Below are 52121 nucleotides of genomic sequence, written 5' to 3'. Positions count from 1 at the left end.
CCCTGCCGATCTCGGACGCCAGCCGCGCCGTGATCAGCGAACCCGACCGCTCCGCCGCTTCCACCACCAGCACGCCGCGAGACAGGGCCGCAATGATACGGTTGCGACGCGGAAAGTGGTTCGGCAACCCGGGCGTGCCCAGTGCAAACTCGCTGACGATGGCACCGCCCGCGTCGACGATCCGATGTGCCAGCGCATGATGCCTGCCCGGGTAGACGATATCGGCGCCCGTCCCGATCACGGCCACAGTGCCGCCCGGCCCCTCAAGTGCCCCGGCGTGGGCTGCGGCGTCGATGCCGAGCGCAAGGCCGGACACCACTGTCCATCCGGCATTGGAAAACGCCGATGCAAACGCCTGGGCATCGCGCGCGCCTTGCGTTGTCGCCTTGCGCGCGCCGACCATGCCAAGCGCTGGACCAGCCAGACGGTTGGGGTCTCCATTGATATAGAGCAGCAGGGGAGGGTCGGCCAGATCGAGCAGCCCCACCGGATAACCGGCATCGGCCATCGTGACCATGGCGTGGCGGGCATCGGCCAGCCACGCAAGCGTGCAGTCGATCAACGCCGACATGGCGGCATCCGGCGGCGCGTTCAATACACACGCCACCTTGGCATCCACCACTTCACGCAGGCTTGCCAGGTTCTGGGCGAGCACAGTCTGCGGCAGGCCGAACTTCGCCAGCAGGCGTCGTCCGGCCAGTGCGCTGACGCCCGGCGTCGCCGTCAGCCGCAGCCAGGCTGCGACCTCGGCGGGATCGCGAGTCGAATCGGTCATCGGCAACGATGCGGCGCGTGGCAGGACACGCGCCCTGGTCAGCGCGGCGTCGAGGCGATATCGCCAACCTTCATCACGTTGGACGCGTCAGTCACCAGCGCGTACGCAACGCCCGGGAACACGCGATAGACATACGCGAGACCGTAGCGATCATCGGGCAACTCGATAGCGCGATTGCCATCGGTCGGATCGGCGACGTGGCCACCATCGCTCGAGAGCGCCAGCACGTGGCCCGGCTCCAGACCGGCGTTGGCGCCGATATTGAGCACCACGATCTGCTTGGCGCCGCCATAGCGCACGCCGCCATACACCGCGGCCACACGTCCCTCGACTTCACCATCGGGAGCATGCGGCACATAGCGGATCAGTTCGCGCTGCGGCTGCGGCAGCAGCAGCGAGCCCGGACCAATTTCCTGCAGGGACTGGGTGGCCTGGACCGTGGTCACCGCATTCGGGCCCTCGGGTCCGCGCGTCACGCGCACGCTGCCTTCGTAAGCCGCCTCGAAGCCGATTACCCGGCCGGTGACCGGATCGAGCACGGGGCTGGCCGGCCGGAATGCCTGCCAGTCGCTGCCGAGCGAGGCGTCGGCCGGCGCAATGCCGCGCGCGTAGGCCGTATCACCGCGCCCCATATAGACGCGGGCGTCGGGCAGAGCGACGATGCGCGCCGAGGTATCCACCGTGCCTTGGTCAACGACGAGCGGACGGATCAGGAACGGCTCGATATCGCTGGAGGCAATGCTCTGGATGGCCTCGCCGTCGCCACCATTCCCGCGAATGCGCGGGGACAGGCGGACGTCGCCACTGGCGCCGCCCGGAGGGTTGGTGGACAGGTAGGCACGGCCATCGCGCTGGACCAGATAGAGAATCTGGCCCGGATAGATCAGGTGAGGATTGTGGACCTGCTGCCGGTTCATGCCCCACAGCTGGGGCCAGCGCCAGGGCTGGCGCAGGTACTGTCCGGAAATGCCCCAAAGCGTGTCGCCCGAACGCACCGTATACTGACTGGGCGCATTGGGCGAGAGATCGGCAACGGGGATGCCCTGCTGTGCCGTGCGATCGGCCTCCGCAAGCTGGACCGGCGAGACGCTCAGGTCAGCGGCCTGAACCGCCATGGTCATCCCAGTTGTGATCCCTGCGACACTCAAGATGGCGAGGGTGAACGCGTGCAGCCTGCGGCCCGACGCCGCCTGTTCTTTGGTAAGATCGCGCATTTTCCTGAACCGGTCGGGAGAACGACCGGATTGACCCTAGGTAGAGCGTGCCTGCTGCGGCGCGCCTTGAATTTTTGTACTAGCGCCCCGATTCTGCATGGAAACCCCGGTCGCCGCAACGGCGGCCGGACCGTGGACAGCACCCGGCGTTGCGCCCGAGCATCATGGCAAAACTCGACATCCTCACCTACCCCGATCCTCGTCTGCACAAAGTGGCCAAGCCCGTGGAGGTGGTGGACGACCGCATCCGCCAGCTCGTGAAAGACATGGCCGAAACCATGTACGAAGCGCCCGGCATTGGCCTGGCCGCGACGCAAGTGGACGTGCACGAGCGCGTGATCGTGATCGACATTTCCGAGAGCCGGGATGAGTTGATGGTGTTCATCAACCCCGAGGTCACTTGGGCCAGCGAGAACCGCAAGGTATGGGAAGAGGGCTGCCTGTCGGTGCCCGAAGTCTATGACCGCGTGGAGCGCCCGGATCGCGTCAAGGTACGCGCGCTCGACGAGAAGGGCGAAACGTTCGAGCTCGACGCCGACGATCTGCTCGCTGTATGTATACAGCACGAGATCGATCACCTCGACGGCAAGGTATTCGTGGAATATCTGTCGCCACTCAAGCTCCAACGCATCAAGAGCAAACTCCAGAAGCGCGTGCGCTCACGCATGTAAGGATGTAACAATCGCGCGGAAGCGGAAACGCCTCTGCTAAGGTTACAGCTTCCGAAGAACACATACGTACCCGGCCGCTATGCGGCCGGTGTCGTTTTCATTGCGGAATATCGTCATGACCCAAGCCCAGCCACTGCGCGTCGCTTTTGCGGGAACACCGGAATTCGCGCGCGTCGCCCTTGAGGCCATTCACGCCGCCGGATTTCCGGTGGTCGCCGTGCTGACCCAGCCAGACCGGCCCGCCGGCCGGGGCATGCAATTGCAGGCCAGCCCGGTCAAACAGTTTGCCATCGAGGCCGGCTTGGGCCCGGTGCTGCAGCCACGCTCGTTGCGCCGCCAGGGCAAGTATCCGGAGGAAGCCGGCGCGGCCGTCGACACGCTCGCGGAAATCGCGCCCGATGTGATGGTGGTGGCCGCCTACGGCCTGATTCTGCCGACCGAAGTCCTTGAGTTGCCGCGCCATGGCTGCCTGAATATCCATGCCTCGCTGCTGCCGCGGTGGCGCGGCGCCGCGCCGATCCATCGCGCGATCGAGGCGGGCGACCCGGAGACCGGCATCACGCTGATGCAGATGGACGAGGGGCTCGACACCGGCGCGATGTTGTCGCGCGAGTCCACGCCGATCGGCCCGCAGGACAGTACCGGCACGCTGCACGACACACTGGCCGCGCTCGGCGGGCGCATGATCGTGGATGCGCTGCGCCAGCTCGCCGCGGGCCAGCCGCTCACCGCCACGCCGCAGCCCGAAGCCGGTGTCACCTACGCGGAGAAAATCGCCAAGGATGAGGCACCGCTCGACCTGACGCGCCCGGCCACCGAACTGGCGAACCAGATCCGCGCCTTCAACCCGTTCCCGGGCGCCACGGTGCAAGTGGGCGATACCGTCATCAAGTGCTGGCAGGCGCTGCCGCTGGCCGCCGCCACCAGCCTGCCGCATCCCCCGGGCACGATCCTGGCCGCCGACTCAGCCGGCGTGATCATCGCCTGCGGCAATGGCAGCGCCCTGCAGGTCACCGAGTTGCAGAAGCCCGGCGGCCGGCGCCAGCCAGCGCAACAGTTCCTGCAGGCCATGCCGCTGCCACCGGGAACGCGCTGCCTGATTGCCGGCGCCTAGCAGGTACTCCATGGCGAGCGCCGCAGCAATGTGACCCCGGGTTATCACAATGCGTAAAACGTCGCCTCCGGCATTGAATTTCCACGGTTCACACCCTATCTAACCGTTATCGTGTCCACGCAGGGGCGTGGCACGCGACTGACAGACGATCTGGAGATCAAGCCATGTTCAACTGGGTCAAGACCTTCATGCTGATGGCCGCGATCACGGCGCTGTTCGTTGTGATCGGCGGCATGATCGGCGGACGCAACGGCATGACATTCGCCCTGCTGATCGCGCTCGGCATGAACTTCTTCTCCTACTGGTTCTCGGACAAGATGGTCCTGCGCATGTACAACGCGCAGGAAGTGGATGCCAGCACCGCGCCGCAGTTCTACAACATGGTGCACGAGCTTTCGCAGCGTGCCGGCCTGCCGATGCCGCGCGTGTACCTGATCAACGAGGATGCGCCAAACGCGTTTGCCACTGGCCGCAATCCCGAACACGCCGCGGTGGCCGCCACCACGGGCATCCTGCGGGTGCTCTCGGACCGCGAACTGCGCGGCGTGATGGCCCACGAACTCGCGCACGTGAAGCATCGCGACATCCTGACCTCGACCATCGCCGCGACGATGGCCGGCGCCATTTCCGCGCTGGCCAATATGGCGATGTTCTTCGGCGGGCGCGACGAGAACGGCAACCGCTCGAATCCGATTGCCGCCATCGCCGTGGCGATCCTGGCGCCGCTGGCCGCATCGCTGATCCAGATGGCGATCTCGCGGGCACGCGAATTCGAGGCCGACCGCGGCGGCGCGGAGATCAGCGGAGACCCGCAGGCCCTGGCCAGCGCGCTCGACAAGATCCATCGCTACGCCCAGGGCATTCCGTTCCAGGCCGCCGAGGAGCATCCGGCCACGGCGCAGATGATGATCATGAATCCGCTCTCGGGCGGCGGGATCGCGAACCTGTTCTCGACCCACCCCGCCACGGAGGAACGGATCGCGCGCCTGATGCAGATGGCACAGACCGGCACCTACCCGGCCTGACGCGCATTGCCACGTTTCCGGGGGCTCATGCCCGGTAACAGGTAAACTGCCCGCTGTGTTCCGTCAGGAGCCGGCGGGCTTTTTCGTATCCGCACGGGCCCGACGGCCCGTACCACCCGTTTTTTGCAGATTTCCGGTATTTCCCATGCGCCTGCCACCAGATTCCCTTGCCTTCCAGATGCTCGGCGCCGCCGCTGCAGTACGCGGCGTCCATGAAGGCACGGCCCTGCCGCAAGCCATCGAGGACGCCACCAACCTGCTGCGCCTGGACCGCGTGCGCGATGCCGCGACGCGCGGCGCCATCCAGGACCTGGCCTACCGCACCGTGCGGCAGTTCGGCGCCACGCGCGCCCTGGTGACGCAACTGGTCACCCGCCCTCCCGGCGCGCTGGTCGATTCCCTGCTGGCCGTGGCGCTCGCGCTGCTGCTAGAAGGCGAGGAGGGCGATCGTAGCAAGGTCGGACGCGGCGGCTACTCCGACTTCACCGTCGTCGATCAGGCCGTCAGCGCAGCAGCCTCGGAGCCGAAGACCGCCCACGCGCGCGGGCTCGTCAACGCAGTACTGCGCCGGTTCCTGCGTGAGCGCAAGGCCCTGATGGACGCGATCGCCAAGGACGAGGAAGCACGCTGGAACCTGCCCACGTGGTGGCTTGAGCAACTCCGCGCCGCATACCCGGATCGATGGACGGCATTGGCAGAGAGCGTCAATGCCCGCCCGCCAATGACGCTGCGCGTCAACAGCAAGCGCCTGTCGGTCGACGAATACCTGAAGGAACTGGCCAACGCGGGCATGGCGGGCACCGCCATCGGCCCTCAGGCCGTGCGGCTGGTTCGGGCATTTCCGGTATCGCAGGTGCCAGGCTTCGCCACCGGCGATGTCTCCGTACAGGATGCCGGCGCCCAGCTTGCCGCGCCGCTCTGCGAAGTTGCCGACGGGATGCGCGTGCTGGACGCCTGTGCGGCCCCCGGGGGCAAGACCGGCCATCTGCTCGAACTGGCCGATATCCACGTGACCGCCGTGGAAAGCGATGCGGAGCGCGCCGCGCGCATTCATGAGAATCTGGCCCGCCTGGACCAGCGTGCCGAGGTCATCGTTGGCGATGCCAGCCGCCCGCAGGACTGGTGGGATGGCCAGCAGTTCGACCGCATTCTGGCCGATGTGCCGTGCTCGGCGTCGGGCATCGTCCGACGCCATCCCGATATCCGCTGGCTGCGCCGCGAATCGGACATCGCGAAGCTTGTCAATGAGCAACGTCGCATCGTGTCGCAATTGTGGTCGCTCCTTAAGCCAGGCGGCATTCTGGTCTATGTGACCTGTTCTATTTTCCCAACGGAGGGCGAAGAGCAGGCGCTCTGGTTTGGTGCCCAGCTCCCAGATGCGATACGATTGCAGGCGCCCGGGCAGCTCCTGCCCGGCACGAAGGCGCAGGAGACGGCCGGCACCGACATGGCCGGCCAGCCAAGCCTGCCATCGGATCACGATGGCTTCTACTACGCCCGCTTCCAGAAACGCGCCTGAATTCCACCGATGCTGAGCACGCCGCGCCTGTTCGACCTACGTGTCCCCGGTCACGCGTTGCGCGAGTGCCCGGCAGACTCGCTGGTGAACACACTCCGCGCATGGTGCGCGGCCACGATGATGATGCTGATGCTGATGGTGCTTGCCCCGCATGCATCGGCGCAGCTCATCGAGACCACCGAGGCCCGCATCGAGTACCAGGACGGCGGATTCGATCTCGCCGCGTCGTTCGACTTCGACCTGCCGCCCGCGCTGGAAGACGCCCTGCACAAGGGCATCTCGCTCTATTTCGTCGTCGACTTCCAGCTCACGCGCCCACGCTGGTACTGGTTCGACGAGAAGCCGGTCAACACCATGCGCACGGTGCGCATTTCCTATCAGCCGTTGACGCGCCAGTACCGCGTGTCGACCGGTGGCCTGCAATTACCGTTCAGCCGTCTCAAGAGCGCGCTGCAGTTCATCCAGCAAGTACGCGGCTGGCGCGTGTTCGAACGCAACCAGGTCAGGCTCGGCGAGACCTATCACGCCGAAACACGGATGCGCCTGGACCTTTCCCAGCTACCGAAGCCGTTCCAGATCAACGCCGTGAATACGCGTGAGTGGAACCTGTCGTCGGAGTGGAAGCGCTTCAACTACACGGTGCCGACCAACCTCGACGCACCGCCGCCACCGGCCCCGGTAGCACCGCCGCCCGTTGCGCCACCCGCACCGCCGGCCATGCCCGGCTCGTCACCAACGCCCGCTTCGGCCGTCAGCGCGGAACCACGCACGCAGTTCTCGCAAACGCTGTCGAATGCGTTGTCCACGAACCAACTGGTCCAGCCGGTAAGCCAGCCATGAACGGCAATCCGTGGGACAGCAGATTCCGACGCCTGCTCTATCGCGTCGTGGTGGGCATCATCGTCTTCCTGGCGTTGGTACTGGTGGGACTGCTAGCCGGGGCCTCGGCCAATACCGAGTTCTTCGACCGCTATTTCACGCTGCTCTTCAAGATCAACCTCGTTGTCGGCGCCTTGCTGGTGCTGACCGTGGGCGCGCTCGCGTTGACGCTCTGGCTGCGCTATCGCCGCGGCAAGTTCGGCACGCGGCTGATGTCGAAGCTGGCCGTGTTCTTCGGCGTGGTCGGCGTATTGCCGGGCGTTCTGATCTATCTGGTCTCGCTGCAGTTCGTTTCCCGCAGTATCGAGTCGTGGTTCGACGTGCGCGTGGAAACCGCGCTCGAGGCCGGCCTCAATCTCGGCCGCTCCACCATCGACAGCCAGTTGGCCGATCTGCAGGGCAAGGCGCGCTTGATGGCCGACCAGCTGACCGGCTCGAGCGGCATGGCAACGTCGCTGCAACTGAACCGCCTGCGCGAGCAGTACGGCGTACAGGAAGCCGCGATCTTCACCGGCAGCGGACGCGTGCTGGCAACGGCGTCAAGCAGCTATGCGTCGCTGGTGCCGGACCTGCCATCCGGCGTGCTGGCAGAGCAGGCACGCATGGCCGGAGGCTATGCGGCAGTGGAAGGTGGCACCGATCCGTCGACTGGCGACAAACCGCAGCCCAATGTCGATAGCAGCCATCTCTACCGGCTGCGCGTGATCATTCCGCTGGGACCCGCGCCGAGCGCGGCAGCCTCCGACGATCAGGCACAGGCCACTGCAAGTGCTGCCGTGGCCGCGGCGGCGCGTACCCAGCATCCCCCGCCGAAACTCGGCCTGCCCGTGCCGAGTAGTCGTTGGGCAGGCTCGGGCCTGTCCGTGGAGCGTCGCCCCGAGGATGCGCCCGCCACGGGCTTCGGCCTGGTGGGCGACACTGTGCGAGAGGAGCGATACCTGCAGGTCCTGCACCCGGTACCTGGCGTGCTCGCGCGCAATGCCGACGAGGTCCAGCGGGCCTATCAGGAATATCAGGAAAAGGCGCTGGGCCGCACCGGCCTGCGCAAGATGTACATCGGCACGCTGACGCTGACGCTGTTCCTCGCCGTGTTTATCGCCGTGATGCTGGCGCTGCTGCTGGGCGGCCAGCTAGCCCGCCCGCTGCTGATGCTGCTGCAGGGCACGAAGGAAGTGGCGGAGGGCGACCTCTCTCCCAAGCGTGAGCTCAAAAGCCGCGACGAACTCGGGATGCTGACCCAGCAGTTCAACCAGATGACGCGTCAGCTTTCTGAAGCGCGCATCGCCGTGGAAGAGAATCGCAGTGCGCTCGAGCAGTCGAAGGCGTATCTGGAAAGCGTGCTGCGGAATCTGACCGCAGGTGTGCTCGTGTTCGACCGGCGCTTTGTGCTGATCACTACCAACCCCGGCGCCGAGCGCATCTTTCGCCAGCCGCTCAACGGTGTGCTGGGCCACCCGGTGGAACAGATCCCCGGCATGAACGACTTCGCGGAGATCGTGCGTCAGGCATTTTCCGAGCAGACCACCAGCGAGGTCCTGGGGGGCGCGCAGCACTGGCAGAAGCAGATCGAGTTGCCGCAGGGCGACGAGGAGCAGCCGCTCACACTGCTGGTTCGCGGCGCGCATCTTCCTGGCGGCAGCCATGACGAACCGGGCTACGTGGTGGTGTTCGACGATATCTCCGACGTGATCTCGGCACAGCGTTCGGTGGCCTGGGGAGAAGTGGCGCGCCGTCTTGCCCACGAGATCAAGAATCCGCTGACACCGATCCAGCTATCGGCGGAACGGCTGCAGATGAAGCTGTCCCCTAAACTTGAGACGTCGGATGCCGAAGTACTGAAACGTGGGGCTGCGACAATCGTCAACCAGGTGGCGGCGATGAAGCGCATGGTCGATGATTTCCGCGACTACGCGCGCACGCCGCCGGCTGTGATGCAGTCGCTGCCGCTCAACGGCCTGGTGTCGGAAGTCCTGCATCTCTACGGCATCGATGACCCTGCCGTGCACGAGCACCCCGTGATCCATCCGACGCTGGACACGGATATGCCTGAAATCAAAGGCGATCCGACCCAACTCAGGCAAGTGATTCACAACCTGTTGCAAAATGCCCAGGATGCGGTGGCGGAAAACGTTGCGGCCGGTAGGGCGGCGCCCCATATCACTCTGCACACCGAGACTGTAGAATACAAAGATTCTGCCGGCGAAGACCGGCAAGCCGTCAAGCTGTCCATAGCGGACAATGGCCCCGGCTTCGCACCACGGATTCTGAGCCGCGCGTTCGAACCCTATGTGACCACGAAGGCCAAGGGCACGGGTCTCGGGCTGGCGATGGTGAAAAAGATCATTGACGAACATGGCGCACGCATCGAGGTGCGCAATCGCATGAACGGCACCGAGATCATTGGCGCTCAGATCTCGATCCTGTTCGTTAAGCTGGCATAGTCAATCTTGCGCACCGGCAACGTCCGGTGACGCTGCGGTGGGGTTAAGAGGAACGTATGGCAACCATCCTCGTAGTCGATGACGAAATGGGTATCCGGGAGCTGCTCTCGGAAATCCTGAGCGACGAAGGCCACGTGGTCGAAGTGGCGGAGAACGCCCAGCAGGCACGCGAGTTCCGTGCAGGCGCGACGCCGGACCTGGTGCTGCTCGATATCTGGATGCCGGATACGGACGGCGTGACGCTGCTCAAGGAGTGGTCGGCACAGGGCTTCCTGACCATGCCGGTCATCATGATGTCCGGCCATGCGACGATCGACACGGCCGTCGAAGCCACCAAGATCGGCGCGCTCAACTTCCTTGAGAAGCCGATCGCGCTGCAGAAGCTGCTGTCCGCCGTCGAGGCAGGGCTGGCCCGTGGGGTCGAGCGCCCACGCGCCGCGCCTTCCGTGGTGGCCGCACCTGCCGCCGCCAGCACGGGCGAAGCCGCGGTCTCCGCGATGGCAACCGCCGAGGTACCGGCCGAGGCCATCGCGAACGGCACGGCTACCCGCGGTGTGCCCGAAGGTGAAATGCAGTTCTCGTTCGACATGCCGCTGCGTGAAGCGCGCGACCTGTTCGAGCGTGCGTACTTCGAGTACCACCTGGTGCGCGAACACGGCAGCATGACCCGAGTGGCGGAGAAGACCGGTCTGGAGCGTACCCACCTGTACCGCAAGCTCAAGCAGCTGGGCGTGGAACTGGGCCGCAACAAGCCCGAGCCGACCGAGCAATAAGTGGCTCGACAAAACGCTTGACGAACCAGTTTTGCACAGTTATAGTTTCGCTTCTTTGGCCCGGTAGCTCAGTCGGTAGAGCAGAGGATTGAAAATCCTTGTGTCGGCGGTTCGATTCCGTCCCAGGCCACCAGATTCAAGCAAAACGGACGCTTCGGCGTCCGTTTTGCTTTTTGCGTTCTGCATTCGGTCGGTTGGAATCGGGCGATGCCCGACCCCGCGACCATCAAGCATCTGGCCTGCTGTGCGACTACGCCGTCGCCTGAAGCCCCTTCGGGGTACGAAGCAGGTTCAGCACCACCATCACCACGACGTTCGCCGCGAGGCAGGGCAGTCCAAGGTTGATGCCACCCAGATCCACCTTCTCGAGATACAGCACGACCGCCATCAACTGGCCGGTCAGGATGCCCAGCACCACCGCGCTTGGCCTGACACGTAGCGAGAACAGGATGACGATCATCCCTGGCAGGAACTGCGTCACGCCGTAGTACGTGGTGTTGATCAGCGTGAGCATCAGGTTCGGCGCCATCAGCGTCATCAGGATTGACACGATCAGGTACACGACGATCACCCCCTTTGCACCCGCCTTCTGCCTGGACTCTGGCAGGTGCGGCAGCAGGTTGCGCGTGACGATGGGACCGATCGCCAGACACATGCCCGTCAGCACCAGCAGGCCCGACAGCGCAGCGGCCGCCGCCACCAGGCCCAGTAGCCAGGAGGGCAACAGGTGGGTGGCCGCCACGAAGAAGGCCTCGTTCGCCGTTGCAAGCGTGTCGCTGCGCGTCAGCGCGTAGTACGACGCCAGTACCAGGAACGGATACATCAGCATGTACAGCGGCATGGCCACTTGCGTGCGGCGGATCGTATCGGCGCTTTTCGCCGTGTAGATGAACTGCACCGAGATCGGCATCATGTAGAAGCCAAGCGACTGGAACAGGATCGTGCTCATCGAAAAGCGTAGCTGCTCGTCGTTCATCCGGTTGCTGACCTGCTCGCTCGCCACGTGGAAGACCTTCGCCACGCCGACCTCGCCCGCAACCGCCAGACCCGTCACCACGATCGCCACCACCATCAGCACGTCCTTGAGCACCGCCACGTAGGCCGACGAACGCACGCCGGATATGGCGATGTACGTGAAGGCGAGCACCGCCGCGATCAGGACCAGATGGAGCGGCTGGAAGCTCCAGCCTAGCCCCCGGAACGCGACGATCAGGCCCGTGAACTGTAGCTGCGCCATCGGCAACAGGAACAGGATCGACGACAGCGCGACCACGAACTCCACGGCGCGGTTGTCGAAGTGGCCCTTGAACAGGTCAGCCAGTGTGATGGCATTGAAGCGCTGGCCGGCCTCCCATATCTTCGGCGCCAGGAAGTATCCAAGCGGATAGGCCAGCAGGATATAGCCCAGGAACCAGATGCCGTAGGTCGGCCCCTTCGCGTAGATGCCGCCGGCGAAGCCCACCATCGTGGCCACGCTGTAGATCTCGCCAGCCGCCAGGAAGAACACGAGGAACGCGCCGAACTGCCGGGACGCGACGAAGAAGTCATGAGCGCTTTGCGACCCCTTTCCCTTGCGCGAACGCAGGGCCAGGTACAGCGACAGGACGATGAAGCCGAGGAAAACCGCTGTGGACATAAGAGTGGCTCCCGGTAGTCAGGCGTCCAGCCGACGCTCGGCGTCGACAGGACGATCGAAGAAGCGCCAGCAGACGTAGAGGCACACCGACGTCAGCACGAACCAGGCGAACATCCACGCATAGATGAATGGCACGCCGAGCACGAAGGTGTCTACCGACGCAACCCAGGGCAGCAGCCCCAGCACGCCAACGTAGGGAATGCCGATGCCGATCAGTAGCTTGAGCATGACCGGACTCCTTTCAGCGCGCGGCCGACGTCTGGGGATCGATCGGCGTCATCACGCCACAGCGCGCCTCGATGGCCTCGCCGGCGGACAGGATCAGGCTTTCCTGAAAGCGTCCGGCTACCAGTTGCACACCCATTGGCAAGCCTCCCGCCAATCCAGTGGGCACGGACAGCCCGGGCAGGCCGAGAATTGCCGTTGCGAGCATCGGACTCTGCGCGTCGAGGATGTGGCGCGCGGCATCAGCGCCCTGACGGTCCGCGTCGATCAGGAACGGGCGTTGCCAGGACACGGGCATCAGCAACAGCGGGTGGCGTTCGAAGAACTGCTGCCACTCGCGCAGCAGCGTGGTGCGTCGCGCCAGGGCGTTCATGTATCCGGCGAGATCCAGCGATGCTGTCTGACGTCGTTGGGTGCCGATGGCAGCGCGCACGGCATCGTCGCCGTCACGCTCGATGATGTCGCCCAGGCCAGCAGCCAGTTCGTTCATCGTCAGTGCCAGCCACAGGTCGGTCGCCTCCTGCAATCGAGGTGGCACGACTTCCTCTACGACGCAGCCGGCATCCTCGAGCCAGCGAGCCGCCTGCCTTACGGCGGCCGTGACCGCTTCGTCAGCCGTGAAGCCCGGCAGGGTTGCGCAGACGGCAATGCGTGTCGGAAAGGTCTTGTGAGCGCTACCAACCGAGGCCGAAGCCTGCCAGGGGTCACGGCTGTCCGGCGCGGCCATCGCGGTCAGCGCCAGACGCAGGTCGCCTACCGTGCGTGCGAGCGGCCCCTGCACGGACGATAGCTGCGCGCCCATCGTGCGCTCACGCAACTGCGAGGGATTGAAGGCCGGCACCAGACCCTGTGTCGGGCGCAGCCCGGCAACACCGCAAGCATAGGCCGGATAGCGAATCGAGCCGCCCTGGTCATTGCCGTGCGCGATGGCGCCGATACCGGCCGCCACCGCAGCCGAGGCGCCGCCGCTGGACCCGCCCGGTGTATGGCTGGCGTTCCACGGATTGAGGGTACGGCCATGCAGGTCGTTGTCAGTGAACCAGCGCAGCGAGAATGCCGGCGTGTTGGTGCGGCCGATGATCACGGCGCCGGCCTTGCGGAGATTGGCAACCACCGGGCTGTCCACGCTGGCCACCGTGTCCTGGAACGCCACCACGCCATTGGTCGTGGCACGGCCCGCCATGTCGACGTTGACCTTCACCGTCACGGGAACACCATGCAGCGGCCCAAGCGACTCGCCCCGGGCCAGCGCCGCATCGGCGTCGGCCGCTGCCTGCATCGCCTCGTACGCCAGCACGTCGACGACGGCATTGATCGACGGATTGACAGCGTCCAGTCGGGCCAGGCTACTGGCAGCAACCTCCACCGACGATACCTCGCGCTTTGCGATCTGGCTGGCCGCCTCGGCCGCGCTCCAACGCCACAGCTCGTTGCTCACGTTGCTCATGCGTCTGTCTCCTGTTTCCGTGTTTTGAGTTTTGTGTTCGGCCGCCTGTGGGGCTGACGGCACGTCGGAGAAAGACTAGTCCGCTATGATGCATACCAAAAGACAATACTTTTCCGATGGTGACCACTAGGAGTTGTCATCATTTGCGTCGCGGCAGGACACCTGCCCTGGGGAGACAACACACATGCGGGACCATCAATTGAAAGCGTGGCTGCGGCTGGTCGAAACCGGCAGCATCCGTGGCGCCGCGCGCAGTCTGCACCTGAGCCAGGCAGCGATCACGAAGGCCATTCGCGAACTGGAAGAAGACCTCGATGCGCCGCTGATCGTCAGAAGCTCGCGCGGTATCACGCTCACCGAGTGCGGCCGCCAGCTGACCGTCCGCGCGCGGCAGTCGCAGAACCAGCTCACGCTCGCGCGCCAGGACATCCGTCAGCTGATGGGCGGTGAAAAAGCCCGCGTGTCGGTCGCGGTGACGCCGATGGTCTTCCTGAGTGTGCTCCCCGATGTCCTGCGAGATTTCCGGCGCAGCATGCCGCTGGCCGACCTGACGCTCGAAGAGGGCCTGATGCCCGCGGTATTGCCCGCGCTGCGCGCCGGCACGGTCGACTTCGCGATTGCCGCGCTGATTCCGGAGACGCTGGGCAGCGAGTTCGATTTCGAGCCCCTGAAGACGCTCGACGTCATGATCGCAGGTCGCCGTGGACACCCGCTGGCCAACGCCACGCGCTGGGAAGAACTGGTGGAGTGCGACTGGCTGATGCAGCTATCGCCAGGCAGCCAGCACACCTTCCTGCTCGATCAGTTGCAGCAACTCGGCCTGCCGCTTCCCCGGCGCATCATCAAGACCAATACGTTCGGCGTGACGTCGAGTCTGCTGGTCAGCACCGATGCCGTGTCGACGATCCCGAGCAGCATCCTGAAGGTGGGTCCCCAGTCGGAGCAGCTCACGCGCATTCCCGTGGACGTACCGCTGCGGCCCCTGGTGCTCGGCATCGTGACGCTGCGCGACAACCCGCTCTCGCTGGCCGCCACGCGATTCTCGAACCTGTTTCGCGAAGCACTATCGCGCGTGAATCCGGCGCTGGACTAGTTCACATCCCTAGCCGAACAGTTCCTCCGCCACCGTAGGATGCAGTGGCATCGTCGTCTTCAGATGCGCATCCTTCACGCCGAGGCGCAGTGCAACGGCAAAGGTTTGGATGATCTCCGGCGCGGCGTTGTCCATCAGGTGCGCACCCAGCACCCGCCCGCTGCGCGCGTTGAACACCAGCTTGAACACCGAGGGCTGCGCCACGCCACCGAAGCGGTTCTCCAGCGACACGAACCGCTTGATCTCGGTGCGCACGCGATCGGCTCTGCCGCCGGCGGCTTCGATCGCCTGTGTCTCAGTCAATCCCACCGCTCCGATCGCGGGTTCGCTGAACACGGCGGTCGGCACGAAATCAAAATCGGCGATATCACCACGTTTGCCGAACAACCGATCGGCAAGCCAGCGCCCCTGCGCGATGGCTACCGGCGTCAGATGCAGATTCCGATCCATGCAGTCGCCGATCGCATGGATCGAGCGCACCGTGGTGCGGAACTGCCGGTCGACGCAAATGCCGCCGCGTTCGCCAAGCTGCACGCCAAGCGCATCGAGCCCGAGTTCGGCGATGCTGGGCCGGCGCCCGATCGCCGCGAGCACCGCCTGTGCGCGCACGGTCTGCGTGCGGCCAGGATTGTTCTGCTGCGTGTAGCAGACTTCCGTCGCGCCGTTGGCCTGCGACAGCATCGTCACGTCGGCCCTGAAATGGAGTCGCACGCCCTTTGCCGCGAGTGCCTCGGCCAGCGCCGCGGCAATATCGTGATCGAACTTCGGCAGCAGGCGATCTCCGCGCACCAGCAGGTCCACTTTCACGCCATAGCGCGAGAGAATCGACGCCATCTCCACGGCAATGTAGCCGCCGCCGATCACGGCGATCGATGCAGGCACGGTCTGCCAGGTGAACACGTCATCGGACGAACTCGCCAGCTCGCCGCCCGGAACGGGCAGGGCGAGGGGATGCGCGCCAGTGGCGATCAGCGTTTTGCGCGTGCGGATGATCTCGTTGCCGACCACCACCTCGTCCGGTCCACTGAGTCGCGCATCGCCATGCAGGATCTCGACGCCGGCCTCATTGAGCCGTTGCGCGTACGACGCATTGAGCCGCGCCACTTCGGCATTCACGCGCACACTGGCATCGCGCCAGTCTTCCTTGCCGCCGGTATGCGACAGGCACGTCGAGAGGATCGACGCCCAGTTCGCGCCATAGGAAAGCATCTTCTTTGGCACGCAACCGCGATTCACGCAGGTGCCGCCAATGGCGTCGCGCTCGACCAGTATCACGCGTGCGCCATGCGATGCCGCGCGGCGCGCCGCGGCCACGCCACCGGAGCCTGCGCCGATCACGACGAAATCCGCTTCACGCGTGGTGGGCCGCACGGAACGCTTGCGGCGCGGCACACGCTCGACAACCGGCTCCGCGCTAACCTCGCTGGCGCGGCGCCGGGCTTTTGCCGTTGTCTTCGTGGTGGTCGCCGTTGATGCCTGACGCTTAGTCATTCATGCCTCCTTGCCTGGCAGCCCTTGGCCGCATTGCACATTGCACACACGATCGACCGGCGCCAATCTGGCGCATACCACTCAAGACGCCGGCAACAACTCCTCTCTGATCTCGGGCCACTCGCGCAGGAACGTTTCCGCATCGCGGCAGCCCAGGTCGTATGCATGCGTCATCGCCTCGGGCCGGGTGTAATCCCAGCTCGAAATCGGCACACGCATCGACGGTTGCAGATACAGGCGACGCTGGCCGTCCACCTCGAGCACGAAGCGGCGCGGGCGTGGATACAGCCTGGTCACCAGCACCAGCACATTGCCCGGCGTGGCATCGAGCGCATCGACGGGGACGTTGTCGACCAGCCCGCCGTCGAGCACCGCGCGGCCACCCCGGCGAAGTACTGGCGTGAACGGTGGCGTCGATGCCGATTGCAGCAGCAGATCGGCCAGATCCTCGGGCGACCGGCAATCCTGCGCGCGCACGAACTCCGGATGAAAGCCAAGCTTGCGGCCCAGCCTCGGATGCAGTGTCTTGAGCAGGTGCTTGTCGATGTTGTACGCGAGCAGGCCGGCCGCTACGGCCAGACGCGGGCCGCTCCAGCGCGGGATATGCGCGACGCCGATGCGAATCTCCGGTGCTTCCTGCAATCGCTCCAGACGGCTGTCGCCAAACAGCGAAAGCAATGCGTTGCGATAGATGCCGTAGTGCGGAAATACGCGTTCGCGCCGCAGCAGGTTGCCCCAGTACGCATTGCGCGAATTGTTGGCCAGCACCTCGCGGTAGTAGGCCATGGTCTGCTTCGAATCATTGGCGTAGACCATGCACGCCGTCGCCGCGCCCGCCGAGATGCCAGCGATCACGCGCGGCCTCAGTTTCAGCTCTGGCGCCACGGTGTCCCACCACCCGGCCTGCCACCAGCAGCGGTTGCCACCACCAGCGAAAACGATCTGGTCGAACGGCTGCGCACCTGTCGAAGGGATGGAAGTGGAGGTCGACATGCCGGCGTTCAAAGCAGCGCGTAGGTGGTAGTGGCCTGCACGGCGAGCTTGCCGTCCTTGCCAGTGAGTTCGATCTCGCCGAACACCACGGTCTTGCCAAGCCGCAGCACGTTGGCGCGCACGAGCACATCGCCGTCGATCACGGGACGCATGAAGTTGGTGGTGAGGCTGACGGTCGTCATCGGGCGGAAATTGCCCAGGGCGTTCGCGATGGCGACGATCATCGCCGTGTCCGCCGCGGACATCAGCACCTGCCCGCACACCACGCCGCCGGCGTGGCGAAGGCTTTCGCTGAAAGGCAGACGCAGTGTCACGCCATCGGCATCGACGGCTTCGGCACGCAGGCCAAGCTCACGCACCCAGGGGGCCAGCACGCGTTCGAGCGTGGCGTCGATGTCGGCTAGCGTGAAAGTGGATTCGGGCACGGTCCGTGTCTCCTCGGCGCACGATGTTGTTTGCGCCAATGATACAGGGGGCCGAAGCCCCCTGCCCAAACCCGCCGGGCCGCCCCGAAGGGCGGAACCTGGGATTTATGCCGCGTTGTCCGCTTCCGCGCGTGCGGTCGTGCGGCTGGCGTGCCAGCGCAGCAGACGCGGGAGCACCACCACCGCCACGGTCATGGCCAGGATGGTTGCCGAGATCGGCTGCTTGATGAACAGGCTCCAGTCGCCCTGACCGATCGACAGCGCATTGCGAAGCTGCTTCTCGGCCATCGGCCCCAGAATCAGGCCGACAATGACCGGCGCGGTCGGGAAATCGAAGCGGCGCATCGCCATGCCGAGCAGGCCGATCACGAACAGCAGCAGCAGATCGAACCACGACTGGCGAATGCCATACGCACCCAGGCCGGCGAAGATCAGAATGCCACCGTACAGCAGCGGCGTCGGCACGCGCAGCATGCGCACCCACAGGCCGATTGCCGGCAGGTTCAGCACCAGCAGCATCACGTTGCCGATATACAGCGAAGCGAGCAGGCCCCACACCAGATCGCCCGAGGTCTGGAACAGCATCGGACCCGGTTGCAGGTTGTAGTTCTGGAACGCCGCCAGCAGGATTGCCGTGGTGTTCGAAGTCGGGATGCCCAGCGTCAGCAGCGGGGCCAGCGTGGCGGTCACGGCGGCGTTGTTGGCGGCCTCGGGGCCAGCCACGCCTTCGATCGCACCAACGCGGCCGAACTCGTCCTTGTGGTCGGACAGCTTCTTCTCGGCGGCATACGACAGGAACGTCGGAATCTCCGCGCCGCCGGCAGGAATCAGGCCGAACGGGAAGCCGATAACCGTGCCGCGAATCCAGGCCGGCACCGAGCGCTTCCAGTCCGACTTGTTCATGTGGACCGAGCTCAGTTTATTGAACGAGCCTTCGGGCTGCGGGAAGAAGGCGTTGAATAGCGCCTCACCCACCGCAAACAGGCCCACGGCCACCACGACGATGTCGATACCATCGTAGAGTTCCTGCACGTCCATCGAATAGCGTGTCTGGCCGGACAGCGAATCCATGCCGATCAGGCCGATACCAAGACCCAGGAACAGGCTGGTCATGCCGCGCAGCAGCGACGAACCGAGCACGGCCGAAACGGTCGTGAAGGCCAGCAGCATGATCATGAAGTACTCGCCCGGGCCAAACTGCAGCGCCACGTCGGCAGCCACCGGCGCGAACATCGACAGCAGCACCGTGGCGATCGTGCCGGCCACGAAGGAACCGATCGCGGCCGTGGCCAGCGCGGGGCCCGCACGGCCGTTCTTGGCCATCAGGTTGCCTTCCATCGCGGTGACCATCGTGGACGACTCGCCCGGCGTGTTCATCAGGATCGAGGTCGTCGAGCCACCGTACATCGCGCCGTAGTAGATGCCGGCGAACATGATCAGCGCGGCGGTCGGTTCCACCTTCGCGGTCAGCGGCAGCAGCATCGCCACGGTCAGCGCCGGGCCGATGCCCGGCAGCACGCCGATCGCGGTGCCCAGGAAGCAGCCCACCAGGGCCCACATCAGGTTAAGCGGCGTGATGGCCACGGCAAAGCCGTGCATCAACTGGTTCAGGGTATCCATGTTTCGTTCCTCCCGTTGGGGTGCGGGCTCAGAAGCCCGCTACCGGCAGCAGCGGCAGGTTGATGCCGAGCAAGAATTCGAACAGCGCCCACATCGGCACCGTGATGAGCAGGCCGATCAGCGCATCACGCACGATACGGCGGCTGCCATAGCCACGCGCCACGCACACCATCATCAGCGTCGACGAAAACACGAAGCCCAGCGTGCCGATCAGCGCCATGTTGGCCACCAGCCCCAACGCCACCCACAGGAAGCCCTTGAAGTTGTGCGGCGCCGACGGCAGTTCGGCATCCTCTTCGGGCATGTTGCGGAAGCCGCCGCGCACGCCTTGCCACGTCAGCAGCGCGCCGCACACCGCCAGGCCGATGGCCACCAGCGTGGGGACGAAGCGCGGCGACAGGCCGGCATAGCCTTCATCGCCGGAAATACCCGGCAATCCGGCAAAGAAGAAGGCGGACACCGCCAGGATGGCGACGCCGATGGAGACGTGGGATGGTTTCATGATGGGGCTCTCGGATGGTCCTGCCACCCGCACGGTCACGGGGCCCGGTGACGATATGGTTTGTTTTTTCGGTGCATCGCAGGTGGCGGCACCGGGCCCCGTGCCGCTCTCCGCACCGCCGGACATGACGGTCGGCGGCCGGGCGGGAACGACAGGGTGAAACGAACTTCCGCGTGCTTGCTGGTCGTCGGGGACCGCGGCTTGCGCGCCGGGCCCCTGTGGAGCGGTCTTACTTGGCGACGCCGAGTTCGCGCAGCGTGCCACCCAGGCGGGCGGATTCCGCGTCGACGAACTTGCCGAACTCGTCGCCGGTCAGCAGGAACGGCGTCCAGTCGTTCTTCTGCAGCGCGTCCTTCCAGACCGGGTTCTCGGTGCCCTTGACCACGGCGTCGATCATCGCCTTGCGCTGTTCGGCCGAGATGCCAGGCGCGCCATAAACACCGCGCCAGTTGTAGATCTCGACGTTGATGCCTTGCTCCTTGAGCGTCGGGATATCGGCGGTGCGATCCTTCGACGTCACGGCCAGCGCGCGCATCTTGCCGGTCTTGATGAACGGCAGGAACTCGGACACGCCAGCGATACCGACGGTCACGTGACCGCCCAGGATCGATGCCGAGGCTTCACCACCGCCCTGGAACGGCACATAGTTGATCTTCTTCGGGTCCACGCCAGCTTCCTTGGCGATCAGGCCAGCCAGGATGTGGTCGATCGAACCCTTCGAACCGCCGCCCCAGCTCACGCTGCCCGGATTGGCCTTCAGCTGCGTGGTCAGGTCCTTGATCGACTTGATCGGCGAGCTGGCCGGCACCGTCAGCACCATCGTGTCCGCGAACAGGCGCGCGATCGGCGTGGCGTTCTTCAGGGTCACCGGCGGGTGGTTCGTCTCGATCGCGCCGACCATCACGGCGCCGGTCACGATCAGCGCGTTCGGGTTGCCCTTGTCGGTGTTGACGAACTGGGTCAGGCCGATGGTGCCGCCCGCGCCGCCCTTGTTGTCATAGGAGGCGCTCTTGGCTGCGCCAGCTGCCACCATTGCCGCGCCGATGGTGCGGCCGGTCTGGTCGAAACCGCCACCGGGGTTGGCGCCAATCATGACCTTGAGGGAGTCCACGGCGTAGGCCGGAGCGGCCACCACGGCGGCGGCCAGCGTCGCGGAGGCGACGAAGGCGTGCGTGAAACGGGCGAACGAGCGATTCATCAATGCTGTCTCCTGTCTTTATTGGAATGTTGTGGTTGTACTGAGAGAACGGCCACGATGTATTTGGCCAGACTGCCGAAGGCATGGACATCGGCGATCATGGCCCGAATTCTAGATGGCCGAAACTGTCAAATGCCTGTCAAAACGTCAGCAAATGTGTTGGGGTTTACGTGGTGTTGTTTGCTTTGTCTGCCGTCGCAGGTCGTTGCCGCTGTCGCATTTCGGCATCGCCGGCTGGGGGGGAAATCTGATCTAAACATCTTTGACTTGGCGGCCGACATACATCTCACTACGATGGATTTCAGTTGCCTGCCGCACGGACGGAGCAATGACAAGAACAATCCGGACCGACGCACAACGATGCGAATCGGCCAACAAAACAGAAGTTTCAATGGGTGTCACTGGGGTCAAGATGGATACGATAATCAAGGCGTCGGACGGCTGGGTGCCGGAACTCGGCGCGGCAAGCGATCGCGGCCTGTGGAAAAGCACCATGGCGGCGGCCAACCAGGCACTGGAAGCGGCCAAGGGCATGCAGGCGGCCGTCAGCCAGTCGCTCAAGCTCCAGCGCAAGATCACCGCGCTGCGTGACGAACTGCACCGCATGGAAGCCGAACGCGATCTCTATCGCGACCTGCATTCCCGCACGGTCGACGAACTCAATCACACGCTCGACCTGAGCCCCGACGAATGGCAGCGCCTGCGCGCGGAAAACGAGACGCTGCAGATCCGCCATCGCGCCTACAAGCTGCTGGTGCAGCACTACGCGCGCAACGGCCTGGCGATTGAACCCGCAGTCTTCGCCGAGCAACGCAGCCGCGTTCAGCAACACATCCTGTTTCAGCGTCGCAAAGGGATTCCGGTGTCGGTCATCACTGCCGACGACATCGCGTTTCTCGTGCGCTGAGTTGAAATGCGCCATGGATTTGCGCGGGGCGCACTTGCCGTATCCCCGCGCAAGGAGCTGGTCATGAATTGCCTTGTCGCTGCATCGATGGCACCGCTGCACTACCGGCCGGCGCATCCGGCGCATCCGTCGCGCATACCCGATTACGCCCCGCTTCCTTGGCGACATAGAGCCGGCGGTCGGCCACTGCCAGCATGGCGTCGAGTGTCTGGCATCCGTCGGTCCCGGCTTCTGCAACACCAATAGACACGGTGAAGCGGATGCGTCCGTCGCCCGCGTCGGGGTGCGGCGCGTCGGGTGCCGCCTCGACGGACGCGGCTTCCACGGCCAGGCGCAGGCGCTCGGCCGCCGCCACGGCTTCATCCGACGAGGCACCCGGGAGCAGTACCGCGAATTCCTCGCCGCCAAGGCGGGCTGGAAAATCGATCTCGCGCAAGTGCTTGCGCATCAGGTCCGCCATCGCCATGAGCACGCAATCGCCGCTGGCGTGGCCCCATTTGTCGTTCACGCGCTTGAAGAAGTCAATGTCGAGCATCAGCATGGCCAGCGGCGTGCCATCGCGCTGCCGGCGGGCCGTCTCCTTTTTGAACTGTTCGCTAAAGCGGCGCCGGTTGGCCAGTTGCGTCAAGGGATCGGTCTCGGCCATCTGCTGGAGTTTCCTGCCGGCGGCCAGATAGTGGTCAAACAGCAGTGTCACCACACGCAGCGTGACATACATCAGCACAGGCAGCAGGAACCAGATCGTCAGCAATGGCAAGCTGAGGCGCCGGGCCACCGTCGCATAGACATCGTATTCGTCGAGCGTGTCCACCATTAGCCAGTTTCCGGCACTGCCCACGCGCTGGAAGTACACATACTGGCCGTTGACGTGCCGCATACCCGTGCCTTGCGAGATGAGGTCCGACACCGCCGTATTGCGCAGGTCCCCGGCGAAATCGTCGGGCCAGCGCAGATTGGTCTTGCCTCCGGTCTGACTCGAGACGATGACATTGCCGTTGCGGTCCAGCAGGTAGCGATGAGACCCCAGGATCTCCGGCAAGCCAATCAGGTCACGCAGACGGCGAATCTCCAGGTCCACGGCCACGACGCCACGGAAGCGTTTGGCGACGTAGACCGGCACGCTCAGTGTGGTGCGCAGTTGCGTGCTTTCGAATTGCGTGTAGACCTGCGCCCAGCGCATTTCGTGGCTGGGATCGCGATCGGGAAGCAGGCTGCGGTAATAGTCGATCCCGCTGAAGCGTTTGATCAGGGCAGGAGCCCTGTCCGGTGGCAACGCGGGATATGTCACGTAAAAGCCGTTACTCGAGATGAACGTCACCGTGCCATCGGGACGGTCGCTGCGCTGGCTGACGCCCAGCACATGGCTGAGCTGACGCGCGGCCTGCAGATCCGCCCGCAGGTCCTCGTCGCGGCGTTCGAAACCTTGCAGTCCTTTCAGGGTCTGGGGCGACACCCCCACGATCGGCGCGTCGCCAAGCGGTACCTGCAATTCCCAGACAGGTTCATTGCGTGCCGCATAGGCACGTTCGACATCGCCGTCAGTAGACGCTTTCGTACCCTGCTGGAGTTCGAGAAGCTGCTGCGCGTAATCGCGCACGAACGATAGCTTGAACCGTTCCGCATTGATAACCGCTTCCGCGCCAAGTGCGCGCAGCGCCAGGTCGTGTTGATGCAGGATCAGGACGCGCTCGCGCAGCAGGTACAGGTCGCGCATCGCCACGACAAGCATCAGCAGCATCGCCAGGCCAAATCCCACCACCACCACGCGCTGCGGATATATCAGTGCCGCACGCGGCAGCCAGCGCGGCCGCGGAAGCAGTTTGTGCCATGCCATTGGACGTCTCCGGCAAGCCCGCTTCTTGCGGGTACTGCGACGACGGATTCAGGAATGATGGTACCGATATGCTGGCACAGTGTAGAGCACACGACGACGTCTGGTGCATGGGAGACGAGCGTCTTCCGTCTGATTCAACCGCGGTCAGGTGCTTGCAGGCTCGGTTCGGAAATAGAGCAGGGCGACGGCCGGCAAGGCGAAGCCGATCCAGCTCGCCAGCGGCCAGCCGGCACGCGCATAGGCCCATGCGCCAACCGACGAGCCGATCGCGCCGCCGACGAAGAAGATGGCCATGTAGAGCCCATTCAGGCGGCTGCGATGCTCCGCGGACAAAGAGAAGATCGCGCGCTGCCCGATCACCAGGTTGGCCGACACGGCAAAGTCGAGCACGACGGCCGCGACGGTCAAGGCCACCAGTGACATGAGCGAACCTTCGACGCCGATGCGGCTCAGCAGGAAAGAGCCGGCGCCCAGCGCCAGTGCGATGGCGGTCATCTGGCGGCTGTGGCCACGATCGGCATAGCGGCCGGCCATCGGCGCGGCAATCGCGCCGGCCACGCCCACGAGCGCGAACACGGCGATGCCGGTCTGGGACATGTGGAAGGCGGGCCCGGCCAGGTACAGCGGCGTGGTGGTCCAGAACAGGCTGAATACACCGAACATGCTCGCCTGGTACATCGCGCGCCGCCGCAGCACCGGCTGCGTGCGCAACAGGTGCCCCATCGAGCCAAGCATCTCGACATAGTTCACGCCGGGCGCCGGCTGGCGCTGCGGCAGCTTGCGCGACAGCACCACGCCAAGCAGCACCATGGCCACGGCCGACGCCGCGAAGATCGTATGCCAGCCGAACAGGTCCGCCACCAGGCTCGATACCGGGCGGGCCAGCATGATGCCCATCAGCAGGCCGCTGGTCACGTTGCCGACGGCCCGGCCGCGCGCATGTTCGGGGGCGAGGTGTGCCGCGAACGGCACCAGTACCTGCACCGCCACCGAGCACAAGCCTATTGCGCAACCGGCGATCAGGAACACGCTCGCGTGGGTAGCGAGCGCTGCCGCGACCAATGCCACCGCGCAGCCGGCGATCAGCGTCAGTACAAGCTTGCGGTTCTCGACGATATCGCCCAAGGGCACCAGCAGCAGCAGGCCCACGCAATAGCCGATCTGGATCAGCGTGACGATCAGGCCGGCGATCTCGGGAGAAAGCTGGAGCGCCCGCGCGATCGGACCGACCAGTGGCTGGGCGTAGTAGAGATTGGCGACGATCATGCCGCACGCGGTGGCCAGGAGGGGAGTGATCCAGGCAGCAGGGGCGTCGGCGCGTTGGGCGGTGGCGGATGTCATGGCCGCCGATTCTACCGGGACATAGATAGGCCCGTATGACACAGGGGATTCAAACCCGCTTCAACGGAAAACAGGGGAATCCGGCTCGGCGTCGAAGCGCAATTCCTCCTGGACCGGCGCGGGGTCATCGCCCTGATCGGCGGCCGGGATCAACGCGCTGACGCGTACGCCGAGCAGCCGGATGCGTCGTTCCAGCGGGATACGTTTGAGGCACTCGGTAGCGCCATGCCGGATCGTCGCGCCGTCCGCGGTGTGCGCGGTCAGCGTCAGGTCGCGCGTGACGGTGTGGAAGTCGTCGAAACGCAGCTTGATGCCGACGGTGCGCCCCACATAGCCCTTGCGCCGCAGATCTTCGGCCACGCGCATGCAAAGCCGGGTGAATTGCTCGGACAGTACGGGACGATCGCTGCGCGGATGCAGATCACGCTCGAACGTGGTTTCGCGGCTCATCGACTTGGGTTCGGAGCTGACCACGACCTGCCGCTCGTCGCGCCCATTCGCCACTTCGGCCAGCCAGCTTGCGTAATTGCGGCCGAAATGGGCCTGCAGCAGCGCGGTGTCGGCCTCCGCCAATTGCCCCACGGTCTCGATGCCGATCGCCGCCAGCTTTTCCGCCGCCTTGGGGCCGATGCCATTGACCTTGCGGGCCGCCAGCGGCCAGATTCGTGTCGGGATATCGGCCGGCGTCAGGATCGTCAAGCCGTCGGGCTTGTCGAGTTCGGAACCGATCTTGGCCAGCAGCTTGTTTGGCGCCACGCAGATCGAACAGGTCAGCCCGGTGGCCGCGTTCACGGCTGCCTTGATGCGGGCCGCCACATCGCGCGCCTCGCCATCAACATCAGTCAGATCGATATATATCTCGTCGATTCCGCGATCTTCTATTTGTTCGGTGAATGATCTGACTGCAGCCTTGAACAACCCGGAGTAACGCCGGTAGGCGTCGAAGTCGGTCGGCAACAGGATTGCGTCGGGTGCGAGCTTGGCAGCCTTCATCATCCCCATGGCGGAGAACACGCCAAGCGCGCGGGCCTCGTAGGTGGACGTGGTCACGACGCCGCGTCCGGCGTAATCGCGCAGACGCGCATAACGGCGTGTGCCGTCGGGCAGGACCTCGGGCACGGCGTTGCGACCGCCCCCGATCACGACGGCCTGGCCGCGCAAATCCGGGTAGCGCAACAGTTCGACGGACGCATAGAAGGCATCCATGTCGAGATGGGCGATGCGCCGTGCGGATAAGGACATGGACGAAAGGGAGAATCGAGCACTGTATAAACGTACAGTATAGTGCCGCGCCCGGATTTTGCGGAGGGCCTGTCAGCGGCCTCTCTCGCAAACCATCAATTTAATAGATTTAAGTTCATGTACTTTCACCGACTTCATTCTTAACGCTAATAGTTTTCCGCTGCAGCAGCTTGCTGACAAGCAGGCCTTCGGCCGCGTAGATGGCCAGCGATACCCAGATCAGCGCATAGCCAATCTGCTTTTGCGGCGGAAACGGCTCGTGATATAGCCAGATGCCGAGCGCCAGTTGCAGTGTCGGGCCGGCGTACTGCAGCAGCCCGAGCAGCGACAGCGGAATGCGCCGTGCGCCTGCCGCGAAGAACAGCAGCGGCACGGCGGTAATCGGACCGGCCATCACCAGCAGCACCTGCGTACCCGGTGCTGCGGCGCGCGTGGTGTCCTGACCCGTCAGAAACAGAAAGGCGAGCGTGGCGGCGGCAAACGGAAACAGCAGTAGTGTTTCCAGCGACAGCCCTTCCAGCGCCCCCAGGGCACCGGTCTTGCGCAACAGTCCATAGCCGCCGAACGATGCCGCCAGACCGAGCGCGATCCACGGCAACTGCCCAGCCGTCACCGTGAGCCAGATCACCCCGGCCGCGGCAATCGCGATCGATAGCCATTGCACGGGGCGCAGCCGCTCGTGCAGCAGCAACACGCCAAGCAGCACGCTGAACAGGGGATTGATGAAGTAGCCCAGGCTGGCGTCGACCACCCGATCGGCGGAAACGGCCCAGATATAAAGGAACCAGTTGCAGCAGAGCAGGGCCGCGCTGGCTCCGAAATTGAGCACCAGGCGTGGATTGGCCGCCACCTCGCGAAGCCAGCCGAAATGCCGGCGCCACAGCAGGATCGCCCCAAGAAACACGAGCGACCACACCATGCGATGCAGCAGGATTTCCAGCGACGCAACGCCGTGCAGGGATTTGATGTAGAGGGGCAGCAGGCCCCAGATGATGTACGCGAGCAGCGCGTAGAAGATGCCTAGTTGCATGGGGAAATGTCCCGGGTAGATGTCCGGTTGTGGGCGGATTCTACCGGGGCGGGAGCAAGCGCGTGTGAGCGCCTTGCGGGCGTGGCTAGCGGATAAAGTGCGGGCCCTCTCCACTCGCCCCTCTCCGCGCGGGAGAGGGGCGTTTGTTACTTACAGCTTGCGGGCGAAGCTGAACTGCGAGAATGCCTGCTCGGCCACGTTGAACCACGCGGCTTCGTTGTTACGGAACACGCGCCAGTCGTCGAAGATCTTCTTGAACGACGGGTTCTTGGCGCTTTCGTCCGCGTAGGCTTCCTGGGTGGCCTTGAAGCAGGCTTCCATGATTTCCTTCGAGAACGGACGCAGCTTCACGCCGTTTTCCAGCAGACGGGCCAGCGCCTGCGGGTTCACGGTGTCGTACTTCGCCATCATGTTCGTATGGGCCTCGATGGTGGCCGTTTCGAGCGCGCGCTTGTACAGTGCGGGCAGCTTCTCGAACTCGGGTGCCGACGCATAGAACGAGAGCTGAGCGCTGCCTTCCCACCAGCCCGGGTAGTAGTAGTACGGCGCCACCTTGTAGAAGCCGAGCTTCTCGTCGTCGTACGGGCCCACCCATTCGGCTGCGTCGATCGTGCCCTTTTCCAGCGCCGGGTAGATATCGCCACCGGCGATCTGCTGCGGCACCACGCCCAGGCGCGACAGCACCACGCCAGCAAACCCGGCGATGCGGTACTTCAGACCCTGCAGATCCGACACGCTCTTGATTTCCTTGCGGAACCAGCCACCCATCTGCGCATTGGTGTTGCCGCCCAGGAAGTTGACGACGTTGTATTCCTTGAAGAACTCGCGCATCAGCTTCATGCCGTTACCCTGCAGCATCCAGGCGTTCTGCTGGCGCGCGGTCAGGCCGAACGGAATCGTCGTATCGAAGCACAGCGTCGGGTTCTTGCCGAAGTAGTAGTAGCCGGCGGTATGGCCGATCTGCACGGTCTGGTTCTGCACGGCGTCCAGCACCTGCAGGCCCGGCACGATTTCACCTGCGGCAAATACCTTGATGTTGAACTTGCCGTCCGTCAGTTCCTTCACACGTTGCGCCAGCAGTTCGCCGCCGCCATAGATGGTGTCCAGCGACTTCGGAAAGCTCGAAGCCATCCGCCATTCCACTGCCGGGTTGCTGCCGATGACAGCAGGGGCGGCTGGGGCGCTGGCCGATGCTGCCGGCGCGGCGGGCTTTTCTTCCTTGCCGCAGGCGGCGAGCGCTCCGGTGGCGGCCACGGCGGACGCTTTCAACAGGAAGGAACGACGTTCCATGGACATCTCCTCGTTATTGATATGTATGTATGCAGAACTGTCGGGAATCCGGATGTGTTGTCGGAAAGACAGGCCGGTCGATTATAGCGGTGGCGTTTTGGGCACGGAGCCCCATCAGAATGGGGGTTTTCGCTAGGAATTCGCACTTCTGCAACGGATAACGGGCATGTTCGGAAATGATGCACGGGGCATGGCCGGATCGTCCCGCAGCCTTTCGTAATGTGAAAAGCTGGGCATTTCGGCGGATTTTGTAACCCACCTTGTAGTCCAACAGTTCACCTGATAAAACCTGAGCCCTTGTTCCGGTGTTCGTACCAAACCGGTTTCGTCGTTGCCATGCTGCGTCCTGCTTTGCGCCCCCATCGTCTGCTTGCCCGTCGTCGCCTCACGTTTGCCGTACTGGCCGCGTGGGGACTGGGTGCGTGCGCGCATACCGGCAGTTCCGTCACCCCGCCACCGTTCATCGCGGAGAGCACGGTGCCGCCCGCTGCCTCGGTGATGGCGTCCCTGGAGCCAGCGGCGGCAGTTCCTGAATCAGTTGCCGCACCGGCAGCTTCGGCACCTTCAGCCGATCCGCTTGGCGACCTGATCCTGTCGTCCGCACCGACGGATGCGGCAGCCAAGCCCGCCGAGGCGGCCAGTTCGCCCGAGGCCACGCCGCCCGCTAACGGGGCAACTTCCCCGGAAGCTGCAACGCCCGCTGATAGCGCGAAGCCCGTCGAAGCGACGAATGCCGTCGATCCGGATTTTGTCGGCCCGCCCGACTCGCTGGCGCCGCCGCCACCACCTCCGCCGCCGCTCGTCCTGTTCCCGCACCGCCTGGGAGAGTTCCCCGCGCAGGCCGCTGCGCCGCAAGGGGAAGGGACCGGCGACCCTGCATCCGCGCAAACCCCTTCCGACGCCCCGCCGGTCCTGCGCTCGCAGTTGCCGGCAGGCGATCTGGCCGGGGATTCGGTCTGGCAGCTCGGCTACAGCGGCCGTGCGGCCGTGGAGGACCGGTCAGGCCTGCAGCACGCCTGCACCGCCGGTGGCACGCCTTCGGCCGGCTTTGGCAAGGGGCTTGCCTGCACCAGCTCGGGCGAGGTCAAGATTCGCGAGTCTCTGGTGGATATGGGAGGCGGCACGCAGGTCCAGCTCGTCGCGCAGGCCAAGGGCACCGATACGACATCGGTCAACGGCAATGCCGCGGCGGTGGACCCTTACGCGCTGGTGCAGAACTTCTATACCTCCGTCAGTGGCCTCTCGGGAACACCCATGCTGCAGGAAGCCAGCGTCTGGGCTGGCCGCCGCGACAGCAATCCATTCCTGATGTCGTCGGGCCTGCTGCCACCGAGTTCGCCATCGATGCGTTTCGGCGTCGACAACGCCAAATTGGGCGACTTCGGACTGAGTTATCAATACACCGCACGTAACGAACTAAATGGCGCCAAGCTGCCCAGCTATCACACAGTCCGATCGGCACCGATCGGCACCAATGACAAGGGTTCGGTCCAGGTAGGCTTCACCCGCGTGGAAGCCATGCAGGAAATCGAGAATTCGGGCGGCGCATGGTGGGCATCGGCCATGCACGAGCAGAAGGGCGTGCTCTATGGCACCAATCGGCTTGGCCTGCAGTATGGACAGGGGTCGCGCGTGGCCATGACCGGCTATTCGGGCATGGGCAACGATCTGTCACGCGTCCGCGTGTCCGATTCGGTGGAATGGAAGAGCCGGACAGGCCTGGCGGGTTCGGTGGAGTCCAGCCTGCAGCTCGATCATTCCGGCGTTGGCACGCTGCAATGGGCCGCCACGCGCGTCCGGCCAGCATTCGTCGCCAACGACCAGTTCCGGCTGACGTTCGAGGTCGCGCACGACCAGATCTCGTCGGGGTTTGGCGTTGGCGGGCAGCGCACGGCGTTCACCGTGGCACCGACACTTACGCTCGGCAAATCGGCCGGCAACGCCAACCTGCGTGCGTTCTATACCTACAGCCGTGCCAATGATGTGGATGGCATCACCTTCGCCTCGCCAGCCGATGCCTGGGCATCCCAGACATCCGGCTCGATCTTCGGCGTCCAGCTCAATCGGCGCTGGTAAGCTCCGTGCGGCCTTGCCAGCGTTGGGCTGGCGGGTTTGAGACCGCTGCCATGGGTGCAGGGCAGAGCCACTGGAACAGCAACGCGGCATTCGTTGCACCACATATCTGCGCAAAAATAAACATCGGAACATCAATCCCACGAATACCTGTAAAGGTATCGGTCAGCGCGCAGGCAATTGTCAGCGCCGGATTGGCGAATGACGTGGACGATGTGAACCAGTATCCGGCGGTGATATAGCCCGCCACGACAAATGGCACGAGTCCCGGCCGATGGCGGCTGGTGGCCAGACCCAGCCCAATCAGCCCGAACGTCGCCAGAAATTCGCTCCACCACATGGGCGGACCCGTGCGCGCCTGTGTGGCCGCGGCCAGCAGCGGCAGACCGAACATGGCGTGCGCGGCCATCACGCCGAACACCGCGCCGGACAACTGCGCCAGCACGTAACCAAGCGCTTCGCGCGGCGACAGATTGCCCTGGATCAGGTTCGACAGAGTGACCACCGGATTGAAATGACCGCCTGACACGGGGCCAAGCGACACCAGCAGCGCTACAAGTCCGGCACCAGTGGCCAGGGCATTGCAGAGCAGGGCGAGCGCGGTATCTCCAGCGGCAAGCCGCTCGGCACGAATGCCGGACCCCACTACGATCGCAATCAGCAAGGCCGTACCCAGTCCTTCGGCAACGAGCCGGCGCGCGGTCGTCGGGGTACGCATCGTGGGGGTGGTGTCTGGCATGGCGCGGGCTGAATCGTGGGGGAACTGCGACCGCGCAGTGTTCCGCGCGGGAGCAAACCCCGTCAATGCCGCGTCAGGATGTAGTGAACGAACTACCGGTATCGAATGGTAGGCGTCAAACTATTCCCACAATAAATCAAACCAATCGACAAACAACAAAATTCATCCATCCCGCTTATGGAAAAGAGTCGTGCGGGCTGATGGATTGCAAGCACTAATTGTAGTGTTATTTTTCGTACGAATGATCGAAGATAAAATTTATCATCGACCATCTATACTAATTATTAAAAGCAGCTACTGCAGGTTGTTGCGCATCAGGAGCAGCCACGGCATGTGCGAATTCGTGAAGCCGTCGAGCTGGCCAGCATCGTTCATGTCGATCACGTCCATCGACACCGACTGCTGGACGTTGCCGCCAATCGCCTTGACCACGCGCGCGGCGGGGTCCACTTCGACCACGATGTCGCAATGCATCGGCGTGGTACCGAAACCGATCTCCGCCGCGCTGGAGATGTACTTGTCGCGTCCGCGGGCGGCGCAAATGACGTCGCCCGGCCTCGGTACCGCCGGCATCGGCTCGATATGGAAGGCAGGGTGGGGCAGGATGCCATCGCGTGCATCCACCACATACATCGAATGTGACTGGCCGGTCAGGAACTGGTCATTGTCGAGTCCCGCCTTGCGCATCACCCACGAAATGAACACGGCCGACCACGCCCAGGCGCCCTGGGTGATCTGACGGCAATTCGGCGCCTCACCGACGATGCCCCAGTACCCCTGTGCCATCTGGCAGCCCCGGGGCGTGGCTTCCATGCCGGTGCCATCGGGAAAGCGCACGCAGTCCGCTTCCCGGCCGTTCTCGTCATTCTCGGTATCCGCCGACGCCTGGCTGCTGACATCACCGCCGTCCGATGCCTTTTCGGGTCCGGCAATCACCGGAGCGGGCAGCGGACTCTGTGTGACGCAGGCGCTGTCGTCACGCCCGATGTGCACGACCTGCTGCCCCCATTTGCGCCATTCCTGCATGGCTATATCGACAATGCGCTCCCGCGGCGTTGCGCCAGGCGGCGTGGTCACCTGCTGATAGTCGGGGAGCGGCACGGCCTGCGGACGAGCCGTTTTCGGAGGCGTCGTGGTACAGCCGCAAAGCACGGCGAGGGCAACTGCCGCCGTCAGTCTCTGCGCCATGGCCTGTGGAGAAGCCTGTGGAGCCTTGTGTGGAAAGCGCTGTGAATAACGCTGTGGAAATCTGCGCAGCAGCAAGCGGGGCAGCATGTCGGGTCCATGCGTCGCGACATCCCGCAATGCCTTGATCAGACAAGGCTGGATGGCATTTTTCAGGGATTTTCGGCCATCACGAAAGTGGCGATGCCGACTGTGAGATTCTACCCGCGGCGTCGCGGGAAATCCTTTGTGGATAACGTCCCCCGCCTGGCGCGCACCTGCGCCAGTTCTGGCGTCTGGCGGCGGCACGGCGGGGTCATGCGATACGGGCTGGAGACGCCCGCAGGCATTACTGGTTGACTGCGTCCTTGAACTTCTGACCGGCCTTGAACTTCACGGTCTTTGCAGCTTCCACCTTGATCTCTTCGCCGGTACGCGGGTTACGCGCCATGCGTTCGCCACGTTCGCCCTTGCTGAAGGTGCCGAAGCCGATCAGGCTCAGGGTCTCACCCTTGGCCACGGCGTCCATGATGGCGCCCAGGGTCACGTTAAGGGCTTGCTCGGCCTTCGCCTTGGTCAGACCGTCCACGCCTGCTGCAATTGCGTCGATCAGTTCAGTTTTCGTCATGCTTCACTCCGTATCGAGTTGAAAAAACACCAGCGTCCAAGCCCGCGACCTCACCCTGGAAGCCGCTCTGGCAAAGACGCCGCGGGCCACATCATACCGTGTCGGGCAAAGTGCACCGGAAACAAGATTGTTACCGGTTACGTTTGCACGGCCGCGTCAGCAAAGGGATGGCGGGGATTGGAGACGTTCTGGAAGCCCTGTGAGCGCGTATACGGCGTATACGGGCACAGAGGCTCCTGGCCCCTCCTGGAGGCTGCCAGGGACGTATACGGCCCTTTGAGCGCGTCCTGGGGCGTATACGTTGCCTGGGAGGCGTAGCGGAGGGTTGGGAGAGGTTCAGGGGCCTGCTGGGCACCCTGCCTGTTTTTTGATCGGCCTTCTGAATGCCGGATTCGGGTCGTTGGGCTGCGATGTCTGGAGGTATACGTCTCGACGGCGCAGCTCATGCGTATGGTTTACATCTTCTTTTCATGTATACAGATAGTAGTAGTAGGTAAACTGCGCCCGATTCTGTGGATAACCGCGTATACATCAAGCGAATCAAGCGTTTACGTATACCAAAACCACAGGGATGAACGGCCGGGCGACGTGGATGACTCAGTCATTCGCATGAGGCAGTGCGCGTATACGCACCGAGTTGTTCCAGCGCCGTCCCCATGTCAGCCCCAGTAAACCCACACCAAACGCGCGCGCTTATCCACAGAAATAGCCTTGGTTATCCACATTGGTGGCGGCGAGGTATACGTCCGTCGTGCGTATACCTGAGTGGGCAGCACGGGTATCATCCGGTTCGCGCCGGACTGGACCGGCCGCCATCGCCACGGGAATCAGCACATGTCGGACAAGGGCACGGACACCAAAGATAAAGAGAAGAAGGCGGGAAAGAAGAAGACCGCCAGTGATCGCATCGAGGTGCGCCAGTCGGGCGTGCATGGCAAGGGCGTTTACGCGATCGGCCAAATCGCCGAAGGTGAGCGCGTGATCGAGTACAAGGGCGAGCACATCTCCTGGAAGGAAGCGCTCAAGCGCCATCCGCACGATCCGAACGACCCGAATCACACCTTCTATTTCAGTCTGGACGACGGCGACGTGATCGACGCCAAGTTCGGCGGAAACCGTGCGCGCTGGATCAATCACGCCTGCGATCCGAACTGCGAGGCGCGCGAGAAGAAGGGGCGCGTGTTCATCCACGCGCTGCGCGATATCGAGCCGGGCGAGGAACTGTTCTACGACTACGGCCTGGTGATCGACGCGCGCTACACAAAGAAGCTCAAGCAGGAATACGAGTGCCGCTGCGGCAGCCCCAAGTGCCGTGGCACGATGCTGGCGCCGAAGGACAAGAAGTAAGGCGATCGGGGCGCAAGGCCCTCGCGTGATGCATCAGGCTGCGGTGCCGGGGGCTTCGCACGGAATCCGGATCACGAAACGCATGGTCGGCGGGCGCCCCGGCTGCTCGCCCGTCGCCTCGTCGCTCTCCTCGTCGATCTTCTCGGATCCGACTGCCAATGCCGTCCGTGAGCCAGCAGGCGCCGGCACGTCCTCGATCCGGATCGTGCCCTGGTGCAGTGTCACGATTTCATGCACGATGGCCAGCCCGAGGCCGGCGCCACTCGGCGCGGCCTGGGCCGGTTGCGCGCCCGGCGTGTGATCGCCACGGAAGAAGCGCTTGAACACTTCCTCGCGGCGTGTCGCAGGAATGCCGGGCCCGTTGTCTTCGATCATCACCACGGCCATGCCGCGATGACCCAAGGTCTCGCCGCCGGCACGCACCGTGATCCGCCCGCCGGCAGGCACATACTTCACCGCGTTGTCGATCAGGTTCGATAGCGCCTCGCGCATCAGCAGACGATTGCCACGCACCACGGCCGGCGCGCCGCCGGTGAAGGTGGGGCCGGGCAGCACCTCGAATCCAAGATCCACACGCCTTGCCAGCGCCTGCGGCACCCATTCGGCACCGATCTCGAAGGCCATTTCGGCCAGATCGAAATGCTCGACCGGTCCTAGCCGTTCGAGCGACAACCCCGGTTCGGCGCGGGCCAGCGACAGCAACTGGTTAGACAGGCGCACGGCGCGATCCGCGGCGGTCTGTACCTCCCGCAAGGCCTGGCGGGCCACCTCGAGCGAATCGGCATCAACCGCGCGGTCGGCATGGAGTTTGACGGCGGTCAGCGGCGTGCGGAGCTGGTGGGCGGCATCGGCGATGAACTTGCGCTGGGCGTCGAGCGCGTCGCGCAGCCGGGAGAGCAACGCGTTCAGGGCGCGAATCAGCGGCTCGACTTCGGCGGGCATCTGGGATTCGTCCAGCGCCGCCAGCGAGCGCGCGGTCTGGCGGTTGAGCTTGTCGGTCAGGATCTGCAGCGGCACAAGCTCTTCCTTGAGCACGTGCGACAGGATCAGGCTACCCACCAGCAGCAGCAGGATCAGCGGCACCGACACCGACAGCAGGATCTCGTTGGCTGCAGTTTCCCGCCGGTCGAGGAGTTCGGCTACTTCGATGACGATCGGCCCACGCATCGTGCTGGTCTCACCGCCCGTACCCGCTTCATCGGGGCTGGGTGGCGGCAGGTTGACCGGGAGCCGCACCGCGCGCACCTGCCGGCCGCTGAACCAGGCATAGAACAGCCGGGCGTCATGCAGCGTGGTCTGGCCTGTGCCGTAGCCAAGCCAGGTATCCATCCCGCCGATCAGCCCGTCGGGCCCGTGGATGCGCCAGTAGATCCGGTCGGAGCCTTCGGCTTCCACCAGGGTCTGGGCGATCATCGGGATGTCCTGCTCCAGGCGTGGGCCGGCGATGCGGATCTGCTGGGCGATGTTGTTCGCCACGCCATACAGCGCACGGTCGAATACCTGGGTGGTGTAGTGGGCCGCCAGCCAGTACGACAGCGAACCGCTGGTCAGAACGAGGGCGAACAGCGGCGTGGCCAGCGCGCGCAGCAGGTGGACACGCAGGCTTGGATTCGACGTCGGTTTGGGATTGCCGCCGCCGCGCAGGCGCTTGCCGGTCGCGGTCGTTGCGGGCGTGTCACCGGCTTGCGCCGAGGAGGAAGACGAGCGCGGCCACATGGCGATTCAGGGCATCCCGGGGAATCTGCTTCCCTCAGTGGCCGGCACGAATCTGGAGCAGGTATCCGAAGCCGCGCACGGTGACGATCTCGACGTCGCCATCCTCGAGCTTCTTGCGGACGCGGTGCACGTAGACCTCGATGGCGGTGTCGCCCACGGTGTCGCCGCCTTCACCGGCCGGGTGCGCGAACGTGGCCAGATGGTCCTGCAATTGTGCCTTGCTGACCACGCGGCCCTGTCGCTGCAGCAGCAGTTCGAGCACGGCGAATTCGCGGGGCGACAGTTCCAGCGGGCGGCCATCGACGAACATGCGGCGGTCGTTGCCGGACAGGCGGAGCCTGCCCAGGCGCACATCGCGCTCCGGCGCGGCCTCGCCGTGCTGGCTGCGGCGCAGCAGCACGCGCACGCGTGCCTCCAGCTCGGGCAGTGCGAAGGGCTTGACCAGATAGTCGTCGGCGCCGGCATTCAGGCCGGAAAGCTTGTCCTCGAGCTCATCCCGGGCGGTCAGGATGATGACGGGGGTGGTGCGGTTACGGGCGCGGTAGCGGGCCAGCAGCGTCATGCCGTCGATGCCGGGCAGGCCCAGGTCGAGGATGACGAGATCGTGCTGCTCGCGCAGCAGATGGTCGGTGGCGTAGACACCGTCGTGCACCACGCGCACCTGATGGCCGGCGCGGGACAAACCGGCCTCCACGCCGCTGGCGATTTGACGGTCGTCCTCGATCAGCAGGATACGCATGGGAGCAAGACAACGAGACTCGTAGGAGGGATGCCGCTGATTGTACAGGGACGCCCCGTTGTCTGCCTTTCAGTTGCCCTACAGCGCCTTCCCTGGCGTGTTAGCGCGCCAGACCGGCGGCGGCTTTCTCGATGAACGTGGCCAGGTCGATGTCGCGCCGGGTCAGCCCGTTGGCATCGTGGGTGGACAGGGTGATGTCCACGCGGTTGTACACGTTGAACCACTCGGGGTGATGGTCCACCTTGTCGGCTTGCAGCGCGACGCGCGTCATGAAGCCGAACGCCGCGTTGAAATCGGCGAAGCGGAACGATTTCTGGATGGCGTCACGGTCCTGGACCGGGGTCCAGCCAGGCAGGCCGGCGAGCAGGCTCGCGCGGGCCTCTTGGGAGAGAGGAGTCATGATGGGGGCTCGATCTGAAGAGTAGGGTAAGACGAAGGCCGGCCCGCCCGGGCCGCGAGCGGCCGGGCTTGCCGGCATTGTTTCACAAAGCGGCTGGCGGGATGCGCGCCGCTCAGATGTCGTCGCTGTCGGCCCAGCCTTCGCGGGTGCCGACGTTGATCACGCGATCGCCCTCGACAATATCGCCGGCGCCCAGCGTCGGCAGGGCGCGCAGTTCCGGGTACAGCGCGGTGAAATCGGGGCGCGTAGCGTCGAACAGCTGTTCAAAGCTGTCGATCACGAAGTAGGTCTTCTGGAACGTGTCGATGCGGTAGCGCGTGCGCATGATCCGGTGCAGGTCGAAACCGATGCGGTTCGGGCTGGCCGAATCCAGGCTGTAGATCGACTCGCCCTGGCTGGACAGGATGCCGGCGCCGAAGATGCGCAGGCCGGCGGGCGTGCGGATCAGGCCGAATTCCACGGTGTACCAGTACAGGCGCGCCAGCATGTCGAGCGCGCCGAGCTTGGCCGCCTTGAGGCCGCCCTTGCCGTACGCCTCCATGTAGTCGGCGAAGATCGGGTTGATCAGCAGCGGCACGTGGCCGAACACATCGTGGAAGCAGTCCGGTTCCTGCAGGTAATCAAGCTGCTCGGGCTTGCGCATCCACCAGCTTGCCGGGAAGCGGCGGTTGGCCAGGTGGTCGAAGAACACCTCGTCCGGCACCAGGCCCGGCACGGCCACGACCTGCCAGCCGGTGGCGCGCATCAGCGTTTCATTGAGCTGGTCGAATTCGGGCACGCGGTTGCGTTCCATGCCCAGCGTGGCCAGTCCCTGGAGAAATTCGTCGCACACGCGGCCCTGGAGCATCGAAGCCTGGCGGTCGTACAGCTTGCGCCAGATCGCATGGTCGGTATCCGTATAGCGGTGCACCGGCTGGGCGATGGTGAAGTCCGGGCGCAGTTCCTGGCCTGATAGCAGGCCATCGTCGAACTGTTCCTTGAGCTTGGCGGTCATCGTGCCGGCAAAGGCGGTGGCGCTTTCCTGCGGGGCGGCCGTGGCGATCATCTATGTCTCCTGTATGCGGAATTTATGCATAGTCTAGCGACCAGATGCTGCATTCAGGCCGCAAAATCAGCCTGATTACGGTGATGGATGCATATAATCCGCGCATATCTAACATTCAATGCGAGATTGATGCGAATCATGAGCCATGCCGACCTGGACCCCTTCGACCTGGCCCTGCTGGCGGCGCTGCAAGCCGACGGCAGATCCACCCATCAGCAACTGGCCGAGCGCGTGCACCTGTCGCCGAGCCAGGTCGGCCGGCGTCTGGCGCGGCTCGAGGCCGACGCGGTGATTACCGGCTATCGCGTAAACCTGTCGGCACAAGCCTTGGGCCTGGGGGTGCTGGTCTTCATCAGCGTCAAGCTGGCGCACCACGGCGACACGATCATCGAGCGCTTCGCCGAGGAAATCCTGCTGCTGGAGGAAGTGCAGGAGTGCTACTCGGTGGCGGGCGAGGCCGATTATCTGATCCGCGTGGTGGTGGCGGATCTGCCCACACTGGCCGAATTCACGATGAAACGCCTGATGCGCGTGCCCGGCGTGGAGAGCATCCGGTCGAACATTGTGCTGACCGCGCTCAAGCGCGAAGGACCGCTGCCACTTTCACATTTGCGCTGAAACGGTCACGCGATCTGAACAAAATGTGCAGAGGCTTGCGCTTGCCATCCGCGCATGTCACCCTCGCCCGGTGGCAAATCCGGAAAGGGCAAGATGATGTCGAAGATCGTCACGGCGGTTGGAACCGCCGCCGCAGGTCTCGTGCTGGGGGCAGTGCTGTGGGCGCCGATGGCGTCAGCCGCGCAGATCACGCGCTTTTCACCCGAAGGGGTGGTCCCGCAGGTACGGCAGGTGGCGATCCGCTTCGACGAGGCGATGGTCCCGATGGGCGATCTCAAGGCCACGCCGCCAGCGGCTGTGTCCTGTACCGGCGGCAGCGTTGGCGGCAGCGGGCGATGGGTCAACGCCACCAACTGGGTCTACGACTTCGAGCGTGACCTGCCCCCGGGCGTGCGGTGCTCGGTGCGGATGTCGGCAGGCCTCAAGAGCGTGGCCGGCAAGGCCTACGCAGGCAAACCGGAATACAGGTTCGAGACCGGCGGCCCGTTCGTGATCTCGGCGCGCCCGTCGGGTGGGCAGATCGAGGAAGACCAGGTGTTCGTGCTGCGCTTCAATGGCGCGGCCACGGCGGGATCGATCCGTGAACATGCGTGGTGCCAGGCCGAAGGCCTTGGCGAGCGGATTCCGGTTAGGCTGCTGACGGGCAAGGAGCGGGATGGCGTCATCGAAGCGGTGCGCTGGAACGACATCGTCAAGCAGAACCCCGAAGCCGTACATCTGCTGGCCTGCCAGCAACGCCTGCCCGCTGGCGCGCGCATGCAGCTCGTGCTCGATGCCGGCATTTCCACCCCGTCCGGGCTGGCCACCACTGCGCCGCGCCGCTTCGATTATCAGGTGCGCGAACCATTTGCCGCGGGCTTCACCTGCGAGCGCGAACGTGCCGAAGCCCCATGCACGCCATTGCGGCCGCTGGTCGTCACGTTCACCGCGCCGGTACCGCGCAAGCTGGCCGAGCACATCGTGCTCAAGACGCCGTCCGGCCCGCGCGCACCTAAGTTCGATAGCGACGATGCCAGGGACGCTCCGGTGTCGTCGGTCACGTTCCCGGGCCCCTTCCCGGAGAAGGCCAGCCTCACGATCGAGGCGCCGAAGGATCTGAAGGACGAGAGCGGTCGCTCGCTGTCCAATGCCGACCTGTTTCCCATCAAGCTGACCACCGCCGCGCTGCCGCCGCTGGCCAAGTTCGCCGCCGCGCCGTTTGGCGTGGTCGAACGTTTTGCCGATGTGCCGCGCGGCAAGTCGCCGGCTGACTATCCGCCGCTGCTGCCAGTCACGCTGCGCAACGTCGAAGCTGATCTGCCGGCGCTGTCGGCGCGGGCCGAAGCCGGCACGGTCGCACGACTCAAGGTCGATGACGATGGCGCGATCCTGCGCTGGTTCGGCATGGTCAAGCGTACGCACGAGAACTCGTGGACGCGTCAGGAGCTTGATGCGATCCGCGCAGGCAAATCGCCGTCGGAAGCACGCAGCCCGCGCAACGCGCCATCTATCGAGACCCGCTCGGTGTCATTGCTCGAAGGCGTATCCGGCGCGAAGAAGCTGGCAATTCCGAAATCGAACGACACCTCGCCTCGACCATTCGAAGTGGTCGGAATTCCGCTGCCGGAACCTGGCTTCCATGTGGTTGAGATCGCTTCGCCGATGCTGGGCGAAGCACTGCTCGGGCGGAAGGCGCCGATGTATGTGCGTACAGCGGTACTGGTGACCAACCTCGGTGTGCATTTCAAGCTGGCGCGTGGCCTGGCCGATGGCGACATGAGCGGTCTCGCGTGGGTCACCTCGCTGGATGACGGCAAGCCCGTGGCCAATGCGAAGGTGGCCGTGCGTAGCTGCGATGGCGAGTTGCTGGGCGAAGGCGCGACCGATGCCACCGGCGTCGCCCGCTTCGCAAAGCTGCCCGATCGCCGCTACAAGGATTGCGCGAACGGCATGGACGGCTACTTCGTCTCCGCGCGCATTGCGGCGGACCATCCACAGGCGCGCGGCAAGGCCGACATGGCGTTCGTGATGTCCGACTGGAATCGTGGCATCGAGACGTGGCGCTTCAACGTGCCGACAGACCTGAGTCCGAACCAGACCGTGCGTGCGCATACGATCTTCGATCGCACGCTGCTGCGCGTGGGTGAAACGGTGTCGATGAAGCACCTGATTCGCACGGAGACCGCACAGGGATTCGCGCTGCCTGCCGCGATGCCGGACAAGGTGGTCATCACGCACGAAGGTAGCGGTCAGACCTATGAACTGCCGCTGGCGTGGCGTAACACGGCCACGGGTGGCCGCAGCGCCGAGAACACCTTCCAGGTGCCTCAGGCGGCCAAGCTGGGCGTCTACGATGTGGCGCTGGTCTATGGTGATGGGCGCACGCTGAGCAGCGGCAGCTTCCGCGTGGAAGCGTTCCGACTGCCGGTGCTGGCTGGCACGCTGTCGGTGACCAAGGATCCGAAGGCGAAGGGCAATGCCCTTGTGGCGCCCGCCGAGGTACCGGTTGGCGTGGAGATCCACTACACGAACGGTGGTGGCGCAGCCGGGCTGCCCGTGAGCGTGTCGGCGCTGATGCGAAACAAGTACGTGAACTTTGCCGACTACGACGATTTCTCGTTCAACCCCCCACGACCGCAGCAGCAGAGCGCCAGCGGTGACGAGGAGGAAGACCAGGAAGGAGAGAGCTCGCGCGACGAAGCGGAGAAGCTCGTTGCCGACAAGCTGCCGTTGACGCTCGACAAGGACGGCAATGGCAAGGTCACGATCAAGAAGCTGCCGAAGGTGAACGTGCCGGGCGACCTCGTGCTCGAAGCGGGCTTTGCCGATCCGAATGGCGAGATCCAGACGCTGCGGCAGACCGTACCGGTGTGGCCTTCGGCGGTGGTGGCCGGCATTCGCGCCGCGAACTGGGTATCGGTGTCACAGAAGCTGGCCGTGTACGGCGTGGTGCTCGACACGCAGGGCAAGCCGATTGCCGATACGCCGGTACAGGTCAAGGCGAGCGCGCGGATCACCACGTCAGCGCGCAAGCGCGTGGTGGGTGGCTTCTATCGCTACGACAACCGCAGCGAAACGAAAGACCTGGGCGTGGTGTGCGAGACGCGTACCGACGCACAGGGCCGCGCGCGTTGCGAGGTGGCGTTGTCGCAGGCGGGTGAAGTGGAACTGGTAGCCAACGCGCGCGATGGCGATGGACGTGTGACACAGGCCGCGACGACCGTCTGGGTCACGCGCCAGGGCGAACTCTGGTTCGGCGGCGAGAACCACGACCGCATGGACGTGCTGCCGGAGAAGAAGGCCTACGCGCCGGGCGACACCGCGGTGTTCCAGGTACGGATGCCGTTCCGCCGCGCGACGGCGCTGGTCGCCATCGAGCGCGAAGGCATCCTGGACACCGAAGTGGTCGAGCTGAACGGCACCGATCCGACCATCAAGCTCAAGGTCAAGCCGGAGTGGGGCCCGAACGTGTATGTCTCGGTGCTCAGCATTCGCGGACGTCTGCGCGAGGTGCCCTGGTACTCGTTCTTCACGTGGGGATGGCGTCAGCCGCTGGACTGGTGGCACGCGTTCCGCAGCGAGGGCAAGGAATACGTGGCGCCGTCGCCGCTGGTCGATCTGTCGAAGCCGGCGTTCCGGCTCGGTCTGGCGGAGATCCGCGTCGGCAACGAAGCGCACCGGCTCGACGTGACCGTCACGCCTGACAAGGCCACGTATCCGGTGCGCGGCAAGGCGCATGTGGTGGTGCAGGTGAAGCTGCCAGACGGCAAGCCGGCGGCGAATGGCGAGGTCGCGCTGGCGGCGGTCGATCAGTCGCTGCTCGAACTGATGCCGAACACAAGCTGGAACCTGCTCGATGCGATGCTGCAGCGGCGCAGTTATGGGGTGGAGACCTCGACCGCGCAGATGGAGATCATTGGTCGCCGCCACTATGGCCGCAAGGCCGTGGCCGCGGGCGGTGGTGGTGGCAAGAGCCCGACGCGCGAGCTATTTGACACGCTGTTGCTGTGGAATCCGCGCGTGCAGCTCGATGCGGAAGGCAAGGCCGCACTCGACGTGCCGCTCAACGATTCGCTGACCAGCTTCCGCATTGTCGCCGTGGCCGATCTTGGCGCGGGCCGCTTTGGCAGCGGCAGCGCGTCGATCGCCGCGACGCAAGACCTGCAGATGATCGCCGGCCTGCCGCTGCTGGTGCGCGAGGATGACAAGTACCGCGCGATGTTCACGCTGCGCAATACCACGCAGCGTGCGATGACCGTGGAAGCCACCGCGCGCGCGACGCTGGTCGACGCGCAGACGCTGCCCGCCCAGACCGTGCAGATTCCTGCCGGTGAAGCGCGAGAAATTGGCTGGGACATCACCGCGCCGGCACTGCTGGCGTTCAGTCGCGGTGGGTCGATCCTTTGGGAAGTGGGCGCGACCGAGAAGGGCACCGGCACCGCCAGCGACAAGCTCAAGGTCTCGCAACAGATCGTTCCTGCCATCCCGGTGACGGTGCAGCAGGCAGTGCTGGCGCAATTGACGCCGAACGCCTCGATGCCAGTGCAGGCGCCGGCTGGTGCGCTGACTGATCCAAATGGCCAGGTGCGTGGCGGGATGCAGGTGTCGCTGCAGTCGTCGCTGGCTGGCGGCATGCCCGGTGTGCGCGAATGGTTCCGCAACTATCCGTTCACGTGCCTCGAGCAACGCTCGTCGAAGGCGCTCGGCCTCGGCGATGCCGCCGCGTGGGATGCATTGATGGTGCAGTTGCCATCCTACCTGGACAGCAACGGGTTGGCCGCGTACTTCCCGCTGCGTAGCGATGGAAGCTACGGTAGCGAAGTGCTGACGGCCTATCTGCTCTCGATCTCCGACGAAGCTGCGCGTGCTGGCCTGCCGATGCGCGTGCCGGACGCGCTGCGCGATCAGATGGAGCGCGGACTGACCGCCTTTGTCGAAGGCCGCATCACGCCGCCGCGCTGGGCGCCGTCTTCGGCGACGATGGATCTCGACGTGCGCAAGCTTGCCGCGCTGGATGCGTTGTCGCGCACCGGCCATGCACAGGCGCGGATGCTCGGGTCGATCCAGATCCTGCCCGAGCAGTGGCCGACGTCGGCGCTGATCGACTGGCTCGGCATTCTGTCGCGCGTGCAGGATATCCCGCAGCGTGACAAGCGCATGGCCGAAGCCACGCAGTTGCTGCGCAGCCGCCTGACGGTGCAGGGCACGCGACTGGTGTTCTCCACCGAGCGCACCGACAACTGGTGGTGGCTGATGTCTGGTGGCGATGTGAACGCCGCGAAGCTGCTCGCGCTGGCGACACAGTTGCCGGACTGGAAGGGCGATGTGCCCGAACTGGTGACCGGGCTGCTCGGCCGGCAGACGCGCGGCGCGTGGATGACGACCACGGCCAACGCCTGGGGCGTGCTGGCGATCCAGCGCTATGCGCAGGTGTACGAGAAGACGCCGGTGGCAGGCGCGGCGCGCGTGGCGCTGGGCGATGCGTCACGCACGTTCGAATGGTCGAAGGCCACGCAGAAGGACGGCGTGACCAGCGGCATGGTCGAATTGCCGTGGCCGGCCAAGACATCGACGGCACCCGCCACGCTGCAGGTCGAACAGCAGGGCTCGGGTCGTCCGTGGGCCACGGTGCGCACGCTGGCGGCCGTACCGCTGACCGAACCGGTGTCGGCGGGCTATCGCGTGCGCCGTACCGTGACGCCGGTGGATCAGGCGGTGGCAGGCAAGTGGTCGCGTGGCGATACCTATCGGGTGAAGCTCGACATCGACGCGCAGGCCGACATGACGTGGGTGGTGGTCAGCGATCCGGTGCCAACCGGCGCGACGATTCTCGGCAGCGGCCTGGGCCGCGATTCGGAAATCGCGACGCGTGACGAGAAGAAGTCGTGGTCTGCCTTCACGGAGCGCACACCTGCGGTCTATCGCGAGTACTTCGGCTATGTGCCGAAGGGAGCGTTGTCGGTCGAGTACACGGTGCGCCTGAACAACGCCGGCGAGTTCACGCTGCCACCTACGCGCGTTGAAGCGCTGTACGCGCCTGATGTGTTCGGTGAGACGCCGAACGCCAAGATGACAGTGGGGGCAAAACCGTGAGCTGGATCGCCATGCGGATGCCCCCACGCGTGCGCGAATGGTGGATTGCCGGCGTGCTGGCCGGCGTGACATACGGCGTGATGCTGATTCAGGTGTCCGCGTACTTGCCTCCCGGCACGCCGTTGACGGGCCAGATCGCCTATCAGCCGATCTGGAAAACCGCGATGGCGGTCATGCTCGCGCGCGCGGCGTGGTTCCATCGCCCGTTAGGAGAGCGGCGCTGGCTCGTGACCGCGCTGCTCTTCTCCGCGCTGGGAGATCTGTTGCTGGCGCTGCCCGGTCTGAAGATCTCGTTCATCGGCGGGCTCGGGGCGTTCCTGATGGCGCACCTGGCCTATCTGCGGCTGTTCGTGCCGATGATGGGAGACTTGCGGCCGCATCGGCTGATCGGCTGTGGTCTGATCATCGGCGCGGCGGGCGCATTGCTTGGGCGCTTCTGGCCGAATCTCGGCGATCTGATGTGGCCGGTCACGGTCTACATCTGCGTGCTGGCGGCGATGGCCTGCACGACGATGCTGGCATCGCTGCCTACGGCGCTGGCGGCAATCGGCGCTCTGTTTTTCGTGGCGTCGGACGCGATGATCGGCATCGCGAAGTTTCTGTCGTTGTTCGACACGTACCAACTCGGCATCTGGTGGACCTACGCCATCGCACAGGTGCTGCTGGTGGCGGGCGTGGTGGCCGAGCGGGACGCGTGAGAGGTTGGGGTTCGTGATGAAGCGTGGTGGGATTCATGTTGCTGTGGCGCTGCTGTTATTCGCGGGCGCCGCGCAGGCCGTGCCCACGTTTCGAGAGGTTCGCGCCAACTGGCGCAGCGCCGATATCGTGGTGGTGGATCGCCACGGCGAAACCGTGGCCCGCGTGCGTGACGACTTCCGCGCGCGGCGCGGCGACTGGGTGACGCTGACCGATACGTCGCCGGCCTTGCGTACTGCCATCGTGCTATCCGAGGACAAGCGCTTCTACGCGCATAGCGGCGTCGACTGGCAGGGCGTGGCGGCTGCCGCATGGGCCAATCTGTGGAACACCCGCACACGTGGCGCTTCGACGCTGACGATGCAGCTCGCCGGGTTGCTCGACGAGGATCTGCGCGCGGGCCGTGGTCGCAGCATCGGACAGAAAGTCGAGCAGGCGGTCAGCGCGGCGCCACTCGAGCGTGGCTGGAGCAAGGACCAGATCCTCGAGGCATACCTGAATCTGGTGCCGTTCCGTGGCGAACTGGTGGGGCTCTCCGCGATGTCGCAGACGCTGTTCGGCAAGGTGCCGAGCGGGCTCGACGCGCGTGAATCGGCAGTGGCCGTCGCGCTCGTGCGCGCGCCCAATGCCTCGGCCGCGCAGGTGTCCAAGCGTGCGTGCGGCATTCTGCGCGACATGGGCCAGCCGCGCGAATGCGAGGGGCTCGACGGTTTCACTGCGCTGGTGCTGGTGAAGTCAGCCAGTGCGCAGACCGGCCCGCAGGCCCGCAACGCCAATCTCGCGCCGCATCTGGCGCGTGCCGTTATCGCGCAGGCACGAGAGTCCGGCAAGCCGGTGCCGCCGCGCATCACCTCGACGCTCGATGCCGGGCTGCAACGCGTGGCGGTGAGCAGCCTCGATCGCCATCTGCGCGAGCTGGCGGGGCGCAATGTCGAGGACGGCGCCGTGGTGGTGATCGACAATGCCAGCGGCGACGTGCTGGCCTATGTCGGCTCTTCAGGCATCCTGTCCGCGGCGTCACAGGTCGATCACGCGGCGGCGCTGCGGCAGGCCGGTTCGACATTGAAGCCATTCCTCTATGAGCAGGCTATCGAGGAACGCAGGCTGACCGCGGCTTCGCTGCTTGACGATCGTCCCGTGAATCTGCCAACTGGCGGTGGCCTCTACATTCCGCAGAACTATGACCATCGCTACGCGGGCTGGGTCAGTCTGCGCGCCGCGCTGGGTTCGTCGCTGAACGTGCCGGCCGTGCGCACGCTGGTGATGGTGACGCCGCACCGCTTTCATCAACGGCTGGTGGCGCTCGGCCTGCCGCTGACGCAATCAGGCGACTACTACGGCTATAGCCTTGCGCTGGGCAGTGCGGATGTGTCGCTGCTGTCGCTGACCAATGCCTATCGCAGCTTCGCCAACCAGGGCGCGTATGCGCCATCGCGGATGACGCTGAATGCGGCCGTACCGTCGAAGCAGAACGTGATGATGCCGGCGGCGACGTTCGTGATCGGGGATGTGCTGTCTGATCGCCACGCGCGGGCGCGCACGTTCGGGCTCGACAGTCCGCTGACCACGCGTTTCTGGACGGCCGTGAAAACCGGCACGAGCAAGGACATGCGCGACAACTGGTGCGTCGGCTGGTCGGAGCGCTACACAGTGGGCGTGTGGGTCGGCAATGCCAGCGGCGCGAGCATGCACGACGTGTCGGGAGTGTCTGGCGCAGCGCCCGTATGGCATGAGGTCATGGAAGCGCTGCATCAGCGCACGCCGAGCCGCGCGCCGGCGATGCCATCAGGCGTCGAACGTGTGGCATTGACGTTCGATGACGAACTCGAGCCGGCACGGCAGGAGGTATTCCTGAGCGGCACCGCGATGCGGCGCGTCAGTGTGGGCACGACGGAGCAGGGCAACACGATGCCGGCTATCGCCAGCCCGGCCGACGGCACGATCTTCGCGCTCGATCCCGATATTCCTCCGGCCGCGCAGCGGATCTGGTTTCATGCCGATGGGCTGACGGGTCAGACCGCGCGCGCGGTGAGCTGGCGCATGGACGGCAAGCCGCTCGGCAAGGGCGGGCAGGTTGCCTGGTTGCCATGGCCGGGCCGGCATCGCGTGCAACTGGTCGATGCGGCGGGGAAGGTAGTGCACGAGATCGGCATCGAGGCGCGGCGCGGGTGTTCGTGAGACGGCGGCGCCACGGAAGACGCCTGCGGGGCCGGTCCGGCAATAGCCGCACGACGCGCGTATCATCGCGGGGTTCGCTGAAGTACCTATCCTGAGGAGCTTCCAGATGACCACACCACGCAAGCTGGGCCGTAACGGCCCCGAGGTATTTCCCATCGGTCTGGGCTGTATGGGCATGAGCGAGTTCTATGGCGCGCATGACGATGCCGAATCCATCCGCACGATTCACCATGCGCTCGACCACGGCGTGAATCTGCTCGACACCGCCGACATCTATGGCCCGCACACGAACGAGCAGCTCGTGGGGCGCGCGCTTGGCGGTGGCCGGCGCGACAAGGTGGTGCTGGCGACCAAGTTCGGCATCGTGCGCGATCCGTCGAATCCGACGGCGCGCGGCGTCAATGGTCGTCCCGAATATGTGCGCGCCGCCTGCGATGCGAGTTTGAAGCGGCTCGGCGTCGACCATATCGATCTGTACTACCAGCACCGCATCGATCCCGATACGCCGATCGAGGACACCGTTGGCGCAATGGCCGAACTGGTCAAGGCGGGCAAGGTGCGGTGGATCGGCCTTTCTGAAGCCGGCGTCGAGACAATCGAGCGGGCGCACGCGGTGCATCCGGTCACGGCGCTGCAGACCGAGTATTCGCTCTGGACGCGTGACGTCGACGAGAACGGCATCATGGCCACCTGCGCGCGGCTTGGTATCGGCTTCGTGCCGTATAGCCCGCTGGGCCGTGGGTTCCTGACCGGCGCAATCCGTACGCCCGACGATTTCGAAGCGGACGACTATCGACGTACCAATCCGCGCTTCATGGGCGAGAACTTCGCGCGCAACCTGCAACTGGTCGATGCCGTGCGTGCGTTGGCGAGCGAGAAGGGATGCTCGCCGGCGCAACTGGCGCTGGCCTGGGTGCTGACGCGCGGTGAGCACGTGGTGCCGATTCCCGGCACGCGGCGCGTGGCCAATCTCGACGACAACCTGGGCGCGCTGGGCGTGACGTTGAGCGCGCAGGATCTGGCCCGGATCGACGCGATCTTCCCGCTGGGCGCAGCGGCGGGTACGCGCTATGCGGCAGCGATGATGCAGTTCCTGTCGCGCTGAGCGGGACCGAGTCATCGGCGCGGCGTACTTCAGGCGACTCTCGGCGACAATGGCGGTCTCGTTTGCCAAACCGCCTTGTTGCCGATGACAGCTCCCGCCGCTTCGTTCGTCCCCCTGGATGCCGCCGCCACGGCGGCACGCCTGCCTTATCCGGAACTGGCCCAGGCCATCGCGGCCATGCTGGCCGAGCTACGCGACGGGACCGCCATGGCGCCGCCGCGTATCGCGCTGCCGGTCGGCGACGTGGAGCGTGGGCATGGCACGCTGCTGGTCATGCCGGCACGCAACCGCGACATCGTGATGACCAAGAACATCACGGTGCATCCCGACAACCCGCAACGTGGACTGCCCAATATCCTCGGCGAGGTGGTCGTCGCCAACGCACACACCGGCGAACGGATTGCATTGCTCGATGGCCCGACCGTTACGGGCCGCCGCACGGCTGCCGTGTCGCTGCTCGCGGCCCAGTCGTTCGCGCCCGTGCCGGATGGCGAGCTTCTGATCGTCGGCGCAGGCGTGCAGGCGCAGACGCATCTCGAGGCGTTCGTGGCTGGCTTGCCCGTTCGCAAGGTCTGGCTGCATTCGCGCACGCGAGACAAGGCCGAGGCGCTGGCGGAGCACGCCGGGCGCCTGGGCGTCTCGGCCACGGTGATCGAGGATGTGGCGGAGGTGCTGCCGCGTGTGTCGATGGTGGTGACGGTGACATCGAGCCGCACGCCGGTCCTGCCCGATCTCGACAGCGGCCTGTGGACTGACCGCCATTTCATTGCCGCAGTCGGCGCATTCCGACCGGAAATGTGCGAACTGCCCCCGCGGCTTTGCCATGCGGCGGCGGCCAGTGGACGTCTGCTGGCGGACACGCTTTTCGGTATCGAGGATGAAGCGGGAGACCTGCTGCAGGCCGGTATCGACTGGCAGACCGTGCAGCCGTTCGAGACAGCGATCCTGGAGGCTGATGCATTGCGTGCGCGGACCGGGAGTCCCCTCGTGTTCAAGAGCGTGGGCTACGCGCTCTGGGATCTCGCAGCATGCGTGCTGGCCAGCAAAAAGTGACACAAAATGCCTTCGCACAATACCCGAACGGGTGTTTGAGCGCGGTCAGATCACGCCAGAAGGTCCCTTTTTCCGAAATGGTCTTTCATGCTTGAAACAGAACCGTTGCGCGGAAGCGTCGGTGTGTAGCCAAAAATCTGAAAATTCGTACTCAGACTTTGGGTTAACCCTGTCTTTAGGGCAAATCTTCTACCGTTGGGTAACCGGTTTGAAACAGTCGGGGCCCGGCGCACAGGATAATGCGCCCCTAGCAGTGCGTTGTAACCAAAGGACGGAGTAAGAGGAACAATGAAGACGATCTATAAGAAGATGCTGGTGGCAGGCGCCGCCATGGCACTGGCTGGTGTTGCACAGGCTCAATCGGCAGGCAGCAATATGGTCAGTTTTGGCTGGATGCGAATTATGCCGACGGGCCACTCGGAATTTCTGACCATTGATTCGATTGGTGGCTTCCCGGTCGGCGCGCAGAAGCCGAACACGGGCGCGACGATCGATTCGGCCGATACGCTCGGCCTGACCTTCGCCCACTTCTTTACCGACAATATTTCGGCGGAATTCGTGCTCGGCGTGCCGCCGAAGCACAACGTGAGCGGCGATCGCGGCTACGAGAAGTACGGCAAGCTCGGCGAAGTGCGCCAGTGGAGCCCGGCCATCGTGGCCAAGTGGCACTTCTTCGACGCCAAGACCAAGTTCCGCCCGTATGTGGGTCTCGGTGTGAACTACACGTGGTTCACGGGCGAATCCGTGACCAACCAGTCGTTCGTGCAAGGTGAATTCGGTCCGGGCTCGCACATGACCGCAAGCGCCAAGTCGTCGTGGAACCCGGTGTTCAACGTCGGCGCCAGCTACGCCGTGACCGACAACTGGTTCGTGGGCTTCTCGGTGTCGTACGTGCCGGTCACCACCACGGCCAATTTCACGACGACGCTGGCCAACGGCGCGCAGGTTCAGTCGCACACGAAGATCAAGATCGATCCAGTCGTGACGTACCTGAACGTCGGCTACCGCTTCTGAGCCTTTCCGGCGTGGACGTGAAAAAGGGCACCTTCGGGTGCCCTTTCTTGTTTGACGGCGACGATCAGCTTGCCGACTTGACCGGGTAGCCGGCGCCTTCGATGGCTTGCTGCAGCGCCTGGCGGTCCGCAGCCGATTCGACCTTGACCGATTGGGTTGGCACATCGGCCGATACGCGAGCAGCCGGGTCCACGGCCTGCACTGCGCGAGTGATGGAACCGACACAGTGGTTGCAGGACATGCCTTCGACTTGGAACTGGATCATGGTGATGACTCCTGTTGGGTTGGATCGGTGAGCAATGAATCTCGACGACAGGTTGAAGTGTGAACCTTCCCACCATGGGAAGCGCAAGTGTCGCGTGCGACTCAACAAATCCTTGACCTTCCAATGGTGGTAAGGTTCACAGTGCAGTTGTCGCGCTCCGTCGCTCAGATTCCACGACTCCGATGACCCATCCTGCCGCATCTCTCCAACCATCCGAATGGCGTCTACCTGTTGAGGGTATGACGTGTGCTTCGTGCGTGCGCCGCGTGGAAACGGCGCTGGCCAAGGTGCCCGGCGTGCATGACGTCGCGGTCAATCTGGCCACCGAGCAGGCCACGCTGCAAGCGGATAGCCCCGAAGTGCTGAACGCGGCTGCCACGGCCGTGGCCGATGCCGGCTACGACGTGCCGCGCGCCGAGATCGCACTCAATATCGCCGATATGACCTGCGCGTCATGCGTGGGCCGTGTCGAGCGTGCGTTGCGCGCCGTGCCGGGTGTGGTGGACGCGCAGGTGAACCTGGCCACTGAGCGTGCCACGGTCACCGTGTTGCGCGGCGCGGCCGATGCGGCGACGCTGGCCGCC

At 64.8% G+C, this 52121-nt stretch carries 42 protein-coding genes, 1 tRNA gene and 1 pseudogene; 20 read left to right on the top strand and 24 right to left on the bottom strand.

Going from position 1 to position 52121, the window contains the following annotated elements; genetic code table 11:
* Together dprA and D769_RS00690 are read right to left on the bottom strand one after the other, a co-directional pair.
* Positions 1–775: DNA-processing protein DprA (gene dprA / locus D769_RS00695; RefSeq protein WP_008641026.1), on the bottom strand; the 775-nt coding region annotated here is incomplete at its 3' end.
* Positions 776–813: 38 nt separating this feature from the next.
* Complete coding sequence (locus D769_RS00690) at positions 814–1989, bottom strand: LysM peptidoglycan-binding domain-containing protein (RefSeq protein ID WP_035881168.1); 1176 nt, start codon at positions 1987–1989, stop codon at positions 814–816.
* A gap of 164 nt (positions 1990–2153) precedes the next feature.
* Between D769_RS00690 and def the strand changes: the two genes are divergently transcribed.
* The 8 genes from def (at position 2154) to D769_RS00650 (ending at position 10544) form a co-directional block, all read left to right on the top strand.
* Positions 2154–2660, top strand: a complete 507-nt coding sequence (gene def, locus D769_RS00685; RefSeq protein WP_008641024.1) for a peptide deformylase — start codon at positions 2154–2156, stop codon at positions 2658–2660.
* A gap of 115 nt (positions 2661–2775) precedes the next feature.
* Positions 2776–3774: a methionyl-tRNA formyltransferase gene (gene fmt, locus D769_RS00680; protein ID WP_008641023.1), complete on the top strand. Its 999-nt coding sequence runs from the start codon at positions 2776–2778 to the stop codon at positions 3772–3774.
* Positions 3775–3938: 164 nt separating this feature from the next.
* A complete protein-coding gene (gene htpX, locus D769_RS00675; protein ID WP_008641022.1) occupies positions 3939–4799 on the top strand; it encodes a zinc metalloprotease HtpX in 861 nt (286 codons plus the stop codon).
* A gap of 145 nt (positions 4800–4944) precedes the next feature.
* Positions 4945–6318, top strand: coding sequence for a 16S rRNA (cytosine(967)-C(5))-methyltransferase RsmB (gene rsmB / locus D769_RS00670; RefSeq protein ID WP_008641020.1), 1374 nt, complete (start codon positions 4945–4947; stop codon positions 6316–6318).
* Between the two features lie 9 nt (positions 6319–6327).
* Positions 6328–7158 (top strand): DUF4390 domain-containing protein, encoded by an 831-nt coding sequence (locus D769_RS00665; protein ID WP_008641019.1) that lies wholly within the window; start codon positions 6328–6330, stop codon positions 7156–7158.
* Positions 7155–9638: a PAS domain-containing sensor histidine kinase gene (locus D769_RS00660; protein ID WP_008641018.1), complete on the top strand. Its 2484-nt coding sequence runs from the start codon at positions 7155–7157 to the stop codon at positions 9636–9638. Before D769_RS00665 ends, D769_RS00660 begins: the two co-directional genes overlap by 4 nt.
* A 56-nt stretch (positions 9639–9694) precedes the next feature.
* Positions 9695–10411 (top strand): response regulator, encoded by a 717-nt coding sequence (locus D769_RS00655; protein WP_008641017.1) that lies wholly within the window; start codon positions 9695–9697, stop codon positions 10409–10411.
* Positions 10412–10468: 57 nt separating this feature from the next.
* A tRNA-Phe gene (locus tag D769_RS00650) sits at positions 10469–10544 on the top strand.
* A gap of 117 nt (positions 10545–10661) precedes the next feature.
* Here the strand turns inward: D769_RS00650 and D769_RS00645 are convergent.
* Genes D769_RS00645 through D769_RS00635 form a run of 3 tightly spaced genes read right to left on the bottom strand, consistent with a single transcriptional unit; the run spans position 10662 to position 13710 of the window.
* Positions 10662–12047 carry a Na+/solute symporter gene (locus tag D769_RS00645; RefSeq protein ID WP_008641016.1) on the bottom strand — a complete coding sequence of 462 codons (1386 nt, stop codon included), beginning with the start codon at positions 12045–12047 and terminating at the stop codon, positions 10662–10664.
* Positions 12048–12065: 18 nt separating this feature from the next.
* Complete coding sequence (locus D769_RS00640) at positions 12066–12275, bottom strand: DUF3311 domain-containing protein (protein ID WP_008641015.1); 210 nt, start codon at positions 12273–12275, stop codon at positions 12066–12068.
* Positions 12276–12288: 13 nt separating this feature from the next.
* A complete protein-coding gene (locus D769_RS00635) occupies positions 12289–13710 on the bottom strand; it encodes an amidase family protein (RefSeq protein WP_152414897.1) in 1422 nt (473 codons plus the stop codon).
* A gap of 193 nt (positions 13711–13903) precedes the next feature.
* Between D769_RS00635 and D769_RS00630 the strand changes: the two genes are divergently transcribed.
* Positions 13904–14812 carry a LysR substrate-binding domain-containing protein gene (locus D769_RS00630; RefSeq protein WP_008641013.1) on the top strand — a complete coding sequence of 303 codons (909 nt, stop codon included), beginning with the start codon at positions 13904–13906 and terminating at the stop codon, positions 14810–14812.
* 9 nt (positions 14813–14821) lie between these two features.
* On the opposite strand, the gene D769_RS00625 is transcribed toward D769_RS00630, so the two are convergent.
* The 6 genes from D769_RS00625 to D769_RS00600 all read right to left on the bottom strand — a co-directional run bounded on the left by D769_RS00625 (position 14822) and on the right by D769_RS00600 (position 21041).
* Positions 14822–16303: an FAD-dependent oxidoreductase gene (locus D769_RS00625; protein WP_008641012.1), complete on the bottom strand. Its 1482-nt coding sequence runs from the start codon at positions 16301–16303 to the stop codon at positions 14822–14824.
* Positions 16304–16384: 81 nt separating this feature from the next.
* The gene (locus D769_RS00620; RefSeq protein WP_008641010.1) at positions 16385–17296 is read right to left on the bottom strand and encodes a patatin-like phospholipase family protein; all 912 of its coding nucleotides are present in this window, start codon (positions 17294–17296) and stop codon (positions 16385–16387) included.
* An 8-nt stretch (positions 17297–17304) separates the two neighbouring features.
* The gene (locus tag D769_RS00615) at positions 17305–17721 is read right to left on the bottom strand and encodes a PaaI family thioesterase (protein ID WP_008641008.1); all 417 of its coding nucleotides are present in this window, start codon (positions 17719–17721) and stop codon (positions 17305–17307) included.
* A gap of 105 nt (positions 17722–17826) precedes the next feature.
* Entirely contained in the window at positions 17827–19341 is a 1515-nt protein-coding gene (locus D769_RS00610; RefSeq protein ID WP_008641007.1) for a tripartite tricarboxylate transporter permease, read from the bottom strand.
* Positions 19342–19369: 28 nt separating this feature from the next.
* A complete protein-coding gene (locus D769_RS00605) occupies positions 19370–19843 on the bottom strand; it encodes a tripartite tricarboxylate transporter TctB family protein (RefSeq protein WP_008641005.1) in 474 nt (157 codons plus the stop codon).
* 229 nt (positions 19844–20072) lie between these two features.
* Complete coding sequence (locus D769_RS00600) at positions 20073–21041, bottom strand: tripartite tricarboxylate transporter substrate-binding protein (RefSeq protein ID WP_008641004.1); 969 nt, start codon at positions 21039–21041, stop codon at positions 20073–20075.
* 412 nt (positions 21042–21453) lie between these two features.
* Here D769_RS00600 and D769_RS00595 point away from each other — a divergent pair, with 412 nt between their 5' ends.
* Positions 21454–21948, top strand: a complete 495-nt coding sequence (locus tag D769_RS00595; protein WP_008641003.1) for a hypothetical protein — start codon at positions 21454–21456, stop codon at positions 21946–21948.
* A gap of 61 nt (positions 21949–22009) precedes the next feature.
* Here D769_RS00595 and D769_RS00590 read toward each other — a convergent pair whose 3' ends face one another.
* From D769_RS00590 to dctP, 5 genes are all read right to left on the bottom strand, one after another.
* Positions 22010–23782, bottom strand: coding sequence for a cellulose biosynthesis regulator YedQ (locus D769_RS00590; protein WP_008641001.1), 1773 nt, complete (start codon positions 23780–23782; stop codon positions 22010–22012).
* 144 nt (positions 23783–23926) lie between these two features.
* A complete protein-coding gene (locus tag D769_RS00585; RefSeq protein ID WP_008640996.1) occupies positions 23927–25123 on the bottom strand; it encodes an MFS transporter in 1197 nt (398 codons plus the stop codon).
* A 60-nt stretch (positions 25124–25183) separates the two neighbouring features.
* Positions 25184–26365: a DNA polymerase IV gene (dinB, locus tag D769_RS00580; RefSeq protein WP_035881155.1), complete on the bottom strand. Its 1182-nt coding sequence runs from the start codon at positions 26363–26365 to the stop codon at positions 25184–25186.
* A 115-nt stretch (positions 26366–26480) separates the two neighbouring features.
* The gene (gene rarD / locus D769_RS00575) at positions 26481–27395 is read right to left on the bottom strand and encodes an EamA family transporter RarD (RefSeq protein ID WP_008640994.1); all 915 of its coding nucleotides are present in this window, start codon (positions 27393–27395) and stop codon (positions 26481–26483) included.
* Positions 27396–27545: 150 nt separating this feature from the next.
* Positions 27546–28685 carry a TRAP transporter substrate-binding protein DctP gene (dctP, locus tag D769_RS00570; RefSeq protein ID WP_008640993.1) on the bottom strand — a complete coding sequence of 380 codons (1140 nt, stop codon included), beginning with the start codon at positions 28683–28685 and terminating at the stop codon, positions 27546–27548.
* A gap of 336 nt (positions 28686–29021) precedes the next feature.
* Here dctP and D769_RS00565 point away from each other — a divergent pair, with 336 nt between their 5' ends.
* Positions 29022–30761, top strand: coding sequence for a carbohydrate porin (locus D769_RS00565; protein WP_008640991.1), 1740 nt, complete (start codon positions 29022–29024; stop codon positions 30759–30761).
* Here D769_RS00565 and D769_RS00560 read toward each other — a convergent pair.
* The 3 genes from D769_RS00560 to D769_RS00550 form a co-directional block, all read right to left on the bottom strand.
* Positions 30745–31497: an MIP/aquaporin family protein gene (locus D769_RS00560; RefSeq protein WP_152414896.1), complete on the bottom strand. Its 753-nt coding sequence runs from the start codon at positions 31495–31497 to the stop codon at positions 30745–30747. The two genes, D769_RS00565 and D769_RS00560, sit on opposite strands and share 17 nt — an antisense overlap.
* A 294-nt stretch (positions 31498–31791) precedes the next feature.
* A complete protein-coding gene (locus tag D769_RS00555; protein ID WP_035881152.1) occupies positions 31792–32772 on the bottom strand; it encodes a DUF2272 domain-containing protein in 981 nt (326 codons plus the stop codon).
* A gap of 238 nt (positions 32773–33010) precedes the next feature.
* Complete coding sequence (locus tag D769_RS00550; RefSeq protein WP_008640984.1) at positions 33011–33289, bottom strand: HU family DNA-binding protein; 279 nt, start codon at positions 33287–33289, stop codon at positions 33011–33013.
* 834 nt (positions 33290–34123) lie between these two features.
* On the opposite strand from D769_RS00550, the gene D769_RS00545 reads away from it, so the two are divergent.
* Positions 34124–34636 carry an SET domain-containing protein-lysine N-methyltransferase gene (locus tag D769_RS00545; protein WP_008640983.1) on the top strand — a complete coding sequence of 171 codons (513 nt, stop codon included), beginning with the start codon at positions 34124–34126 and terminating at the stop codon, positions 34634–34636.
* 33 nt (positions 34637–34669) lie between these two features.
* Here D769_RS00545 and D769_RS00540 read toward each other — a convergent pair whose 3' ends face one another.
* From D769_RS00540 to phhA, 4 genes and pseudogenes are all read right to left on the bottom strand, one after another.
* The gene (locus D769_RS00540) at positions 34670–36352 is read right to left on the bottom strand and encodes a sensor histidine kinase (protein ID WP_008640982.1); all 1683 of its coding nucleotides are present in this window, start codon (positions 36350–36352) and stop codon (positions 34670–34672) included.
* Between the two features lie 34 nt (positions 36353–36386).
* The gene (locus D769_RS00535; RefSeq protein ID WP_008640981.1) at positions 36387–37091 is read right to left on the bottom strand and encodes a response regulator; all 705 of its coding nucleotides are present in this window, start codon (positions 37089–37091) and stop codon (positions 36387–36389) included.
* A gap of 100 nt (positions 37092–37191) precedes the next feature.
* Positions 37192–37497 (bottom strand): annotated as a pseudogene (locus tag D769_RS00530) (4a-hydroxytetrahydrobiopterin dehydratase); the annotation flags it as partial.
* Positions 37498–37603: 106 nt separating this feature from the next.
* Positions 37604–38536, bottom strand: a complete 933-nt coding sequence (gene phhA / locus D769_RS00525; protein ID WP_008640979.1) for a phenylalanine 4-monooxygenase — start codon at positions 38534–38536, stop codon at positions 37604–37606.
* A 138-nt stretch (positions 38537–38674) separates the two neighbouring features.
* On the opposite strand from phhA, the gene D769_RS00520 reads away from it, so the two are divergent.
* The 7 genes from D769_RS00520 to D769_RS00490 all read left to right on the top strand — a co-directional run bounded on the left by D769_RS00520 (position 38675) and on the right by D769_RS00490 (position 51272).
* Entirely contained in the window at positions 38675–39154 is a 480-nt protein-coding gene (locus D769_RS00520) for an Lrp/AsnC family transcriptional regulator (RefSeq protein WP_008640978.1), read from the top strand.
* 93 nt (positions 39155–39247) lie between these two features.
* Entirely contained in the window at positions 39248–45226 is a 5979-nt protein-coding gene (locus D769_RS00515; RefSeq protein ID WP_008640977.1) for an MG2 domain-containing protein, read from the top strand.
* Positions 45223–45924 carry a lysoplasmalogenase gene (locus D769_RS00510; RefSeq protein ID WP_008640976.1) on the top strand — a complete coding sequence of 234 codons (702 nt, stop codon included), beginning with the start codon at positions 45223–45225 and terminating at the stop codon, positions 45922–45924. The genes D769_RS00515 and D769_RS00510 overlap by 4 nt, the downstream gene beginning before the upstream one ends.
* 16 nt (positions 45925–45940) lie before the next feature.
* Positions 45941–48100, top strand: a complete 2160-nt coding sequence (gene pbpC, locus D769_RS00505; RefSeq protein WP_008640974.1) for a penicillin-binding protein 1C — start codon at positions 45941–45943, stop codon at positions 48098–48100.
* 106 nt (positions 48101–48206) lie between these two features.
* The gene (locus D769_RS00500) at positions 48207–49205 is read left to right on the top strand and encodes an aldo/keto reductase (RefSeq protein WP_008640971.1); all 999 of its coding nucleotides are present in this window, start codon (positions 48207–48209) and stop codon (positions 49203–49205) included.
* A gap of 84 nt (positions 49206–49289) precedes the next feature.
* Entirely contained in the window at positions 49290–50258 is a 969-nt protein-coding gene (locus D769_RS00495) for a delta(1)-pyrroline-2-carboxylate reductase family protein (RefSeq protein ID WP_008640970.1), read from the top strand.
* Between the two features lie 288 nt (positions 50259–50546).
* Complete coding sequence (locus D769_RS00490) at positions 50547–51272, top strand: OmpW family outer membrane protein (protein ID WP_008640969.1); 726 nt, start codon at positions 50547–50549, stop codon at positions 51270–51272.
* A gap of 64 nt (positions 51273–51336) precedes the next feature.
* On the opposite strand, the gene D769_RS00485 is transcribed toward D769_RS00490, so the two are convergent.
* A complete protein-coding gene (locus D769_RS00485) occupies positions 51337–51537 on the bottom strand; it encodes a heavy-metal-associated domain-containing protein (RefSeq protein ID WP_008640966.1) in 201 nt (66 codons plus the stop codon).
* A 182-nt stretch (positions 51538–51719) separates the two neighbouring features.
* Between D769_RS00485 and D769_RS00480 the strand changes: the two genes are divergently transcribed.
* Positions 51720–52121, top strand: a 402-nt coding sequence (locus tag D769_RS00480; protein WP_152414895.1) for a heavy metal-associated domain-containing protein, incomplete at its 3' end; no start/stop codon positions are given.

Source organism: Cupriavidus sp. HMR-1 (assembly GCF_000319775.1).
GTDB classification, from domain to species: domain Bacteria; phylum Pseudomonadota; class Gammaproteobacteria; order Burkholderiales; family Burkholderiaceae; genus Cupriavidus; species Cupriavidus metallidurans.
This window is presented reverse-complemented; position numbering and strand designations above follow the sequence as displayed.

What these genes read in the sequence shown, in the direction of transcription:
- D769_RS00490 (WP_008640969.1), top strand. Translation starts at nt 50,547, where the DNA reads ATGAAGACGATCTATAAGAAGATGCTGGTGGCAGGCGCCGCCATGGCA.
- D769_RS00495 (WP_008640970.1), top strand. Translation starts at nt 49,290, where the DNA reads ATGACAGCTCCCGCCGCTTCGTTCGTCCCCCTGGATGCCGCCGCCACG.
- D769_RS00690 (WP_035881168.1), bottom strand. Translation starts at nt 1,989, where the DNA reads ATGCGCGATCTTACCAAAGAACAGGCGGCGTCGGGCCGCAGGCTGCAC.
- D769_RS00610 (WP_008641007.1), bottom strand. Translation starts at nt 19,341, where the DNA reads ATGGATACCCTGAACCAGTTGATGCACGGCTTTGCCGTGGCCATCACG.
- D769_RS00625 (WP_008641012.1), bottom strand. Translation starts at nt 16,303, where the DNA reads ATGACTAAGCGTCAGGCATCAACGGCGACCACCACGAAGACAACGGCA.
- D769_RS00620 (WP_008641010.1), bottom strand. Translation starts at nt 17,296, where the DNA reads ATGTCGACCTCCACTTCCATCCCTTCGACAGGTGCGCAGCCGTTCGAC.
- D769_RS00485 (WP_008640966.1), bottom strand. Translation starts at nt 51,537, where the DNA reads ATGATCCAGTTCCAAGTCGAAGGCATGTCCTGCAACCACTGTGTCGGT.
- D769_RS00600 (WP_008641004.1), bottom strand. Translation starts at nt 21,041, where the DNA reads ATGAATCGCTCGTTCGCCCGTTTCACGCACGCCTTCGTCGCCTCCGCG.
- D769_RS00660 (WP_008641018.1), top strand. Translation starts at nt 7,155, where the DNA reads ATGAACGGCAATCCGTGGGACAGCAGATTCCGACGCCTGCTCTATCGC.
- D769_RS00565 (WP_008640991.1), top strand. Translation starts at nt 29,022, where the DNA reads ATGCTGCGTCCTGCTTTGCGCCCCCATCGTCTGCTTGCCCGTCGTCGC.
- D769_RS00555 (WP_035881152.1), bottom strand. Translation starts at nt 32,772, where the DNA reads ATGCTGCCCCGCTTGCTGCTGCGCAGATTTCCACAGCGTTATTCACAG.
- D769_RS00585 (WP_008640996.1), bottom strand. Translation starts at nt 25,123, where the DNA reads ATGACATCCGCCACCGCCCAACGCGCCGACGCCCCTGCTGCCTGGATC.
- rarD (WP_008640994.1), bottom strand. Translation starts at nt 27,395, where the DNA reads ATGCAACTAGGCATCTTCTACGCGCTGCTCGCGTACATCATCTGGGGC.
- dinB (WP_035881155.1), bottom strand. Translation starts at nt 26,365, where the DNA reads ATGTCCTTATCCGCACGGCGCATCGCCCATCTCGACATGGATGCCTTC.
- D769_RS00655 (WP_008641017.1), top strand. Translation starts at nt 9,695, where the DNA reads ATGGCAACCATCCTCGTAGTCGATGACGAAATGGGTATCCGGGAGCTG.
- D769_RS00630 (WP_008641013.1), top strand. Translation starts at nt 13,904, where the DNA reads ATGCGGGACCATCAATTGAAAGCGTGGCTGCGGCTGGTCGAAACCGGC.
- D769_RS00595 (WP_008641003.1), top strand. Translation starts at nt 21,454, where the DNA reads ATGGATACGATAATCAAGGCGTCGGACGGCTGGGTGCCGGAACTCGGC.
- D769_RS00550 (WP_008640984.1), bottom strand. Translation starts at nt 33,289, where the DNA reads ATGACGAAAACTGAACTGATCGACGCAATTGCAGCAGGCGTGGACGGT.
- D769_RS00590 (WP_008641001.1), bottom strand. Translation starts at nt 23,782, where the DNA reads ATGGCATGGCACAAACTGCTTCCGCGGCCGCGCTGGCTGCCGCGTGCG.
- D769_RS00640 (WP_008641015.1), bottom strand. Translation starts at nt 12,275, where the DNA reads ATGCTCAAGCTACTGATCGGCATCGGCATTCCCTACGTTGGCGTGCTG.
- D769_RS00535 (WP_008640981.1), bottom strand. Translation starts at nt 37,091, where the DNA reads ATGCGTATCCTGCTGATCGAGGACGACCGTCAAATCGCCAGCGGCGTG.
- D769_RS00665 (WP_008641019.1), top strand. Translation starts at nt 6,328, where the DNA reads ATGCTGAGCACGCCGCGCCTGTTCGACCTACGTGTCCCCGGTCACGCG.
- fmt (WP_008641023.1), top strand. Translation starts at nt 2,776, where the DNA reads ATGACCCAAGCCCAGCCACTGCGCGTCGCTTTTGCGGGAACACCGGAA.
- htpX (WP_008641022.1), top strand. Translation starts at nt 3,939, where the DNA reads ATGTTCAACTGGGTCAAGACCTTCATGCTGATGGCCGCGATCACGGCG.
- D769_RS00515 (WP_008640977.1), top strand. Translation starts at nt 39,248, where the DNA reads ATGATGTCGAAGATCGTCACGGCGGTTGGAACCGCCGCCGCAGGTCTC.
- D769_RS00645 (WP_008641016.1), bottom strand. Translation starts at nt 12,047, where the DNA reads ATGTCCACAGCGGTTTTCCTCGGCTTCATCGTCCTGTCGCTGTACCTG.
- pbpC (WP_008640974.1), top strand. Translation starts at nt 45,941, where the DNA reads ATGAAGCGTGGTGGGATTCATGTTGCTGTGGCGCTGCTGTTATTCGCG.
- D769_RS00560 (WP_152414896.1), bottom strand. Translation starts at nt 31,497, where the DNA reads ATGCCAGACACCACCCCCACGATGCGTACCCCGACGACCGCGCGCCGG.
- D769_RS00545 (WP_008640983.1), top strand. Translation starts at nt 34,124, where the DNA reads ATGTCGGACAAGGGCACGGACACCAAAGATAAAGAGAAGAAGGCGGGA.
- D769_RS00605 (WP_008641005.1), bottom strand. Translation starts at nt 19,843, where the DNA reads ATGAAACCATCCCACGTCTCCATCGGCGTCGCCATCCTGGCGGTGTCC.
- D769_RS00500 (WP_008640971.1), top strand. Translation starts at nt 48,207, where the DNA reads ATGACCACACCACGCAAGCTGGGCCGTAACGGCCCCGAGGTATTTCCC.
- D769_RS00520 (WP_008640978.1), top strand. Translation starts at nt 38,675, where the DNA reads ATGAGCCATGCCGACCTGGACCCCTTCGACCTGGCCCTGCTGGCGGCG.
- def (WP_008641024.1), top strand. Translation starts at nt 2,154, where the DNA reads ATGGCAAAACTCGACATCCTCACCTACCCCGATCCTCGTCTGCACAAA.
- dctP (WP_008640993.1), bottom strand. Translation starts at nt 28,685, where the DNA reads ATGGAACGTCGTTCCTTCCTGTTGAAAGCGTCCGCCGTGGCCGCCACC.
- D769_RS00540 (WP_008640982.1), bottom strand. Translation starts at nt 36,352, where the DNA reads ATGTGGCCGCGCTCGTCTTCCTCCTCGGCGCAAGCCGGTGACACGCCC.
- rsmB (WP_008641020.1), top strand. Translation starts at nt 4,945, where the DNA reads ATGCGCCTGCCACCAGATTCCCTTGCCTTCCAGATGCTCGGCGCCGCC.
- phhA (WP_008640979.1), bottom strand. Translation starts at nt 38,536, where the DNA reads ATGATCGCCACGGCCGCCCCGCAGGAAAGCGCCACCGCCTTTGCCGGC.